The 48368-nt window shown below is 49.8% G+C and carries 46 protein-coding genes (1 of these 46 running past the window's edge); 29 read left to right on the top strand and 17 right to left on the bottom strand.

All coding sequences use genetic code 11. The features are described 5' to 3' along the window. From ACO0K3_RS17105 to ACO0K3_RS17115, 3 genes are all read right to left on the bottom strand, one after another. Window positions 1-393 carry the start of a GMC family oxidoreductase gene (locus ACO0K3_RS17105; protein ID WP_422986669.1) on the bottom strand. It extends 1236 nt beyond the left edge of the window, so 393 of the gene's 1629 nt are visible here — the first part of the coding sequence; its start codon is at window positions 391-393; its stop codon lies off the left edge, out of view. Window positions 394-399: 6 nt separating this feature from the next. Continuing rightward, a complete protein-coding gene (locus tag ACO0K3_RS17110; protein ID WP_422986671.1) occupies window positions 400-1467 on the bottom strand; it encodes an NAD(P)H-dependent flavin oxidoreductase in 1068 nt (355 codons plus the stop codon). 131 nt (window positions 1468-1598) lie between these two features. Then, window positions 1599-3113 (bottom strand): CoA-acylating methylmalonate-semialdehyde dehydrogenase, encoded by a 1515-nt coding sequence (locus ACO0K3_RS17115; RefSeq protein WP_422986672.1) that lies wholly within the window; start codon window positions 3111-3113, stop codon window positions 1599-1601. 338 nt (window positions 3114-3451) lie between these two features. On the opposite strand from ACO0K3_RS17115, the gene ACO0K3_RS17120 reads away from it, so the two are divergent. From ACO0K3_RS17120 to ACO0K3_RS17150, 7 genes are all read left to right on the top strand, one after another. Continuing rightward, complete coding sequence (locus ACO0K3_RS17120; protein WP_422986674.1) at window positions 3452-4342, top strand: LysR family transcriptional regulator; 891 nt, start codon at window positions 3452-3454, stop codon at window positions 4340-4342. Between the two features lie 150 nt (window positions 4343-4492). Further along, on the top strand, window positions 4493-5221 hold the full coding sequence (locus ACO0K3_RS17125; RefSeq protein ID WP_422986676.1) for a substrate-binding periplasmic protein: 729 nt from the start codon (window positions 4493-4495) through the stop codon (window positions 5219-5221). After that, entirely contained in the window at window positions 5221-5487 is a 267-nt protein-coding gene (locus tag ACO0K3_RS17130) for a hypothetical protein (protein WP_422986678.1), read from the top strand. The genes ACO0K3_RS17125 and ACO0K3_RS17130 overlap by 1 nt, the downstream gene beginning before the upstream one ends. Window positions 5488-5498: 11 nt before the next feature. After that, complete coding sequence (locus tag ACO0K3_RS17135) at window positions 5499-5948, top strand: FKBP-type peptidyl-prolyl cis-trans isomerase (RefSeq protein WP_422986680.1); 450 nt, start codon at window positions 5499-5501, stop codon at window positions 5946-5948. Window positions 5949-5979: 31 nt separating this feature from the next. Further along, the gene (locus ACO0K3_RS17140; RefSeq protein WP_422986682.1) at window positions 5980-6495 is read left to right on the top strand and encodes a M48 family metallopeptidase; all 516 of its coding nucleotides are present in this window, start codon (window positions 5980-5982) and stop codon (window positions 6493-6495) included. A 21-nt stretch (window positions 6496-6516) separates the two neighbouring features. Then, the gene (locus ACO0K3_RS17145) at window positions 6517-6834 is read left to right on the top strand and encodes an antibiotic biosynthesis monooxygenase family protein (protein ID WP_422986684.1); all 318 of its coding nucleotides are present in this window, start codon (window positions 6517-6519) and stop codon (window positions 6832-6834) included. A 254-nt stretch (window positions 6835-7088) separates the two neighbouring features. Then, complete coding sequence (locus tag ACO0K3_RS17150; RefSeq protein ID WP_422986686.1) at window positions 7089-7832, top strand: hypothetical protein; 744 nt, start codon at window positions 7089-7091, stop codon at window positions 7830-7832. 167 nt (window positions 7833-7999) lie between these two features. Here ACO0K3_RS17150 and ACO0K3_RS17155 read toward each other — a convergent pair whose 3' ends face one another. Further along, the gene (locus ACO0K3_RS17155) at window positions 8000-8260 is read right to left on the bottom strand and encodes a hypothetical protein (RefSeq protein WP_422986688.1); all 261 of its coding nucleotides are present in this window, start codon (window positions 8258-8260) and stop codon (window positions 8000-8002) included. 316 nt (window positions 8261-8576) lie between these two features. On the opposite strand from ACO0K3_RS17155, the gene glpK reads away from it, so the two are divergent. Next, complete coding sequence (glpK, locus tag ACO0K3_RS17160) at window positions 8577-10046, top strand: glycerol kinase GlpK (protein WP_422986690.1); 1470 nt, start codon at window positions 8577-8579, stop codon at window positions 10044-10046. Between the two features lie 79 nt (window positions 10047-10125). On the opposite strand, the gene ACO0K3_RS17165 is transcribed toward glpK, so the two are convergent. Beyond that, window positions 10126-10815, bottom strand: coding sequence for a glycine zipper 2TM domain-containing protein (locus tag ACO0K3_RS17165; protein ID WP_422986692.1), 690 nt, complete (start codon window positions 10813-10815; stop codon window positions 10126-10128). A gap of 173 nt (window positions 10816-10988) precedes the next feature. Between ACO0K3_RS17165 and ACO0K3_RS17170 the strand changes: the two genes are divergently transcribed. Then, a complete protein-coding gene (locus ACO0K3_RS17170; protein WP_422986694.1) occupies window positions 10989-11513 on the top strand; it encodes an SRPBCC family protein in 525 nt (174 codons plus the stop codon). A gap of 320 nt (window positions 11514-11833) precedes the next feature. After that, complete coding sequence (locus tag ACO0K3_RS17175; RefSeq protein ID WP_422986696.1) at window positions 11834-12943, top strand: GNAT family N-acetyltransferase; 1110 nt, start codon at window positions 11834-11836, stop codon at window positions 12941-12943. Window positions 12944-13069: 126 nt separating this feature from the next. On the opposite strand, the gene ACO0K3_RS17180 is transcribed toward ACO0K3_RS17175, so the two are convergent. Continuing rightward, window positions 13070-13606 carry a DUF2867 domain-containing protein gene (locus ACO0K3_RS17180; protein ID WP_422986698.1) on the bottom strand — a complete coding sequence of 179 codons (537 nt, stop codon included), beginning with the start codon at window positions 13604-13606 and terminating at the stop codon, window positions 13070-13072. Window positions 13607-13729: 123 nt separating this feature from the next. On the opposite strand from ACO0K3_RS17180, the gene ACO0K3_RS17185 reads away from it, so the two are divergent. The 3 genes from ACO0K3_RS17185 to ACO0K3_RS17195 all read left to right on the top strand — a co-directional run bounded on the left by ACO0K3_RS17185 (window position 13730) and on the right by ACO0K3_RS17195 (window position 17670). Beyond that, window positions 13730-14944, top strand: a complete 1215-nt coding sequence (locus ACO0K3_RS17185) for a DUF3419 family protein (protein WP_422986700.1) — start codon at window positions 13730-13732, stop codon at window positions 14942-14944. A 91-nt stretch (window positions 14945-15035) separates the two neighbouring features. Then, window positions 15036-16154 (top strand): hypothetical protein, encoded by a 1119-nt coding sequence (locus ACO0K3_RS17190; RefSeq protein WP_422986702.1) that lies wholly within the window; start codon window positions 15036-15038, stop codon window positions 16152-16154. Between the two features lie 1000 nt (window positions 16155-17154). After that, on the top strand, window positions 17155-17670 hold the full coding sequence (locus tag ACO0K3_RS17195) for a DUF2059 domain-containing protein (RefSeq protein ID WP_422986704.1): 516 nt from the start codon (window positions 17155-17157) through the stop codon (window positions 17668-17670). Between the two features lie 161 nt (window positions 17671-17831). On the opposite strand, the gene putA is transcribed toward ACO0K3_RS17195, so the two are convergent. Then, window positions 17832-21494, bottom strand: a complete 3663-nt coding sequence (gene putA, locus ACO0K3_RS17200) for a trifunctional transcriptional regulator/proline dehydrogenase/L-glutamate gamma-semialdehyde dehydrogenase (protein WP_422986706.1) — start codon at window positions 21492-21494, stop codon at window positions 17832-17834. A gap of 140 nt (window positions 21495-21634) precedes the next feature. On the opposite strand from putA, the gene ACO0K3_RS17205 reads away from it, so the two are divergent. Both ACO0K3_RS17205 and ACO0K3_RS17210 read left to right on the top strand, forming a co-directional pair. Further along, window positions 21635-22093, top strand: coding sequence for an Lrp/AsnC ligand binding domain-containing protein (locus ACO0K3_RS17205; protein ID WP_262837253.1), 459 nt, complete (start codon window positions 21635-21637; stop codon window positions 22091-22093). 277 nt (window positions 22094-22370) lie between these two features. Beyond that, window positions 22371-24326 carry a GAF domain-containing protein gene (locus ACO0K3_RS17210; protein WP_422986708.1) on the top strand — a complete coding sequence of 652 codons (1956 nt, stop codon included), beginning with the start codon at window positions 22371-22373 and terminating at the stop codon, window positions 24324-24326. Window positions 24327-24352: 26 nt separating this feature from the next. Here ACO0K3_RS17210 and ACO0K3_RS17215 read toward each other — a convergent pair whose 3' ends face one another. After that, entirely contained in the window at window positions 24353-25861 is a 1509-nt protein-coding gene (locus ACO0K3_RS17215; protein ID WP_422986710.1) for a DUF3369 domain-containing protein, read from the bottom strand. A gap of 217 nt (window positions 25862-26078) precedes the next feature. On the opposite strand from ACO0K3_RS17215, the gene ACO0K3_RS17220 reads away from it, so the two are divergent. From ACO0K3_RS17220 to ACO0K3_RS17230, 3 genes are all read left to right on the top strand, one after another. Beyond that, window positions 26079-27527, top strand: coding sequence for an alkaline phosphatase (locus ACO0K3_RS17220; RefSeq protein ID WP_422986712.1), 1449 nt, complete (start codon window positions 26079-26081; stop codon window positions 27525-27527). A 33-nt stretch (window positions 27528-27560) separates the two neighbouring features. Beyond that, on the top strand, window positions 27561-28982 hold the full coding sequence (locus ACO0K3_RS17225) for an alkaline phosphatase (RefSeq protein ID WP_422986714.1): 1422 nt from the start codon (window positions 27561-27563) through the stop codon (window positions 28980-28982). A 98-nt stretch (window positions 28983-29080) separates the two neighbouring features. Next, complete coding sequence (locus ACO0K3_RS17230; RefSeq protein ID WP_422986716.1) at window positions 29081-29884, top strand: hypothetical protein; 804 nt, start codon at window positions 29081-29083, stop codon at window positions 29882-29884. Between the two features lie 58 nt (window positions 29885-29942). On the opposite strand, the gene ACO0K3_RS17235 is transcribed toward ACO0K3_RS17230, so the two are convergent. Next, window positions 29943-30779, bottom strand: a complete 837-nt coding sequence (locus tag ACO0K3_RS17235; protein ID WP_422986718.1) for a branched-chain amino acid aminotransferase — start codon at window positions 30777-30779, stop codon at window positions 29943-29945. A gap of 313 nt (window positions 30780-31092) precedes the next feature. Between ACO0K3_RS17235 and ACO0K3_RS17240 the strand changes: the two genes are divergently transcribed. Beyond that, window positions 31093-31665 carry an SAM-dependent methyltransferase gene (locus ACO0K3_RS17240; protein WP_422986720.1) on the top strand — a complete coding sequence of 191 codons (573 nt, stop codon included), beginning with the start codon at window positions 31093-31095 and terminating at the stop codon, window positions 31663-31665. 124 nt (window positions 31666-31789) lie between these two features. Here ACO0K3_RS17240 and ACO0K3_RS17245 read toward each other — a convergent pair whose 3' ends face one another. Continuing rightward, the gene (locus ACO0K3_RS17245; RefSeq protein WP_422986722.1) at window positions 31790-32356 is read right to left on the bottom strand and encodes an outer membrane beta-barrel protein; all 567 of its coding nucleotides are present in this window, start codon (window positions 32354-32356) and stop codon (window positions 31790-31792) included. A 199-nt stretch (window positions 32357-32555) separates the two neighbouring features. Further along, window positions 32556-33557, bottom strand: coding sequence for a GlxA family transcriptional regulator (locus tag ACO0K3_RS17250; RefSeq protein ID WP_422986724.1), 1002 nt, complete (start codon window positions 33555-33557; stop codon window positions 32556-32558). A 99-nt stretch (window positions 33558-33656) separates the two neighbouring features. On the opposite strand from ACO0K3_RS17250, the gene ACO0K3_RS17255 reads away from it, so the two are divergent. The 4 genes from ACO0K3_RS17255 (at window position 33657) to ACO0K3_RS17270 (ending at window position 35642) form a co-directional block, all read left to right on the top strand. Further along, window positions 33657-33905 carry a tautomerase family protein gene (locus ACO0K3_RS17255; protein WP_422986726.1) on the top strand — a complete coding sequence of 83 codons (249 nt, stop codon included), beginning with the start codon at window positions 33657-33659 and terminating at the stop codon, window positions 33903-33905. A gap of 57 nt (window positions 33906-33962) precedes the next feature. After that, window positions 33963-34403, top strand: a complete 441-nt coding sequence (locus ACO0K3_RS17260) for an MAPEG family protein (protein WP_422986728.1) — start codon at window positions 33963-33965, stop codon at window positions 34401-34403. 307 nt (window positions 34404-34710) lie between these two features. Beyond that, complete coding sequence (gene pcaC / locus ACO0K3_RS17265) at window positions 34711-35145, top strand: 4-carboxymuconolactone decarboxylase (RefSeq protein WP_422986760.1); 435 nt, start codon at window positions 34711-34713, stop codon at window positions 35143-35145. Then, window positions 35142-35642: a cupin domain-containing protein gene (locus ACO0K3_RS17270; RefSeq protein ID WP_422986730.1), complete on the top strand. Its 501-nt coding sequence runs from the start codon at window positions 35142-35144 to the stop codon at window positions 35640-35642. The genes pcaC and ACO0K3_RS17270 overlap by 4 nt, the downstream gene beginning before the upstream one ends. Window positions 35643-35773: 131 nt before the next feature. On the opposite strand, the gene ACO0K3_RS17275 is transcribed toward ACO0K3_RS17270, so the two are convergent. The 4 genes from ACO0K3_RS17275 to ACO0K3_RS17290 form a co-directional block, all read right to left on the bottom strand. After that, window positions 35774-36478: a riboflavin synthase subunit alpha gene (locus ACO0K3_RS17275; protein WP_422986732.1), complete on the bottom strand. Its 705-nt coding sequence runs from the start codon at window positions 36476-36478 to the stop codon at window positions 35774-35776. A gap of 158 nt (window positions 36479-36636) precedes the next feature. Then, on the bottom strand, window positions 36637-38649 hold the full coding sequence (locus ACO0K3_RS17280; RefSeq protein WP_422986734.1) for a sensor histidine kinase: 2013 nt from the start codon (window positions 38647-38649) through the stop codon (window positions 36637-36639). Window positions 38650-38813: 164 nt separating this feature from the next. Beyond that, window positions 38814-39341: a DinB family protein gene (locus ACO0K3_RS17285; protein WP_422986736.1), complete on the bottom strand. Its 528-nt coding sequence runs from the start codon at window positions 39339-39341 to the stop codon at window positions 38814-38816. Window positions 39342-39366: 25 nt separating this feature from the next. Continuing rightward, on the bottom strand, window positions 39367-40341 hold the full coding sequence (locus tag ACO0K3_RS17290) for a LysR family transcriptional regulator (protein ID WP_422959364.1): 975 nt from the start codon (window positions 40339-40341) through the stop codon (window positions 39367-39369). Between the two features lie 288 nt (window positions 40342-40629). Between ACO0K3_RS17290 and ACO0K3_RS17295 the strand changes: the two genes are divergently transcribed. Further along, window positions 40630-40947 (top strand): hypothetical protein, encoded by a 318-nt coding sequence (locus tag ACO0K3_RS17295; RefSeq protein ID WP_422959363.1) that lies wholly within the window; start codon window positions 40630-40632, stop codon window positions 40945-40947. 52 nt (window positions 40948-40999) lie between these two features. Then, window positions 41000-41413 carry a DUF2798 domain-containing protein gene (locus ACO0K3_RS17300; RefSeq protein WP_422986738.1) on the top strand — a complete coding sequence of 138 codons (414 nt, stop codon included), beginning with the start codon at window positions 41000-41002 and terminating at the stop codon, window positions 41411-41413. Between the two features lie 45 nt (window positions 41414-41458). Here ACO0K3_RS17300 and ACO0K3_RS17305 read toward each other — a convergent pair whose 3' ends face one another. Both ACO0K3_RS17305 and ACO0K3_RS17310 read right to left on the bottom strand, forming a co-directional pair. After that, window positions 41459-42208, bottom strand: coding sequence for a substrate-binding periplasmic protein (locus tag ACO0K3_RS17305; RefSeq protein WP_422986740.1), 750 nt, complete (start codon window positions 42206-42208; stop codon window positions 41459-41461). Between the two features lie 182 nt (window positions 42209-42390). Next, the gene (locus ACO0K3_RS17310) at window positions 42391-44241 is read right to left on the bottom strand and encodes a phosphoenolpyruvate carboxykinase (GTP) (RefSeq protein ID WP_422986742.1); all 1851 of its coding nucleotides are present in this window, start codon (window positions 44239-44241) and stop codon (window positions 42391-42393) included. 409 nt (window positions 44242-44650) lie between these two features. On the opposite strand from ACO0K3_RS17310, the gene ACO0K3_RS17315 reads away from it, so the two are divergent. The 4 genes from ACO0K3_RS17315 to ACO0K3_RS17330 all read left to right on the top strand — a co-directional run bounded on the left by ACO0K3_RS17315 (window position 44651) and on the right by ACO0K3_RS17330 (window position 48189). Next, entirely contained in the window at window positions 44651-45631 is a 981-nt protein-coding gene (locus ACO0K3_RS17315; RefSeq protein ID WP_422986744.1) for a D-2-hydroxyacid dehydrogenase family protein, read from the top strand. Window positions 45632-45831: 200 nt separating this feature from the next. Next, complete coding sequence (locus tag ACO0K3_RS17320) at window positions 45832-46515, top strand: hypothetical protein (RefSeq protein ID WP_422986746.1); 684 nt, start codon at window positions 45832-45834, stop codon at window positions 46513-46515. Between the two features lie 697 nt (window positions 46516-47212). Next, entirely contained in the window at window positions 47213-47605 is a 393-nt protein-coding gene (locus ACO0K3_RS17325) for an SMI1/KNR4 family protein (protein ID WP_422986748.1), read from the top strand. Window positions 47606-47697: 92 nt separating this feature from the next. Next, window positions 47698-48189 (top strand): hypothetical protein, encoded by a 492-nt coding sequence (locus ACO0K3_RS17330; protein WP_422986750.1) that lies wholly within the window; start codon window positions 47698-47700, stop codon window positions 48187-48189. Window positions 48190-48368 lie beyond the last annotated feature (179 nt).

A 48368-nucleotide genomic window follows, 5' to 3' on the forward strand; every position in this document is an offset into this window, starting at 1 on the left:
TTCGCTCTTTTTAAACAACGGCAATACCTGATCCCAGCGCCAGCTGGCGTCACCGCTCTGCTCTGCCCAGTGCTGGTAATCCTGCTCTTGTCCGCGCATATAAATCATGCCATTGATCGAGGAGCAACCACCCAATACTTTGCCACGCGGATAAATCAGGCTGCGGCCGTTCAGACCCGGCTCGCTCTCGGTACGAAACATCCAGTCGGTACGCGGGTTGTTAATGCAATACAGGTAACCGACCGGGATATGAATCCAGACATAATCGTCCTTGCCACCGGCCTCCAGCAGCAAGACTTCGTTGTCGGGATTCTGCGATAAGCGATTCGCCAGTACGCAACCTGCCGTACCTGCGCCAATGATGATGTAGTCGTATTTGCCAGCGGATTGCATAGTCTCTTATGTTGATTGGTGTTGCTGTAATTCGGTGACCAGCGTGGCGATCAGGCTCGCGGCTGACATCTTGCGCACGCGATGCGCACCCTGACCGGCCCACATCGACATCAGTTCGGTGTCATTGGTCTTGGCCGCATGCGCACGCAGGCTGCCGGTCAGGGCGTTTTGTATCGGATAAGCAGGGACTTGTTGTGCGACCGTCTGCATGGTTTGCATAAAGCGATTCCGCACGCCGCGGGCCAGTCGACCGGAGAAGGCACGGGTCTGCATGGTTGCCTCCTTGCCCTCAACGGTATTACCGCTAGCCAGCTCCAGCAGCTTTGCCTTATACGCCGGATGGATCGCCGCCTCGTCGGTGGTCAAAAACGCCGTGCCCATCTGCACCATCTGTGCGCCTGCTTGCAAGGCCTCTGCAATATCGCCACCATGCATGATGCCGCCTGCCAGAATCAGCGGCACATGGCTATGCGGTTTCACTTGCTGCAATAAGGCCATGGCGCTCAGGGTCGCGTCTTCTTGCTTGCCGATAAAAGTGCCGCGATGACCACCGGCTTCGACGCCTTGCAGACAGATCGCATCAGCGCCCATGGCTTGCCAGACTTGCGCCTCGGCCAGATTGGTCGCCGTGCCAACCACCAGAATCCCTGCGTCATGCAGACGCTGAATCTGGCTTGCATGCAAAATGTCAAATGTGAAGCTGGCAACTGCCGGACGCGCAATCAGCAAGGCGTCGAGCTGCGCATCGAAGTCCTCGCACCAGCGTGTCGGCGTCGGCAAGCCATTCCACCCCAGCGACATCCAAATCGGCTGCAATAATTGTTTTGCGGATTCCAGCGCCGCATAATCAATTTGTGGTCGCGTCTGGACAAATAAATTAATCGCGAAGGGTTTGTCAGTCAGGCGACGGATATGCTCCGCCTGCTCAATGATTGCCAGCGGCGTCAGCAAGGGCGCAGCGAGCGATCCGAGGGCGCCGGCATTCGACACCGCAGCGACCAGTTCAGGCGTAGTGGCACCACCGGCCATCGGTGCCTGAATAATCGGATGAGAACAAAGTTGCGTGATCTTCATAGACATTGACTCCAGAGTAAGCGTCCGGCACGATTTTATATACTAAGGGAGAGTATCAGTATCATTAGCTTGATTCCGCTTATAAACAAAGCGGTATGGGCATTCAATCAGCGATACTCCCCTAAAATACCTTATTTCGCAACCGGCATGGTGAACTCGGCACCCTTGGCGATGCTATCAGGCCAGCGCTGCATGATCGATTTGTAGCGCGTGTAAAAACGAATGCCTTCTTCGCCATACGCATGCTGATCGCCAAATAACGAGCGCTTCCAGCCGCCAAAAGAATGCCACGCCATCGGCACCGGAATCGGCACATTAATACCCACCATACCAACTTGAATCCGGCGTGAAAATTCACGCGCCATGTTGCCGTCCGAGGTGAACAGCGACACGCCGTTACCGAACTCGTGACGGTTAATCAGCTCGACTGCGCTGGCAAAATCCGGTACCCGCACCACGCATAGCACAGGGCCAAAAATTTCTTCACGATGGATTTTCATACCCTCTTTGACATGATCAAACAGCGTGCCGCCGAGGAAAAATCCGCCTTCGTGTCCTGGTACCGTCAGGCCGCGACCGTCAACCAACATCACGGCACCTTCGGCGATACCATCAGCAATATAGCCTTCGATTTTTGCCTTATGGATTGCGGTCACGACAGGTCCCATTTCCGCATCAGCTTCCATGCCATTCTTGACGATCAGCGCCTTCACACGCGGGACTAAAGCATCGACCAGTTTGTCCGCCACGTCACCCACCGCAACGGCGACAGAAATCGCCATGCAACGTTCGCCTGCCGAGCCGTACGCCGCGCCCATCAAGGCGTCTACCGCCTGATCGAGGTTCGCGTCCGGCATGACGACCAGATGATTTTTGGCTCCGCCCAGCGCTTGCACCCGCTTGCCCATGCGCGTGCCTTCACTATAAATATATTCTGCAATCGGGGTCGATCCGACGAAGGAAATTGCCGACACATCAGGATGCTGCAACAAACCGTCAACCGCCAGTTTGTCACCCTGCAAAACATTAAAAACACCATCCGGCAAACCCGCTTGTCTAAGCAAATCGGCGATCAGTAAAGAGCAGGAGGGATCACGTTCTGAGGGCTTTAAAATAAAGGTATTACCGGTCGCAATCGCCAGCGGTGCCATCCACATCGGCACCATGAACGGGAAATTAAACGGCGTAATCCCGGCAGTCACGCCCAGAGGTTGACGCAGGTTGTAGTTGTCGATACCGCCGCCGATGTTGTCGGAAAATTGCGTCTTCAAGAGTTGCGGCATGCCGCAGGCAAATTCCACGATCTCGATTCCGCGAGTCACTTCCCCCATCGCATCCGACAGCACCTTGCCATGCTCTTGCGTGATCAGCGTCGCGATCTGCTTGTGATGCTGGTCCAGCAATTCTTTGAACTTGAACATCACCCGCGCGCGTTTCAGCGGCGCTGTCTCCGCCCAAGCTGGTGCAGCAGCTTTGGCAGCCGCCACGACCGCGTTCACATCATCCGTCGTCGCCAGCACGACCTTCGCACTGACCGCCCCGGTTGCCGGGTTAAACACTTCTTGCTGACGCTCACCAGAGGACGGATGAACAACACCGTTTATAAAATGCTTGATCAAAGAGCGGGAGGAAGGGGTGGCGGACATAAGCAAACCTTTTAGGTAATTTTTAAATGTTCATAGAGACTAACCCAGTGTTCAAGCCAAATCCAATGAGTTATTATCAAATCCAATATAAGCAACACTAATAATACTTACGCAAAACGACAAATTGCTTATCTCCATATCACCTTACCAATTGAAGCAGCATACTAGATGCGGCTTCTGGAAGCATTTGATGCCAGCAGGCGCATACTGCTTGCGGGTCCATTTGATATCGATATCTCACGCAACTGCTTGCTCCTGCCTTTCTCCGTGTATCGGTGTCTCTGTGGTGAGTGGTTTTAGTTTTTGCCTAAGTCCTAACTAATAATGGAGACCGCACGATGGATCTCGTTCAGCTCAAAGCCTTTGTCACCGTCGCCAGAGAGGGCAACCTGACGCGGGCCGCAGAACGCCTGCATGTGAGCCAGCCTGCCGTGAGCCTGCAAATCAAATCGCTGCAACAGAGTCTGGGACTGCAATTACTGCATCGCTCAGCAGGCGGCATGACCCTGAGCAACGACGGCGCAAAACTTTTGCCCCACGCCGAAAGGGTGCTTGCGAGCATGGCCGATTTTCAACAAGCCGCCGATACCCTGCATTCAACGCTAACAGGCGAACTGGCGATCGGCACCATACTTGATCCTGAGTTCACGCGGCTAGGCGTGTTTTTAAAACGACTGGTGGAATCCTATCCCCAGCTTTCCACTAGATTGCAACACGGCATGTCAGGCTCTGTCCTCCAGCAAATACGGGCCGGTGTGCTTGATGTTGGCTTCTATCTAGGTCAGCCGCCGGACGATGGCAAAACGCAATATCATGCACTGACATTGACTCATTTCACCTACCGGGTAGTTGCGCCTGAGGGGTGGAAAAACCGGGTTGCCGGTAAGGATTGGGCAGCGCTGGCGCAACTGCCATGGATATGGACGCCACCCGAATCAACGCACAACCGTCTGTTGAGCAAAGTCTTTGCCGACCACCACGTGACGCCAAACAAAGTAGCGCTGGTCGATCAGGAGCCGTCGATGCTCGACCTGGTTAAATCCGGTGTCGGTCTGAGTTTGCTACGTGACGCGATTGCCATCCGCGAAGCGCACGCTCACGGACTAGTGATTGCCGATGCCGTCAGCCTGTCAACCGAACTGAGTTTTATCTGCCTGGAAAAACGCCAGAACGAAGCAACGATTGCTGCGGTTTTTGCCTTACTTAAACTGTGCTGGGGTCTGGAATAAGCACGAATAATCCGGCATAAAGCGGCTGAAGCCATGCCAACAAGGACACAGACAAGGCCTCATTTCTGCCCTATAATCCTTCACCAATTTCGCGTTCCATATGCGCGTTCTATACAAGGCTGACTGATGTACTCACCGATGTGCTCAAGGATGAAACCGCAAGTAAAAGCACTGGCAGCCCTGCTGCTCAGCTTGCCCTTACTGGCACATGCAGAAAGTATACGTCTGATCATTCAGGAATTTGCACCGTTCACCTATACCGATCCGAAGACCAATGAGATTAAAGGTTTTCTGACCGACAAAGCGATGGAAATCATGAGGCGCGCTGGCGAATCCCCAAGCATCGTCAGTACCTCACTGGCACGCGGCTACCAGGCTACGTTGAACGAAGAGAACACCTGCCTGTTCGGTTTTCGCCGGACCCCGGAGCGCGAAACCCTGTTTAAATGGGTCGGTCCGCTGACGACGGATACCTGGGTTTTGTACGCCAAAAAATCCGATACCCGCAGTTTAAAAAACTTTGAAGATGCGAAGGCTTTTAGCATCGGCTCTTATAAAAATGCGGCAACCGGTCTGGAACTCGCCAGACAAGGTTACAAGATAGAATTCGCCAGCGAAGATGATGACAATCCGCGTCTGCTGGTGAATGGCAGGATCGATTACTGGATCGTGTCCGAATTACACGGCATGCAAATGGCGCAGGAACAAGGGTTCTGGAGCGACATCAGACGCGCCATCAAGTGGCGTAATGTAGATCTGTATATGCTCTGCAATGCCAAAATGGACAAACAGCGCATCGACCGCTTTAATGAGCTGAATAAAGACATTGATCGCGAAGGCAATATGGAAAAAATCACGCGCAACTACGGAGCCAGATAATGGCCAGCTTACGTTCAACGCGCGCCAGTGCGGCCGTCATGCGCCTGAAAGACAGAAGTAATAATGCGCCGTATTCCATGGTCAGCACTGCCGACGGACGCTTCTATCTGGTACTCGCCAATGCCTCCGGCGACAATGACAAACTCAATGAGCCTTTAGAGCTGGATGCCTTTGTCGCCTTTGTCAACGGGGTCAGCAAGCAAGCACCGAAAAAAGCCAGCAAACTCGATATCGCTTTCGAAGCAAAACTACGCAATAAACTTTAAGGAGTTGCCTCATGAACCGTCGTGTCATCACTAGTCTCGTAGTCGGTATCGCCAGCCTCATCGCGCTCGCACCAGCCAGCGCACAAACTGCAGCGCCTGCCGATGCCGGTCCGAAAAAAATGGATTTGCAAAAAATCGATACCAAGGTCGGCACCGGCAAAGAAGCCGTTGCGGGCAATACTGTGACCGTGCATTACAGCGGCTGGCTGCTTGACCCGAAAGCGGACAAACAACACGGCATGATGTTCGACAGCTCGGTCGGCGATAAACCATTCACCTTCCCGCTCGGTACCAGTCGCGTCATCAAGGGCTGGGATCAGGGCGTCGCCGGGATGAAGGTCGGCGGCAAACGCACTATCATCATTCCGCAAGATCTTGGTTATGGCGCGCGTGGCGCTGGCGGCCGGATTCCACCATATGCGAATTTGATTTTTGATATTGAATTACTTGAAGTCAAATAGTTCCATAGTCAAATAAAACGCACGGCGGCGCATGCAAAAACGGGAGCTCAATTATCTGACGGCTTATCCTGCTGCAATTCAGCAGCAGGTTCAGGACCTGATCGCAAGCGAACAGCTAGCCAGTCTGCTCCGTAAAAAATACGCCTGCGCACATCAAATCCGTACCGACAAAGCGCTCTACCAATACGTACAAGATTTAAAGAGCACCCATCTGCGTAACGGCGATCAGATCAGCAAAGTTCATTTCGACAGCAAGATCAAAGTGATCCAGCATGCCCTCGGGCAGCATACGTTCATCTCCCGGGTCCAGGGTAATAAGCTTAAATCCAAACACGAGATTCGCATTGCCACCTTATTCAAACAGGTGCCGGAAGAATTTTTAAAAATGATCGTCGTGCATGAACTCGCTCATCTGAAAGAAAAAGAGCATAACAAAGCCTTCTATCAACTATGCAGCTACATGGAACCGCAGTATCACCAGTACGAACTGGATTTGCGGCTCTACCTGACACAGATCGACACCTTCGGCGGTGAGGTCTGGAGCTGACAACATACGAGCAAGACATCGATGAGCACGATCGCCAACACACCACAACCTCCCTACTACGCCGTCATCTTCACGTCCAACCGCACAGAAGGCGACGATGGCTATAACGATATGGCTGACACCATGTTAAAACTAGCCATGCAGCAACCTGGATTTCTGGGCGTAGAATCCGCCCGTGCAGAAGTCGGGATTACTGTCTCGTACTGGGCAGATTTGCAGGCCATCAAACAATGGAAAGCTAATGTCGACCATCTGGAGGCGCAACAATTGGGCAAAGAGAAATGGTATTCCTCGTATAAAACACGGATTAGCAAAGTGGAATTTGATTACGGGATGTGAGTCGCTGATATTGAAAATTGGTACAATCCCTGGCAGTCAGTCAAGCCGAATCAGGCGGGTATCAGACGAGCATCAATCGCCCCTTTTTCCACATGGCGGCCTTGGTCGTCATTGCATCGCCAGCGATGCGGCGTCCTTCCGCCTTGCCAGGCCAAAAATCCATTGATGTCTACTCCACCAAGGCAACCTGACTGACTACTAGGCTTATTTTCAGCGCCGCCCACAATTTATTTTTTCGTCTCACAGGAGAAAACATGCCATTTCTTGGTATTGGTCTACATGTCTTAGTCGCGCTGTTTTTTGCTGTGCATGCGATCCGCTCGGGCCAGCAAATCTACTGGCTGCTGATTCTTTTTTCTTTCCCGCTGCTTGGCAGTATCGTGTATTTTTTCGCCATTTATATGCCGAATTCGAGGCTGGAATTCGGTGCAAAAAAAGTCGTTGCCGCAGCGGCAAAAACGCTGGATCCGACACGTGAATTGCGCGAAGCCCGTACCGCTTTTGAGTACACACCCACCGCACAAAATCAGATGCGACTGGCCTTGGCTTTACTAGAAACAGGCAACGCAGAAGAAGCCGCAAGTAACTACGAGGCCTGCCTCAAAGGTCCTTTCGCTGCCGACCCGGAAATCAAATTTTGCGCCGCCCGCGCGCTGACCGAGAGTGGCCGTTACGCCACGGCGATCAGCCATCTGCAAGAGATCCGCAACAAAGACGCCGGTTTCCGCGCCGCTCAGGTCAGCTTGCTACTCGCACGGGCATTTGCCGGAGCCGAGCGGCATGCCGATGCCAAAACAGAGTTCGAATCAGCAATGCATCACTTTGGCGGCTTTGAAGTCGCTGCCGAATACGCCATCTGGGCATATGGCAACGGTGATACGGCGATTGCCAGCAAGTTACAGTCAGAAATCGATCAGCTCATGAAACGCTGGAACAGTCATACCAAGGATATCAATCGGGCTTTGCTTCGTCGTCTGAATGCTGCGAAAGGGCAATAAGCTGACGTCGCCTCATATGACTCCTATCGACTTATATCACCGCACGACAAGAGAAAAATTGACGTCTCGTTTGAGAACGTCATCAGCGCTTGTGCGGTAAGTGCTGTACCCGCCTAAAAAGCTCCATCCGTCATTGCTCTGACGCGCGCTTGCGGGTCTGGCACTATCTACCGCTGCTTTTGCCAGATGATTTCGTTTGAATAAATCGCGTAAAAAAAAGCGCAGATCGCGGCCACGGTGATAATTGTTCCGGCAAAAAACCAGAAGCTCAATCCGGTTGGGAAAATCGCCTGATACCAGCCGATGATACTCATCGCCATCATCCCGCCGTAAGAGAAATTCAGCAGGCGCTGTTTTTTCTGCAACACACCGACAGCCAGGCAGCCAAGTACCATCACAGACAAGGTAAAACTGATCGCTTCTAACATGATGTCCCCCTTTCTTTTCTGTTCGTTATAAATTCACTAAACCGGCATGTGGCAACACCTTTACAGTGTCAGCGGCAACTATATCAATCCGCATCACGTCAGTCGGGCTTGTCATTTTAATCAAGTTTGTTAAAACTCTTGATAATTTACTATAACAAACTTGGTTATTATTACTAGCTTTTTTATTATGATTTGTGTTGTTATCCACGAACAATCGATTCTGCGGTGCAGCATGTAAAGTGTCTCGCACGATTTACACTTACTTCTTACACTTACTGGTTGAATGCAAAAACCATCAACTCCACAGACACTGACCATGACCTATCTGCTCGCTCTCGACCAAGGCACATCTAGCTCTCGTAGTATTTTGTTTGACCGTGCCGGGGCGATCGTGGCGACCGCGCAGCAAGAGTTCCGGCAACTGTTTCCGCAACCGGGTTGGGTCGAGCATGATGCGATGGAAATCTGGCAGAGCCAATTGGCGACCTGCAAGGAGGTGCTTCATAAAAGTGGTATCGCCGCCAGTGAGATTGCAGCCCTCGGCATCACCAACCAGCGCGAAACCAGTATCTTGTGGAACCGCAAGACCGGCATGCCGGTAGCGAATGCGATTGTCTGGCAAGACCGCCGCACTGCCGCGTATTGTGATGAGCTCCGCAGTCAGGGTTGGGCAGAACGCATACAGCAAAAAACCGGACTGATTCTGGATCCGTATTTTTCCGCCAGCAAAATCAAATGGCTGCTTGATCACGTCCCCGATGCACGCCAGCAAGCCGAGCGTGGTGAACTGGCGTTCGGTACCGTTGATACCTGGCTGGCCTGGCAACTCAGCGAGGGCCAGTTGCATGTCAGCGACGTCAGCAATGCTGCGCGGACGATGCTCTGGAATATCCATGAGGGTCGATGGGATGACGAGCTACTCCGTTGTTTTGATATACCGCGCGCGATTTTGCCTGAGGTCTATGCATCGAGTCATCGCTTCGGCAATGCGACAATTTTTGACCAGCCGGTTCCGATTGCCGGCATCGCTGGCGATCAGCAATCCGCTTTGTTCGGGCAAGCCTGCTTTCAATCCGGCATGGCAAAAAATACCTATGGTACGGGCTGCTTTATGTTGCTGCACACCGGCAGCGTCTGCGCGACTTCGCATAATGGCCTTATCAGTACCTCGGCCTGTCAGACTGGCGAGCAGCACCAATATGCACTTGAAGGCAGCGTATTTATCGGTGGCGCTGTGGTGCAGTGGCTGCGCGACGGATTAAAAGCGATACAGCATTCACCGGACGTGGAGGATCTGGCGACGACCGTGCCGGATTCGGGTGGCGTGGTGTTTGTACCGTCGTTTACGGGGCTAGGTGCGCCGTATTGGGTACCCTCCGCAAAAGGCGCGATCCTCGGTCTGACGCGTGGTACCACGGTGGCACATATTGCCCGCGCCGCACTGGAGTCAATCGCGTTTCAAAGCACCGCATTGTTGCAGGCCATGACTAGGGATGCCGTCGCGCCGATCACCGAATTACGGGTTGACGGCGGTGCCGCAGCGAATAATCTGCTATTGCAATTTCAGGCGAACTTATTAGGTATTCCGGTGATACGACCCAAGGTCACCGAGACCACCGCACTGGGCGCGGCGTATCTTGCCGGTCTGGGTGTCGGTATCTACGATAGCGTGGAAGAATGCGCGGCACAGTGGCAAATGGAACGGACTTTTTTACCTGCCATGAGCCGCGATCAGGCCAGTGAGTTGATGCAGCAATGGGATGTCGCGGTGGGTCGTGTACGCTAAGTGAGCGTTAATCTTGATTCAATAAGACATGATAAAAGACCGCACTAACAAAGAACTCTTGATGCGGCACCAATGCTGATTACCCCAAAGATTCCAGTGCACCATTGACTGCCTTCACACGATCGCCAACGCGCCAGCCGTTTTGCGGATAAGTACGCAGGCTGCCGTCATCCATGCGGACTTTGACTTGATAAACCGTGTTCGTGCCGGATCTTTTTTCTACTTCATTACCTGCATAACCGCCGCCGACAGCACCGGCAACCGTAGCCAGTGTACGGCCGTTGCCGTTACCCACCTGATGACCCAGAATACCGCCTAAGACCGCACCCGCTGCGACACCGATACCGCTAGGTTTGGCTTGTTGCTGAACAGTGTGGATTGCTTCTACACGTCCGCAATTCGCGCAAATCGTTTTATTCGTTACGCTGTCGTTGGAGGTATCAGACGCAAGCTGATTATTAGCGGCGGACTGATGTGACGCGCCTGAATGGCGACGCGGTGCATCAACCGGATACGGTGAGCGGTCAACCACAGGAGCATGCATATTGTCGCCAGGGACGGTACCATTTTGCGCCGTATTTTGCGTCATATTATCTGGCTGTGACAGACTATTACCAGAAGCCATCGGATCTTGAGGATTGCCATGCCCTTGCGAGCTGGGGATCACCCCTGTAATTGCGGCGACACCGACCAGGGACAGCAAGGTAACAGATACCGCCGCCGCTGCCAGCAAAGGGTGGATACGACGTGGAGATGGTGTGTTTTCCATATTTGAGCTTGGTAGTTGTAACAAACTCAGTATAGAAGTGCCTGCGGTCAAAACATAGACGAGAGATGTGTCATCTGTAATCCTTTGTAAAACCGCATGACACTTGTTATTTTTGCCAAATGTGCGCAGAATGATTTCGCCTTAAGCCCGTCAATTCCACTGGAGAGATTACGATGAAACTACTAAAACGCATTCTGGGTACGCTGCTTGCACTGATTGTTATCATTCTCGCCCTTGCCTTTGCACTGCCAAACGACTACGGCGTATCACGCAGTATCGTGATCAACGCGCCAGCTGAAAAAATTTATCCCATGGTCGTCACGACCAAAGAATGGCAAAAATGGTCGATCTGGAACCAGCGCGATCCCGCCATGGTCATGACATTCACTGGCCCAGAAGCAGGCAAAGATGCGGCCTGGGACTGGCAGAGTAAAAGTCAGGGCAACGGTGGCATGAAGTTCACCAACGTAGTCTCGAACCAGCAAATCGATTATGAACTGCACTTCGAAGGCATGGGCAAGCCATCGACCGGCAGCTTCATTTTTGAACCGCAAGGCAAGGCCACCAAAATCACCTGGACCATGAAAGGGACCAGCGAGGGTAGCGTGTCCACCAAGTTGTTTGTCCCGTTCATGGACAAACTGATAGGGCCAGATTTTGAAGCCGGATTAAATAACTTGAAGAAACTTGTTGAATAGAAATAGAATAGCAAGCTTTGTTGCGAAAGCTGCAATCTTCAGGCGATTTACTGTGGCGGATACGGGCAGTTTTCATAGGCTATATTTATATACTGGGTCCTAGTATAAATTTTTGCGCTTGATATAAGCGCGGAAACAGGCCTGTTTTAAGAGAAAAACAGGGGAGTATCTGTTATTGGCCTGAAACCGCACTGACTAGTTTGTATCTGTAGCGTCTCTGAGGGGTTCTTCCATTCTTAGCTCCCCATAATCGCCTAGTTCCTGAGCAGCGCTACATCAAACTCTCAGATTCGCCTTATTTTTCCTTCTACTTTTTCACGATGCAAACACTGCTGCTTACGACGGATGCTGAATTTGATACTTTAGAACCGTCATGGCGCAGCCTTGAACAGCAACTTGTTCAGCTATTGCCTTTCCAGACCTATGACTGGAACCGTTGCTGGTGGCGCGTGTTTGCTGTTCAGACGCTGGTTCGCAAGGATCAGTTAGCCATCGTCACTTTGTACGATCAGGATCGTCTGGTCGGCATCGCTCCTTTGCTCATTTCATGCATCGGTATTGCGGGCGCGGCGCTGTATCGCTACGTCCGGCCATTTGGCTCCGATCCCAATCTGACGGAGATCCGTATTCCGCTGGTCTTACCCGGTTATGAAGCCGCATTGACGAATGCGATTCTGGATTTACATGAACAATACTCGGCAGGACTTGTTGAACGTCAGTTCATCGCCGAAGCGTCGCAGGCACAAGTTCTGAGACAGCGTTCGTCATTACATCAGCTTGATCAGCGTCATATTCCTAATTTCATTTTGCCGCTGGCCGCCAACTGGGATCAGTTTCGTACTGGCTTAAAACGCAATATCAAAGAATCGATACGACGTTGTTATAACTCACTGACACGCGACCAGTTGGTACCGCACCTGCAAGTACTACAGGGGCAAACGGCGATCACGGCGCAACTTGGTTTGTTTTACCAATTACATGGTGCGCGGGCCGCAGCGGATACGTCGGTCAAACATCCCGACTATTTTTCAAATCCTCAGCACAAAGACTTTATCACTGCCCTGCTGGCATCGCCCTTCGCCAGCCGCATGCACCTGTTTTGCCTAAGCGTCGATCAACAGGTTGTCGCGGTGCGTCTGGGATTTTTGATGGGTGACGAGCTGTATCTTTATTACTCCGGCTACGATCTCGCCTATGCGAAGTACAGTGTAATGACGACGCTGCTAGTCGAAGTGATTTGCTGGTCGATGGACGCGCAACTCCAGCGCATCAACCTATCGGTGGGAGAAGATGTATCAAAAACCCGCTGGGGGCCGGAACTCAAAAGCTATGTCGAAATTCAGTTTGCAGAACAAGGCTGGTGGCATAACCGCATCGTCAAATCGATCAGTCATTTCCGCAAGCGGCGTCAGTCTTTAATTGCAGATTAATTAGTCCGGTTGATTTGTTCCGCTAAATGTCGTTGAATTTTCGTTGAATTTTCGTTGAATTTTCGTTGAATTTTCGTCGAGTATCATTGATTTTCATTGAGTTTATGCACCGGCCTATTAGCGTGATTATTTGTCCGTCACCCGGTTAAATCGACGTGAGCGGCTACCCGGGTCTGTCCATTTCCTGAGCAGTGCAGGAACAATTTGTTTATGTGCCGGCACCACAAAAAACAAACACATCTGTCCGACCAAATTGTGAATGTGGACAACGGTTGAAACAATCGCCGTGTCGTTTTCATCCGACTTAAAGACCGACACCCGGACATCCAGATGTTTGTCACAATCGCCGAGTATCACTTCCTGTTCGGACATCGCCAGGATAGAAAAAATACCGAGCTTGTCACCAACCTTGTACATTTTTCGACGGCGTTCTATACCGCGAAAATTTCCTAGATGCTTTAAGCCAAACAAGCGTACAAGCTTATTTCGTGACGTGATGACAAAATCGATCCACGCCGGGGTTTTCGCCACCAGATCCAGATATAAATCGAGCGCGGATTTTTTGTAGCTACCCACGCTCATCGCAAATGCATGCTGAAAATCAGAGTCATACGCATAGTCTGCGATGTTGCTTGCCTCCGGTACCGTGGTTTGACTAATCATACTGATCCTGTTGTTCGCCCGTCATATTGACCGTCATTTCATCAATTCTTCATCAAGCTGTCACTTGCCTGTCACCTTGATTACCTACAGTTCACAAAACTTCTATCCATATGCGGAGATGGCATGAACACCAAGACACTTATCGATACTGCAATTATCAACTCTACCACGTCAGGTAGCAAAGGTTTAGCTGATCGTTTGTTCACGCATTGGTTTAGTCGCCTGGTCTATGCACAGATCTGGGAAGATCCAAAGTCGGATCTTGATGCATTGCAACTGAAGGCCGGTGCCAATATCCTGACCATCTCATCAGGTGGCTGCAACGCGCTTGCGTATCTGTCAGCAAATCCGGCTGCGGTACACGCCGTTGATTTGAACGCAGCCCATCTGGCGATGCTGGAGATGAAGAAAAAAGCCATCAAGCATTTGCCGGATTACGATTCGGTTCTGGCCTATCTGGGTAATGCCGCACATAGCGATAATCTGAAACGGTATCAGCGCCACATTCGCCCGCATCTGAGCGAAGAAGCCAGCACATTCTGGGAAAGCCGTTCCTTGCTGGGTCAGCCGCGCTATCGCTATTTCAGCAAAAATGCTTATCAATACGGTTTGTTGGGTGACTTCATCGGTTTTGCCCATATGTTCGTCCGTATGATGGGCGGCAATATGAAAAAACTTCTGGAAGCGCGCACGCCGGAGGAGCAAAGTCGTTTATTTGACCGTTATCTGGCACCGGTATTTGATACCGCCATCTTCCGCTTCATCGCACGTCAGCCTGTGGCTTTGTATAGTCTGGGAATTCCGCCGTCGCAATTTGCCGCGCTAAAACATGATGCCAAGCAAGGCTTGCATCTCTTATTCAAAGAAAGAATGCGTCACCTGGCCTGTGATTTTCCGATTGAAGAAAATTGTTTCGCCCAGCAAGCGTTCGGACGCCGCCACGATACGAGTAAGCAAGCGGCTTTACCGATGTATTTGCAAAAACAGTATTTCACCAGCCTGCGCCTGAACATTGACCGGGTGCATGCCCATCACATTACGTTGACCGATTTTTTACGCAAACAGACAAACGCCTCGATGGATGCTTATCTGTTCCTTGATGCGCAAGACTGGATGGATCAGCAGCAGTTGACGGAATTATGGGAAGAAGTGACCCGTACCGCCGCACCAGGTGCCAAAGTTGTGTTTCGTACCGGTGGCGAAGAATCTCCGCTGGAAGGCAAATTGCCTGCTCATCTGATCTCCGCCTGGCACACTGATGTCGCACATAATCGTGCGCTGTATGCAACGGATCGTTCAGCAATTTACGGTGGCATGCATTTATATCAAAAAGTCTGAGCGACCTCATTTGTTTTGCTTATTGGATTCATTTAATTAGTTAAATTCGTTTGCCTCGTTTAATTCATCTCATGTATTTGACGCTGCCGCTTTGACACTTTCACCTCAACTCCGTGCTGATGCTCTATGGCTGCTTGCAGCGAAAGCCCGTGGCGGCGCGCATTGGCTGAGTAATGTTGATTGCAAGATTGAATGCATCAGTATTGCTGATAGTACGCAGCCGGTCAGCTTACTTGATGTCAGCAACCGCAATACCAGTTATGTGGCGAGTCCGCGCTCCGCCTGGCTACGTTATGCCAGAGACGAAGCGATACGGCATGCCCCCGCCTATACGCAGACACTAGCCTCCATGGCCAGCACTCTGGTTTTCAGTCCAATGGCCGCCATGCTCAGTGCCAGTGATATCGACCGTGCCGCGGTTGTCGGCAATCACCTGATGTCGACCAATCTTTATCCCGACTGGCAAGAAAACGACATCAAGGATCTGACCGCTCATTTACGTGAGTTGTATCCGGACCGGCCTTTTATGATGCGCAATATTTGTCCGGAAATCAGTCCGCAATTGGCAAATGCGTTGCAGCAACAAGCCTGGGAACTGATACCGGCACGCATGATTTACACCTGCGACCCAAGTCACAACGCAGTCTGGAAACACAATCACGTTAAAAAAGATGCACGGCTATTACACGACACGGCCATACAGATTATCCCGCCAGAAGAAATACGCAGCAGCGATCTGCCAAAAATGCGTGCATTGTTCCGCCAGCTGTTTATCGATAAACATTCGAGACTGAATCCGGACTTCACGCCGGCTTTCTTTGAACTTTGCCTGGAAACGGGCTTCCTTGATCTGTATGCCTTGCGCTGGCACGACCGTCTGGTCGGTGTGATTGGCATTTATCATCATCCTGAATCTGGCTGGATAACCACGCCACTAATAGGCTACGACACCAGCCTGCCGCAAGAATTAGGACTCTATCGTCGCCTCATGGCTTTATTGTTGCAGCAGGCAAAGCAAAGACAGGCAAAACTTCACTACAGTTCGGGTGCCAGTCAATTCAAACGCGCTCGCGGCGGTGAGGCACATCTCGAATACAGCGCCGTATTCACAAGCCATTTATCCCGCTATCAGCAATGCATGACACAGATGTGGGCAAAAACCCTACAAAAGCTGGCCCCAGCCATACTACGCAAAGCCGACCAGTACTGACGCTATCATCATATTGGCTATGCCATTCCTGTGAGAGTGGCATGCCATCCGCGCGCTTCTGTGAATGAATAGAAGTCTAATGAAAACCTAGAATTCAACTGTGGATAAGTGTCTGCATATCCACAGGACAGTCTGTGCAAAACCCCAGACTTTTGCAGAGCTCACATATTTATCCCAAATCTATTCTTTTACAGTACAGGGCTTATCAGGGTATTTATCTTTTCTGTAAAAGATTGATTCTGTTGATAAAAAACGAGTTATCCACAGAAACATCGCTACATTAACTATTACTACTATGTATATATATACCTTAATGTAAACAACAAAGACTTCTGCTCTTTCTGTTTTATTAAAAACCACCTCTATCAAAATCATTCAAAGCAAATGCCATTTCAACTACCCGGCTAACGCTATAACGAATAAAAAATGCGCGGCTAAAGATCAAAAGCCAATATAAAAAATTGCAGCGTGCTTACAAACCTAGATTTTCTGCCCATGAAAGCCATCGTGTGGATCTAAGTGATCCTAGATCGGTGAGGTAATGGGATAGTGACGCTATGGTCGAAAACTGCAGGCGCAGCGTTCTGATGAATTTTTTTACCATCAGGTTATTTAAAAAAACCCGTAAATTAAGTGACTGAGGTAAAAATAAGCCTGAAAAAGTCCATATAGCAAATCTGACTGTGGATAAGTCTAAGGATATCCACTGCACAGCATGTGCGAAACCATAAAATAAACAAGAACAAGAAAAATTATCCAATAACTGTCCTGTCGTCATACAAGACTTCTTCATGGGTTTATCTTTTTCGCAGTGCATTGATTCTGTTGATAAAAGGCAGGTTATCCACAGAAACATCGCTACGTTAACTATTACTACTATTTATATATATACCTTTATTGTTTTAAACAAAGAAAAGCAAACCAAGCAGAAAAAGCCAGAAAACCGTTAGATTCATATAAAATTAATAAGCACTTTTGCAAAGATCCTCCTTCACCCAAAATGACATCAACTAAATTAGCTTTTTTACTGGCTCTCAGCCTATTTCTAAGTAATGCCCATGCAGAAGACGCGAAGCCAACTGAAGAATCGATTAAGCAACTCTTCGTGCTGACTAACGCCAAATCATTGATTCGTAGCGTCGATCAGCAAATTGACAACCTCATGAAAAGTTCGATGGAACAAGCCTTAAAGGGTGCAAAACCAAGTGAAAAAGAACAAGTTGCATTAGATAAGTTCAGGGCGAAGATTGTTGTCGTATATAAGGAAGAAATAAGTTGGGAAAAACTCGAGCCAATATTTATTAAGATTTATACAGACAGCCTTACTCAAGAAGAAGTAGACGGCATTACAGCGTTTTATCAATCACCTTCCGGTCAAGCGATGATCAAAAAGATGCCAGTAATAATCCAAAACACCATGGGATCCATGCAAAAAATCATGGTGCCTATGATGGAAAAACTGCAAGTAGCCTCAAAAGAATTAGCGCAAGATATGGAAAAAATAAAAAAGAAATAAAAGCGTAAATTTTTTGGATTTTGTGACCTGTAACAACTAACTTAAGCAATAAAAAAGGTGAACATACCTATAAGCATGTTCACCTTTTTCACATATCGGTCAGCGACAATGACAACTAATTGTTCACTGACCTCATCAAATGATCTAAATCACCTGCACGATCAGTCTTGCAACGTCATCAAACTGGCATTTCCACCAGCTGCAGTTGTATTGACACACAGGGCGCGTTCAGCAACCAGGCGCCATAAAGGAGCTTCGGTCTCTTCATGCATCTCGATTACAGACACGATAGCGCCGTTCTGAGCTGCAAAGACGGGTTTGTAGTGTCCGAGCAGGTCACCTTCAACTAAAGCGAACTGGAGCTCTTCCTGGCCTGCTTCTGCTTGTCTGATCTGATCACGAACTTCTGCCGGTAAGCCAGACGGCAGAATTGCCATGGTTTGCGCAGGCAAAACGGGGATATTGCCTGTTGCCAGCAATGCTGCAATTTGATTCAGCAGGCAATTTACGCTACTTGCCGCACAAAACACCTTGCCACGCGGTGCAAATGACAAGGTATTACGTTCGCCAGTTGGTCCAGGTAATACCAGAGTGATTTTGTAAGGACTAGCGTGTGCATAGTGATCGGCGAGTTCGGCGATTTTTTCATGACCATGTGTTTTAGCCCAGACCAACAATGCTTCCAGCGCAGGAGGTGATTGACGCTCATACACTGTGTGACCGCCGAGACTACCAGAAGGATTTTTTTGTAAGCGTTTCAGATACAGAGGGCCGCCTGCTTTTGGTCCTGTACCAGATTTACCTTCACCGCCAAAGGGCTGCACACCGACAACAGCACCGACGATATTGCGATTCACATAAATATTACCGACATGTGCACGTGAACTGATGAAGTTGATTGTTTCATCAATACGGGAATGAATACCCAATGTGAGACCAAAACCAGTCGCATTGATGCTGTCAATCAGTTGCGGCAACTGATCACGCTGGTAGCGCAGGATATGCAATACCGGACCAAATACCTCTTTGGTCAGTTCAGATAAGGACTGAATCTCGACGACAGTCGGTGCAATAAAGGTGCCTTTATTGCAGGACTCCGCAAGTTTTAATGAATAACTTGCTGTGGCTTTTTGTTTGATCTGATCGATATGCGCTTGCAGTGCTTTTTGTGCGTCTGCATCGATAACTGGTCCGATATCAATAGCGAGCTGATCAGGTTTGCCGATACGCAGTTCCTGCATTGCGCCTTTTAGCATTTCTATGGTTTTATCTGCGATATCTTCTTGCAGACAAAGTACACGCAAGGCAGAGCAACGCTGGCCTGCACTGTCAAAAGCAGATGAGACAACGTCATTGACGACTTGCTCTGGTAAGGCACTACTGTCAACAATCATTGCATTCTGGCCGCCTGTTTCTGCAATCAGCGGAATGTCGATATTTTCTGCTACTGAGCGTTTAGTCAGGGTGCGATTGATGATTTGTGCGACCTCGGTAGAGCCTGTAAAAATCACGCCGTTGACGCGACTATCGGCAACCAGTTGCGCACCAACGACTTCCCCTGTACCAGGCAAGAATTGCAAAGCGCCGCGTGGTACGCCAGCCTTATGTAAAAGCTGGATTGCACGATAAGCGATGATCGGTGTTTGCTCTGCTGGTTTTGCCAGAACTACGTTACCGGCCGCCAATGCAGCACTGACTTCACCGATAAAAATCGCCAGAGGAAAATTCCACGGGCTGATACAAACGACAGGGCCAAGCGCGAGAGTATTTGGCAAGTGTTCTACTTGTGCTGCGTAATAGCGTAAAAAATCCACTGCTTCGCGTACTTCTGCCAAGGCGTTCGGTAGTGATTTACCGGCTTCACGAATCGCTAAAGCCATAAAATCCAAGGTGTGTGCTTCCAGCAAATCACCGGCTTTTTTCAAGATAGCTGCGCGTTCTGAAGGTGCTGTGGTTTGCCAGTCAATCGCATACGCTTCAGCCTGTGCCAGTGCCGTCTGTACATCTTGCGCATTGGCTTCGATTACGCTGCCAACGATGTCCTGATGATCGGCTGGATTAATTACTGCGCGGGCCAGGCTTGCAGAGACTTGACCTTGTAATAAAGGTTGTGCCTGGATTTGGGTTTGACTGGTCTGAATAAAATGACGACTGATTTTTTGTAATTCAATCTCATTACTGAAATCCAGGCCAGAAGAATTTTTACGTTCTAAACCGAATAAATCCTTAGGTAAATTAATCCCGGTATGTGGCACTCCGCCCAGTTTTTTTGCTACGTCAATCGGATCGGCGATCAGCGATTCAATTGAGACAGCTTCATCGACAATCTGATTCACGAAAGAAGAATTAGCGCCGTTTTCTAATAAGCGACGTACCAGATAAGCGAGCAAAGTCTGATGCGACCCGACAGGCGCGTAGATACGACAAGGTTTATTGAGTTTGTCTTTACCGACGACCTGATCGTATAAGGTTTCGCCCATGCCATGCAGGCACTGAAACTCATAGTCGGTGATACCAGCTTTTTGCGCCCAGGTATAAATCGCCGAGAGCGTCAATGCATTATGCGTGGCGAATTGCGGATAGATGACCTCCGTCGCTGTCAGCAATTTTTGCGCGCAGAACAGATACGATAAATCCGTATAGACCTTGCGTGTATAGACAGGAAAGCCGCTCATACCATCGACTTGCGCACGCTTGATCTCGGCATCCCAATAAGCGCCTTTTACCAAACGCACCATGAACTTACGGCCGCTACGGCGAGCCAGATCAATCAGGTAATCAATCACATACGGACAACGTTTTTGATACGCCTGCACGACAAAACCGATACCATCAAATCCGGCTAATTCCGGATCAAATGCCAATGCCTCCATCAGATCAAGAGATAACTCAAGGCGATCCGTTTCCTCAGCATCGATGTTCAGACCGATGTTGTATTGCTTAGCAAGCAGAACCAGATTTTTGAGAATTGGTAACAGTTCATTCAAGGTACGTGATTTTTGTGCGCGTGAATAACGCGGATGTAAGGCTGATAATTTGACTGAAATACCTGGACCATCTTTGATACCACGACCATTCGATGCTTTACCGATGGCATGGATCGCGGTCTCATAGGATTTCAGATAAAACGCCGCATCATGTGCCGTCAATGCTGCTTCACCCAGCATATCGTAGGAATAACGGTAGCCGCGCTTCTCGTTATCCTGACTATTCTTAATCGCTTCCTGGATGGTCTGACCAGTCACGAATTGATTCCCCAGCATACGCATCGCGAGGTCTACACCTTTGCGTATCAAAGGCTCTCCGCCTTTAGCGATCAGGCGGGTCAGCGCCGAACCTAAACCCTGTTCGCTATTTGTACTGACCAGCTTACCGGTTACCAGCAGACCCCAGGTTGCCGCGTTGACGAATAAGGACGGCGATTCACCCAGATGTTTTGCCCAGTCACCTTTACTGATTTTGTCTGCGATCAGACGATCTGCGGTCTGATGATCGGGAATACGCAATAAGGCTTCTGCCAGGCACATCAAGGCAACGCCTTCCTCGGACGATAAAGAAAATTCATGCATCAACGCATCGACACCTGATGCACGGGTACGCTGTTGTCGCACCGAACTCACAAGTTGATGCGCCAACTGATGCACTGTCTGTTGCGAATCAGAATGTGGATTAATATGTGCAAGTAAGTATTGGACTGCATTGACTTCGTCGCGGCGGTATACTTTAGTAATTGCCGTTCTTAATGCAGTTTGTTCGGGAAGAATTTCGGCTTGTAATTGCTGGAAAGGTGTCTGGGCAGGCATAGAGGTCTGAGTGGGATTCATATAATTTTTATCAAAACAAATTTGATTTGATTGTATAGATGAACGTAGATGATTAATTCTGGAAATATCAAGGTATATCGGAATTTTCTATTTTGTGAGAAAATTACACCGAATTTTATTAACCACTACTCTGACTTCTTATGCTCGACAAAATCAGTAAAAGAATTCTGGCCGAATTACAAAATGATGGCCGCATCAGTAACGTAGAACTAGCGACCCGGGTCAACCTGTCCCCCGCCGCTTGTCTTGAGCGTGTGCGTAAGTTACAAGAGTCCGGCTACATCCTGGGCTACACCGCACAACTGAATCCTCATTTGCTCGATGTTGCCTTGCTGGTATTCATCGAAGTGGTACTCGACAGAACCACACCGGATGTTTTCGATGCCTTCAAGCGTGGCGTACAAGCGATTCCTGAAGTTCTGGAATGCCACATGGTCGCCGGCGGTTTTGATTACTTGGTCAAGGCCCGGGTCAAAGACATGAATGCTTATCGTGACTTCCTCGGTAAATCTCTGCTGCAATTGAATGGCGTACGCGAGACGCACACTTATGCGGTGATGGAAGAAGTCAAAAATACGACCAATCTGCCGATTCGCTGATCAGGCCTTATCAGATACAATCAGACACCGTCGTTAAAAAACTGAGCATCAAAGCAGCAATCAAAAAGGAACTCCCGGACAGCGAGTTCTTTTTTATTAGGACTTACGCAAAACGAACCCGCAAGCGGAGTGCGCCTGCTGGCACGAAAAACCTCTGAAAGCCGCATCTAGCCTGCGGGTTCAGTGTGTAATGTGTAGCTTGTCGCTTTGCATCAATCCCGTTTATTTATATGATCTTTGTTGAGACCAATTGCCTATAAAGCATAAAGGATGAAAGATGGAAAGCCGTCTGAGTCGTCTTGAAGCTGTGCAAGTCATGGTGCTAGAAATCGGCCAGATTTCTAATCACTGCAACAATATCAACGAGTTTTTACATGCGGTGCATCAGGCTTTGAGCCGCATTATGTACGCGGCGAATTTCTATGTTGCCTTATACAAGGCCGAGCAAAACAGCATTCAGTTTGCCTATCACGTCGATGAATTCGACCCCTCTCCGGATCCGGCAATTCCCGTTGTTTTAGAATCACCAGAGGCATCCCCCACTGCCTGGGTAATCTATCATCGTCAGCCCCTGGTCATGACAGCCGAAGAAGATGCCGCTCAAGAAGCTGCCGGAAATCCCTGGGGTAGCGGTGCTCGGGCTGAGCACTGGATGGGCTATCCTTTGCTGGATCACGAAAAAAAATCGCTGGGTGCTTTAGTTATTCAAAGCTATGACGCCGAACATACTTTTAATCAGGAAGACCAGGCGCTGTTCGGTCTCATCGCCAATCATGTATCAAATGCCCTGCAAGGATTTCAGAGCGTAGATCGTCTGGAGCGTGCGGTACAGGAGCGCACCGCTTTACTGGCACATGAGGTCACAGAGAGACGGCGTACCGAGACCTTGCAGCGGGCTTTGTATCAGATCGCCGAATTGTCTTTTTCTGCAGCCGATCCGAATAGTTTGTATGCCGAATTGCATCAGATCATTGGTCAGTTACTGGTGGCGCGGAATTTCATGATCGCGCTGTATCATCAGGACACGGAAGAAATCAGTATTCAGTATTTTGTCGATGAAAAGGATGAGCACCCGTCGATGAAGCGTTTCCCGCTGGGAGTCGGGATGACATCGTTTGTGATTCATTGCGAACACGCTCAGTTGATCGACAAGGCGCGTCTCGCTGAGTTAGTTGCTGGTGGCCAGATCAGGCAAGCCCTAGGGAATATGGAGTTATACAGCTGGATGGGCGCGCCTATCCTCGCTAATGATCATGTCCACGGTGTGATTGTGGTGCAAAGTTATGATCCGCATATTTTGTACAATGAGACCGATCTCGAATTACTCGCCTTCGTCGCCAGCCATGTCGCAGTGGCTGTGACGCGCCTTGAAGCCGACCGCGAAATGCGCAATGCCAAAGCCCGTCTGGAAGAGCAAAACACCACGCTGAACGAAGCGCTGCTTGCGCTACAAGAAGCTCAGTCAGAATTAGTCAGACAAGAAAAACTCGCGTCCCTGGGACGCCTGGTTGCGGGTGTTGCGCATGAAATTAATACGCCGCTGGGGATCTGCGTCACAGCGACCAGCCATCTGGTTGACGAGCTCAAGCTCACACGTAAAGACATGGCAGCCGATACCATGACACAAGAGAGTTTGGAAGAGTTTCTGGATATCGTCGATCAGTCGCTGCGTATTCTGACCAGCAATACCCGACGTGCAGCCACGCTGGTGCGCAGTTTCAAGCAGGTAGCGGTTGATCAGACATCGAATGACAAACGGCTGTTTCAGTTAAAAACTTATCTTGACGAAGTCCTGCTTTCTTTACAGCCCAAGCTCAAAGGGCGACCCATCCGCGTTGAGATTGATTGTCCTGAAGAGATACGGCTCGACAGTTATCCGGGAGCGGTATCTCAGGTGGTAACCAATCTCCTGATGAACTCAATACACCATGCTTTTGAGAATAATGCCGAGGGACAGATACGGATGACAGCAGAGGCCGATGGTACTAATTTAAAATTCGATTACACCGACAACGGCATCGGCGTTGATCAAGATGGACTAGACAAATTATTTGATCCTTTCTACACCACCAAGCGCGGACAAGGAGGCAGCGGTCTCGGTACGCATATCATCTATAACCTGATTACCGGCGTACTTGGCGGAACAGTTAAGGCAAGTAGCCAGCCAGGCAGCGGATTGAGCTATCAGATACGTTTCCCGATAGTGGCAAAAAATTCCGTCAAACCGACATAGCTCCAAAGTGTTATTTTTTGTCTGGATTAGTCTGGAAAGCTGAGATTAATTTCCAGCGCTTTATCGATATTCGCTATCATCAGTTCGACAAAAACAGGATCGAGATGTGTGCCGCTGACATCGCGTAAATGTTGTACCACTTGATCGATGGGCCATGCAGGTTTATAGACCCGGGCATGCATCAGTGCGTCGAATACATCGGCCACGGCAACGATACGTGCATAGATATGAATTTCATTACCTGCCAGACCTTGCGGATAACCTGAGCCATCAAATTTTTCATGATGTTGATGCGCGATAATCGCTGCAGCTTTCAGGATAGGTCGCTGTGAACCGTCCAGTATCGACATGCCGACTTGCGGATGCATTTTCATGATGTTCCACTCATCGAGGTCAAGTTTGCCTGGCTTGAGCAACACCGCATCCGGCGTAGCGATTTTACCGATGTCATGCATCGGTGCAGCTTGCTTCAAGACACCGGCTTCTTCCGCTGGCATCCCCGATGCAAGTGCCAGTAAATAGCAGACCTCGGCCATGCGGCGTACATGATTGCCTGCTTCGTGTGAACGTGATTCGACCACATCACCCAGCCGCATAATCAACTCACCCTGCGTGTCACTGATCTCTTGATTCAATAAGATATTATCAAACGCAATCGCAACACCAGAAGAAAAAACCTCAAGCAATTTAGCGTCAATTTCGCCGACTTGTTCCACACCCTTTAACACCAATAAAGAAGCCTTGCCGCTACTATTCGGGAAGTAACCGACATACACGTCGCCATACAGACGCGAGATACGGTTGACCGTGGCATCATTTAATTGAGTTAATAAATCCTGGCTGAACAACTGGTGGTCATCATCAAAATTACCGATCTTGGCAAGTACTTCATAACTTTGCTGACCCGAGATACCGCTGGCGCCACGCAGGCGCAACAACATACTCTGCTCCAGACGTAATAGCGCAACGACTTGCTGTAGCAAACCGTTCGCGAAATCATGCAGATTGCGTTGCTGAAAAATATGTGCAGACGCTTCGATGACGCGTTCCAGACCTTCCCGATAGGTCGCCTGGAAGCGGCGTGCTTCTTCGACTTGCATAATGTCGCGATATGCACGCAGGGCGGCGAAGGTAGTAGTGAATAACTTGGTGCGGTCAAGTTCGGTTTTTTCTTTATAGTCATTGATGTCGTAATTCACAATGACGCTTTCTTCCGGTGCTTGCCCTGGTTGGCCAGTGCGCAAGACAATGCGAGTGAACTGATTACCGAGATCTTGACGCATCCAGCGCGCTACTTCTAATCCGGCGTCATCACTTTCCATAACAACATCCAGAAACACTAGTGCGATATCGGTTTCCTTGCTCAACACAGCTTTGGCCTCAGGCCCGTTATACGCGTGCAGGAATTCTAAGGAACGGCCATCCAGCCGGAAACGGCTCAGGGTCAGCTTGGTGACATCATGAATATCCGGCTCGTCATCAACAAGCAGGACTTTCCAGGGAGGGAGTTTGGACGACGATTGCAAGAATGACATACGGATCAATCCTTGTTACGCAAAGCGTGAGTGAAAAGAGCGGCGGAGAATTTTTGATGGTCTTAACTGCTTTAACGCAAGCCTCAATATAACAAAGATTGTGTGTTCATAAATCATTCACAGCGTAATCATGTCATGAAAATTTAATAAGTCCGTCACGAACCAGTCACACAGCCTTGTTACAGTCTCGGTTTTTCACACTAGCCGGATGGACGACATGACACGCAGACCCCTCTACGCCGCTGGACTCAGCGTCGCAATCAGCACTTTGATCGCTGCCTGCAGCAGCAATACTCCCGTCACAGAACCCGTCGCCGATGCGCCAAAAAACGTCATCTTCTTCCTGGGTGACGGCATGGGTATGACAACCATGACAGCAGCGCGTATCTACTCGGTCGGTGAAGATGGTGAACTCACTATGGACACTTTGCCTGAGACAGCGTTTGTTAAAACTTTCTCCAACGACGCACAGGTTACCGACAGCGCGCCGTCGATGTCAGCCTATATGACGGGCGTAAAGATGAATAACGAAGTGTTGTCGATGTCACCTGACACACTGGCAATTGATCCGCTGGTAGATGCAAATGGGAACAAGCTGGTCAACAACTGCGGCACCAAGAACGGCACACCTGCAACCACGTTACTCGAACTTGCAAAAGCAAAAGGCTTGTCCACTGGCGTCGTCACAACAACACGCGTAACGCATGCAACACCGGCTGCCACCTACTCCCACATCTGCCATCGCGATCTGGAAAACGATATTGCAGCAGCAGCGGTACCTGGCGGCACTGGTTACAACACCGCATTAGGCACAACCGGTCTGGACGTTTTACTGGGCGGCGGTAAGCAATTCTTTACGCCGTTTAAAGATGGCGGTAAGCGTTCTGACGGACGTGATCTGGTTGCTGAAATGAAGGCAAAAAATTACGCCTACGCCAGCAACAGCACAGAATTCAATGCGATCGACGGTACCAAGACGGACAAGTTATTTGGTCTGTTCACCTCAAGCCACATGAGCTATGACCTCGACCGTGATCCTGCTAAAGAACCTAGTCTGGCAGAAATGACGACCAAGGCCATGGATGTCCTGGCAAAAAATTCCAAAGGTTATTTCCTGATGGTCGAAGGCGGTCGTATCGATCACGCTCTGCATGAAACAACCGCGAAAAAAGCATTGCAAGACACCGTCGCTTTTGATAACGCCATCAAAGCCGCGATTGCGAAAGCCAAGATTGCTGACCCTGATCTGAAAAATACCCTGATCGTTGTTACTGCTGACCATGATCACACTCTGGTATTGAACGGTTACGCCAAGCGCACAGGCAAGACCGCCGCGGGTAACCCTGGCGTGCTCGGTGTAGTGAAAAACTATGTTACGGGTGTTCCTGACAAAGATCTGGATGGTGCGCCATATTCCATCATCGGTTTTGGTAACGGTGAAAACCGCACACAAGGCAGCCGTTCTACGATGGCCAGCCTCGATGAAACCGTGACCAGCGCCAACACCTACCATCAGGAAGCGGTTGTACGTGTTGCGGTCGGTAGCGAAACCCATGGCGGTACCGACGTCTTCCTCGGCGCGATTGGCAAAGGCTCAGACACCTTCCTCGGCACGATCGATAACACCAAGGTATTCACTTTGGTCAAAACTGCCTCTGGTCTGTAATCGATCTGCACATATTAAGAATTGGAAAACATCATGAAACACACACTCAAGTTCTCTTTGCTGGGACTGGCTCTGGCCTCTGCATTCGCCAACACGTCCGCTTATGCAGCGGGCGAAGCCAAGAACATTATTTTCTTCCTCGGCGACGGCATGGGTCCATCGACAGTCACCGCATCCCGCATCTACAAATACGGTGAAGACGGTAGCCTGAATATGGATAAGCTGGAGCGTACAGCACGTATTAAAACGTATTCAAACGACGCACAAACTACCGACAGCGCACCGTCAATGGCTGCGTATATGACCGGCGTCAAGATGAATAATGAAGTCATCTCCATGTCAGCAGACACAGTTGCTACGCCTCCTTCCAAAGACGCGAATGGCAATCTCGGCGTCAATAACTGTGCAGCTACAGGTAACGGCGTTTCGGTCGCAACGATTCTCGAACTCGCTAAAGCCAAGGGCAAAGCAGTTGGCTCAATCACGACCACAGAATTGACGCATGCAACACCAGCTGCGACCTACTCCCATATTTGTAACCGCAACGCGCAATACGCGATTGCTGCGCAGGCGGTACCGGGTGGTACCGGTTACAACACGGCACTGGGCGACGGTGTCGATGTGTTGATGGGCGGTGGCCGTAATCATTTTCTGCCTTACGATGCAGCAACTAGCGTAGGTAAATTAGGCCGTGTTGATGGTCGCAATCTGCTGACTGAACTCGCAGCAAAAGGCTATACCGTCGCGGCAACAAAAGCGGATATGGCCGCAGCACCAAATAACAAAAAATTCATCGGTCTGTATAGCAGTAAAAGCCATCTGGAATATGAACTCGACCGCGCTGCGACACCACCGGTAGGCGAAGGTGCAACACAGCCAAGCCTGGCTGAGATGACGACCAAAGCGATGGATCTGTTATCGCAAAATACGAATGGTTATTTCCTGATGGTAGAAGGTGGCCGTATTGATCACGCCCTGCATGGCACGAATGCCAAGCGCGCACTGGTTGATACGATCGCATTCGACGACGCGATTAAAGCTGCACTCGATAAAGCGAAATTGACCGATCCGACACTGGCAAATACCCTGATCGTTGTGACTGCTGATCATGATCACACTTTGGCATTCAACGGTTATGGCAAACGTGGCAATCCAATTCTGGATATCAACCGCAATTACAAAGACGGTACGCCAAGCCTGGATGCGGATGGCAATACCTACACGACGCTGGTATTCGGCAACGGTCCTAACCGCCCTAACCTGCGTAACAACCTCGACAGCGCTACCGTGTTGGCAGACAATTATTTGCAAGAAACCGGTGTGCGTCTGGCCAGCGAAACGCACGGTGGCGGCGATGTAAAATTGTTCGCAACCGGTGCCGGTGCCAAAGTATTTAAAGGCACACTGGACAATACCAAGGTCTTCGGTTTGTTGAAGTCTGCGTTTGGTTTCTAAGTCCCGGCTCTTGTGATCTTTGTAGTCATCAAAGCAGCCTGAACAATAAGGTGAGCCTCAGATCCTAGGCTCACCTTTAGTTTTTTTGAAAGATAAGTATGAAATCCGTATCGAATGTGCCGGGATTATTATTCGCAAGTATCGCCGCCTTCTCAGCTCTGTCAATTCTGTCAGTTCCGTCAGCACAGGCCGCATCCGCACCCGCATCCACGCCCCTTATCCCAGTTGCACAGAACCTTACTGCGCCGGACCTCGACCTGAATATTCAGTATTACAGCAAGGTATTGACCGCTGAAGGCGTTACGCGTGAAGCGCGTTATGAAGAAAAAATGTTACGTCGTCCTGGCCATGTCTGGGTTGTCCGTGTCTTGCCTAAAAATGTCGTGGAATCTCATGACGACGATAAGACCGTAAGCAAGAAAAAAGTCGCGTTGAACACCGCACCAGCTGCCAGTGCGACAGAGCATAAGCATTTTAATCATGTCGTGATTCCGCGTCATGTCGTCCTCGAGAATAACAAAGTCCGGGTTGAATACGTCGACGCACATAGTAAAGATGTCGTCGCAATTCCACCGTCCGAATATGAGAATGTCAATTTCGACGGCTCTTGGGATAATAGTTTTTACCTGCTGGATCCCAAGCTGGTTCAAACGATTCCGTATTCTGCGCAAGTTTCCACCGTAGCAGGTGCGCGCTGGCGTGAACGTGAGAAGAATGGTGTTTATCAGCGCGTATTGTGGGATGAAAAAAAACAAATTCCTCTGGTGATCGAGAGTGGCGATAAGGCGGCGACATTTTATCGTCGTGTGGACGTCAAGCCGCTGGCGACCCTGACACGTGAATTACCCTGGCAGAATTTGAAAGGGTATGCGCAAAAAGAGTACTCGGATTTTCTTGATTGATATCCGGCATAATGTGAATGCCCCGCGTCTGTCGTGACCGCGGGGCATTTTGTTCGATTTACTGCGCTTCCATCCAGCTGAAATATAAGTCCCTGGCGCGTGTTGCGACCGGACCGATGGCTAAGCTGCGGTCTTCGTAACGGATGCAGGGCGTTACCTTGCCGTAGTTCCCGGTATTGAATATTTCGGTCGCCTTCAATAATTCTTCTGGTGCCACGCTGCGTTCGATGACCTGAGTGCCATCGTCTCTCAGCAAGCCAATCACGCGCGCACGGGTGATGCCAGACAAAAAACTGCCATTCGCAATTGGCGTGACGACTTCGCCGGATTCGGTCACCAAAAAGATGTTCGCCGTAGCAAATTCCGCGACCTTGCCGTGACTGTCACACACCACGGCATTGTCAAATCCACGGTCTTTGGCTTCACGCAGTGCCTTGGTCGAATTCGGATATAAGCACGAGGCTTTTGCATCGGTCGGCGCCATGCTGGGATCGGGCCGGCGCAATACAGACAAACAGGCCGAGAATCCGGAGAACGGTGGCAAAGGCGCGTCAAACAAGGTCAGCGCAAAACTCGACTGATCTGCATCGGGAATCAGCAATCCATCAGTGCCAAATACCAGCGGACGGATGTACAGCTCCGCATCGGCAGGAAATTGCCTGATCCCGTCGCGGCATAAGGCTTCAAGCTCGTCAACCTGGTAAGGACAGTGCAGGCCAAGACGCTGCGCCGATTGCACCACGCGCGCCAGATGCAGCCGCAGATCCGGTGTCTTACCGCGGATAGCGCGGGCACCGTCAAACACGCTGGATCCCAGCCATACAGCATGATCCATTGCGCCAAACAAGGGCGTATTGCCTTCGCTCCAGCTACCTTTGAAATAAGTGAGATACATAAATGATCCTTTGTGATGAACATCGTTGCGGCAGGAGTTTGTATTACATGTACTGTCCAGCTTATATGTTAACAGAGCCTGAGATGTGAGCAGAATGACTTGCTTATAATAAGTAGCGCATTTATTTCCAATGCGTATCCGCTTTGTTTATGCGGCTCGCAGACACTTTTTGTCTTGAAAGGCGCATGAATACTGTGGATTCATTTACGGGTATCGCCTGTCTGCAACGGCTATACTGCGCAAATAGCCTCATTTTTTTGGCATTGGTGTATATTCCGCTCCCACACCATTTTTACCCGGACAGGACAAGCACATGCTGATCATCACGATTAAACAAGGCAAGGAAAAAAGCATATTGCAAGGCGAGCCATGGATCTATGTATCTATGGTGGCGCGGGTTGATGGTAAGTATGACGAAAAAATGAAAGTAGGAGCAACCGCCCTGGTTCGCTCATCATCAGGGCAATTCTTAGCGCGCGCTGCCTGGAGCCCGAAATCGCAGATACAGGCACGGGTCTGGAGCGTCGATGAGACCGAGGCCATTGATCATGCTTTTATTAAACGGCGCGTGCAAGCGGCTCTGGCACAACAGCCGATGCCGGTCAAAGCGGATGGCAAGCAACGTCGCCTGATTAATGCAGAACAAGACGGCCTGCCAGGTCTGCTGGTCGATCATTACGGCAGCGCACCGGGTTATCTGGTCTGTCAGTTTCAAGCTGCTGGTGTCGATGCATGGAAAGTCACCATCGTCAAAACCCTGATTGCGGTCACAGGTTGTCCCAATGTATTTGAATATGCGGATGAGCTGGTGCGCAAAGGGGAAGGATTACCAGTAACGACCGGGGTGCTGGCGGGTGAAGAGCCGCCGGAGGAATACGAGCACTAGGACGCAAAGCCTGCAAAAAACGAAGAGCGAATTCGGCAATAATGCCGTGATCAGGCAGAAACAATAAAGGCATGCCGTAGCATGCCTTTTTTTACATCATCGACTGCGCGAGGCAATCACAGCATCAGAAGATGTATTCAACGCCTACGGAGAAGTTGGATACCGTAGCATCGCTGACACCGTCAACCACGTTAACTTGACGACGTTCGTATTCGGCACGGACGTTCACGTTGTTAGAAATCTGGTATGTTGCACCGAGACCAAACACGGGCTTAGTGCTATTTTTTGTAACAGTACCTTTGATTGTGGCTGAATTGACAGTGGATTCTGCCCGGATATAGGCAATACCTACTTTTCCGAAACCAACCCAGCCGTTTGATGGTGTGCTCTTTACCACGCCAACAACATCAACACCAGTTGCTTTAAATTCTCCGGCAATACCACCCACGCTCGCAGTTGCTTTGCCTAAAGAGAAATAACCAGCTTCAACGCCTAGGTTTTGTGTGTAGTTGTAGCCACCCAGCAGTTTGACTGTTGTATCAGATGTTTTGCAGTTAGTCACGCCAGTGCAATCTGCATCAACTTTCGCTTGACCAACGGTCGCGGCAACATAAGTTTGTGCAGAAGCACTTGCGCTTAAAGCGATACCGGCAAGCATCAATGCTGCGGCGAGGATATTTTTCTTGGTCATGTAATTCTCAATTATTTATAAAATGGGTAATGAACATACTCAGCTGGACTGAGCCATAGAACGATTTGACAGAGTTACATCAAATTCCATGTCAATCTGCTATTTTACTTGTTTGACTTGTCTCTGTCGAAACTATTTCTAAACGAAAACAGTTAGTTGTTGCATTACCTCACTAGCCGTAATAATTGCCTTAGCTGCTCTAGCTACGCAGACCGAACCGTTGCCGGTATTCTTTTGGTGTTATCTGAGTCCATTGTTTAAACACCTTACTCAGGCTCGACACGTCTTGATAGCCGCAACGCCCGGCCAGTTCTTCGAGAGAGATTTTTGTAGTTTCCAGTAAAGCTTTGGCGCGCTCTATGCGCAATTGCTGGACATATTGGGCCGGGCTTAACCCCACATTCTCTTGAAAGCGACGCAACAAGGTGCGCTGGCTAGTATGACAATGTTCTGCCAGCTCGCCCATTAACCATGGTTGATCCAGTCGTTTATTTAGCCAGCGACGCGCCCGCTCGACGACGATATGTCCCTGATTTTGGATCATGGCAGTCGCAATATATGGGGCCTGGCTATTGCGGTTGGCGTCAATCACCAGCATCTTGGCGCATAGCTGGCGCAAGGTTTCGCCACAAAAGTGAGCGACTAGCCATAGAGCGAGATCGATATACGATGTCAGTCCGCCTGAGGACACCAGATTGCCGTCCTGTACGATTAATTCTTCGGCTTCGAGGATGACCTTGGGATACTGTTGTCTGAAATAAGCCGCCAGCCACCAGCTTGTCGTAGCCCGTTTGCCATCCAGCATGCCGGTATTCGCCAGCAGACAGGTTGCCGAGCAACTCGCGATCAGCAACTTGCCCTGCGACAGATAGTCACGTAGCGCCAGCTGTTCTTGCGTCATTAATGCGATGCGCTCGGTGATGTCATACGCGCTTTGGTGATCAATTCCCGGTAGCATGAGAGCGTCAAGCTGCTGCCCGTTCAGTGGCTGGGTTGCAAAGCTGAGCCCATGCTGGTTTTCTACTGGCTGGTCGCGCGCACTGAGCCAGACCGGCTCCAGCCGGATCTGTTGTCCCGGTGGTCGCAACTGCATCAGGGTATTTGCAATCGAGAATACGTCACGCGGCACCACTGCGCCGCTGAGAAGGCAACCGGGATAGACCAGAATGCCTATGCGTATGATGTGCTGAGAAGTAGCCATTGGCGAATTACATCATAATTATGTCAATTGCGCCAATGGTCGTGGCGATATGCTCTGCCGATAATGTGAACTCCCATTCAATCACTACAGGAGTTCCTCATGCCTTATGTCAATGTCACGACGATTCGCGGTCTGCTCAGTCTTGAGCAAAAACAAGTTTTGATTACCCGCTTAAGCGATGTCTTGGTCGATATCGAAGGTGGTGGTAATCCTGATTTCCGGAAGATGGTTTGGGTCAGTGTTGACGAACGCTCACCGGAATCATTCGGACTGGGTGAGCTCCGGCCAGACAGTGCCTCAATTGCCCAGTTTGTGGCTTTACGCGATGGCACAGCGAATCAAAAATAAGTCTATCTATTTGCATATATTCGTATAGGCATACATCCATTTTTTAAGGAGCCATTAATGCCCTACTATCCTGCTTTGTCTATTTTTGTGCTGAGCCTGCTGGCGCTGTTTGTAAAAACCAGCGTCACCAGTGTCATACAGATCATCAGCCGTTTTCGTAGCCGGCGGTTTTTATTGCCAGAAGACGCCGCCTTGGCCAGAGCCACTCCGGTCGCAAGCGAATCCGCATTTGTGCAACGCTGTGCCAACGTCTGGCGTAACGATGTAGAGAATTTGCCGTTTTTTTTAATGCTGGCACTGAGCTATGTTTTAGTCGGCGGGGGGCCAGATACAGCATCAACATTATTTAGCAGCTATGTGCTGATTCGTTACGCACATACCATCGTCTATCTGCGCGGCCTGCAACCCTGGCGTGCGATTTTGTACCTGTCCGGTATGGCGGTGTGCTGGATGATCGTGGCAGCGATTGTACTCAGGATCATCAAGATCACCGGATAATCATGCTCGCCTGATTGGCTTACACCATCAGCCTTGACCCTGGCTATTCTGCTGGCTACCATGAGTGCAATCAATATAGGACGACGCAAAACTAAAACCTCTCACCACAGAGACACAGAGAAAAGGCAGGAAGGCAGTTTCATGGAATATCGATGTCAAATCAATTCGTAAGCCGAGCGGGCCTGTTGGCACAAAATGCCTCTGCAAGCCGCATTCAGCCTGCGGGTTCAATGTGGATGGAGATAAGCAACTTATCATTTTGCGTAAGTCCTAACAATGCAGCATCATGACCGCGAAGGAAGGCAAAATGGATCAGGAAATAAATCAAAAAGCAAAACAACAAGCAGATCAGCAATTTGATGATGGTTTGAAGAAGCGCAAGCAAGTGATGGGCGATGCATTCGTCGATAAAGCCTTTGCGAGCGCTGACGCTTTTACCGCACCGTTGCAAGAGTTCGTGACACGTAACGCCTGGGGTACCGTTTGGTGCCGTGACGGACTCGATATGAAGACCCGCAGCTTGATTACTCTCTCCATGCTGACTGCGCTCGGCCGTGCGCATGAGATTCGCGGCCATGTGCGCGGCGCTATCAACAACGGCGCGACGATGAAAGAGATACAGGAAGTGTTGTTGCACGCAAGTGTCTATTGCGGCATGCCGCTGGCGATTGATGCATTTCGTTCCGCACAAGAAGTCTTATCTGACATGGGGTTGATACCCGCTCTGGACAAGTCAGTATGAGCGAGCGCAAAGCAAAAGCGATCAATGCCGAGGGACATACCGAGCCATTTTTAATTGATGATGTCGCCTGGGACGGCTATGCGCACGGCACCAGTTTTGGCTCCCGCTACAAGCAAATCGGAGAACACGGCGGCTGTCAGCGCATCGGGGTTTGCATCGAGGAGTTATCACCTGGCATGCGTGCTTGCCCCAACCACTATCATTATCTTGAAGAAGAGCAGCTCATGGTGATGGAAGGAAGTCTGACTTTACGTCTGGGCGACAAAACCTATGTCATGTCCGCAGGCAGCTACGTGGTTTTTCCGGCGGGACAAAAATTGGGGCACAGTATTTTTAATCACACAGACCAGGTCTGCCGTTATCTGCTGATCGGTGACCGCAATCCACATGATGTGATTGTTTATCCAGACAGCAACCGGGTCAGTGTGCGTTTGACCGGCGAAGGGTATAACAAGGCTGCCGTGATGGCGTATTGGGAGGGCGAAGATGTGGGTTAATCGTCCGGTCTGCTAAGGTCACCAAAAAACTGGCGATTTGCTTTTTCTATATTTGTAGAACTCATTTCATCACATTAATAGGGGGGAGATAAGCTCTAACCATGTCCGGCTGGAAGTGAATATGCAAAATACTACGGCTTAATCGACCCTGGCTTGACCAACTCCTCCACCGCAACTCCCTGCTGTTTTAATAAGGCCTCCAGTGCAGGTAATAATGGCCCCAAGGTTTCTGTCAGCATGGCACGTACGGTGTCGACGACGACCTGGGTAGCGCGTTCGATTTCGATATTTAAGGCGGCACCGGTTTTTTTCTCAGCGAACACGGTCATGCGCAGGGTTTCCGGGATTAACCAGACTTCAAACCAGCCCTCTTCGCGGTTGACTTCGGCGACCGTGAGGCTGGCGCCGTTGATGGCAATGTAGCCTTTGGCAAAGATGTAGCGTAACCATTCAGGTGTGACGGAGATACGGATAACATAGTTGTTTTCCAGCTCGCGGATAGCTGCAATCGTGGCTGTGAAATCGATATGACCAGATAGCGGATGACCGCCGATTTCTGCGCCGTCTCTGGCGGCTCTTTCCACGTTAACCCGTCCGTTCTGCTGATAGGCGCCTAGTGTGGTGATTGCCAGGCTTTGTTGCATGACATCAAACTCTGCACTGTGGTCGTCTGGTAAAGCCGTGACAGTCAGGCACACGCCGTCTACCGCGACGCTGGCACCGATTTCTAGGTCTTTACAGAAGCCTTCGGGGAAATCGAGCTTAAATGTGCGCAAGCCGGGTTTGTCAGAGAGTGTTGCAATGCGGGCGATGCCTTGTACGATGCCAGTAAACATGGGGAGTGATATTCAAGAATTAGGAAAAATATATATACCTGGTTGACGTGTGTCATGCGATTGATACACCGCTTCCGAGGCAATGTCATTGTAAGCGATTCGCAAGAATGTCATGCCGTGCAGTCTAATGTGCACTAAACGTGTTTGCCCGCTATGGCTTAAAAATTACCTTTAGCGAAAGGCAAGTCCACGGTGAACGTGCAGCCTTGTCCCTCGACGCTTTCGCAATGGACATTGCCGCCCATTGCTTCACTGAGTTTTTTGACAATCGATAAACCCAATCCGCTGGAATGTTCTCCTGCCGTAGGCCGGGTAGAGAGGCGGGTGAATTTCTCAAAAAGATGTTGCTGATCTTCTTCCGATAATCCTGGTCCTTCGTCCTTGACAACAATCCTGCCAAGCTCTGCCTGTGCCGAGATGCTGATCCAGATATGCCGGCCTGCCGGCGAGTATTTAATTGCGTTGGATAAAAGATTATCAATAATCTGTACGGTGGCATTGGCATCCGCCATGACGTTGACGTTCGTGTCTGCCGTCATAAGCAGCTCAAGGTTCTTCTCTTTTAAGTGAGCCTCAAACTGTGGCACGATTTCTTGCAGCATTTTGTTCAGATTTACCGTTTGCAATGCAACGGGGGAGTAACCGGTTTCAATTGCGTTAACATCAAGCAAATTGGTGATGATATGCATCATACGATGCCCGCTTTTGCTAATACGCTCAAGGTAACTGTGACGCAACGCAGGCTCTATTTGCTGATCGAGTTTACGAAGCAAATCACTCATGCCGATAATAGAGGTCAACGGATTTTTCAGGTCGTGGGAGGCGATGCCGAGAAATTCGTTCTTCTCTTTATCGAGCTGCTTCAGACGCTGTACGGCATCAGCCAATTCACCCGTGCGCAGCAAAACTTTTGATTCTAGTTCCTGCTCGGCTTTTTGCGCCATACTGAGTAACTGATGTTGCGCCAATGCCCGCTCTTGTTTGATGATATTGATCTTATCTGCCTGCGCTAGTGCCAGCAAAATAATTTCTATCGCCGATCCGATCTGGAATCCAAAATCAGCGAACCAGCTACTTTCGATAAGACCCAAATTCCGCAATGTGACCATCATCGCACCAGCGATCCATGCGATCGTCGCAAAAAAAACAATCCAACCTGGCCGGTAACCACGTCTGGCACTCAGTACGCAAATCGGCAGTATCAGGAAAATCTGTAAAAAACCAAGTAATTGCAGAGATGGCGCCACTACGTGGTTATAGCCAATGAGTACAATAATTGCTGCCAACACCGATAAAGCCTGAATGACCCGGAATACCATCGCAATGCGCGGCATGCGCTTGGGTAACTGCAAAAAATGGGTAATGAAAAGTGAGTCAAACAGAATAATCAGCGGCACGCAGAGACCCGGACTAATGTCCACAAGCCACGGCCAGTCCTGCGCAAAGTATTGTCCAATATGCCCGTTGACGCTCAGGCCTGCAAACAAAATACTCAGTGACAACAGCAGGTAATAAAACATGGTTCTATCGCGAAACGACAGCATCAGTATCAGGTTGTAGGCAATCATTGCTAGCATGGCGCCGTAGTACACACCCATCAGGTTCGAGATGAAATTCGACTCTTCTGCATAGCCTTGTGGCGTGAATAATTTGGCGCGCAGGAATAAAGAACTGGTAGTTTGTATGCGCAGATAAACGAATTTGCTTTGGTGATCGTTCAGATGCAGGCGGAAAGTAGGCAGGCGAAGCTGCATTTCCTGCGCCGAAAAATGCTGCCGATCACCGGCTCTGCTGGCTTCGATCTGACCATTGCTACTGACTTGGTATAACTGTATGTCATCCAGCATCACCGGGCTTATTTCCAACCACCACTCAGAGGCGCTGGTGATATCGGTTTTTTGCAGGCTAAAGCGCAGCCAATATACTGAGCGCGTATAAGAAACGTTCAAATTGCCTTTAAGCGCTTTGAAATTATGTGCTGTGCCGGGCTGCACCACATCCTGAATAGACAACTGCCCTGACTTGTCTTCCAGCACATCAAATTGGGAATCGAGAGAAAGTCGCCGGGTATCGCTCTTAATTTCCAGCTTGGAGGCAAAAGCAGGGCTAGCCATCAAGCAACAGGCGACTAGCGCGATCAGATAGAACGAGAGTTTGCTGGATATGCGCATGCGCCTGATATCGTGGCAAAAGAAAAAAACCAGACTAACAAGATTTATATCGATGCGCAACCTAAAAGCGTGACTGGTATTGGAGCAGACTTACTTCAACCACGGTTTGCTTTGAACGCTCTGGTCGTGGTTGTGCTTGATCAGCATGTGGTGCCTACCTGTATTTAATGACGGCGCAGAGGCTCAGAGGTATGTAAAAACTTCGTATAGAGATCGCGCGGCGGTGCAATGGAAATTTGCGACAGGATGCGGCCAACTGCGCCGCGGTGATAGGTGCCGTGCGCAATGACATGCATCAGCATTTCTTCCCGCGACATGCATCCTTTGTCGCCGTCGGTAAAAGTGAACATGATGTTTTCCTCCAACATGGCAGGACTGATATTCTCAATAAAGCGCTTATATTCCGTGTCCAGTTGCTCTACGGCTTGTTGCAGATCATTCAGCTGAGGTGTTTCCGGTGTATTGGTCCCTGTGTAGGAGTGTGCTTGTTGCTGGAGGTTGGCGAAGAAAATACAGTCTACGACGTAAATGTGATTCAGCAGGCGAAGTGCCGCGTGTCGTGCCGATGCCTGCGCGGCATCTGTGGCATCCTTGCTAGACGATGTGTCAATGCTGGCAACACAGGCGAATAATTCTTTATTCGCCCATGCTTTGTAACTGAATAATGATGTCAGAAGTGTAGTGTTGCTCATGATGTCCTCCTTGCGTTTTTACCGTTCAGGTATCCAAGCGTGTGTCGTGTTCCAAAGCAGGGATCAAGTTTGACTGAGTCATGGTGATCAGGTTATCGCGCAACCATTTATGTGCAGGATTACGCCCGTCACGCTCATGCCACAACATATCTATGTGAACTTCAGGCAAATCAAATGGCAGTTCTTTCCAGACTAGCGCATCGGTCATCCCGGTAGACTCAATCAGATGGCGTGGTAATACCGTAATCAGATCAGAATTAGCGACAACTTTGCCGCCAGTGAAAAACTGGTTCACCGTTAGTAGAATACGACGCTCACGTCCGATATGAGCCAAGGCCTCATCCACCAGTCCGTGCGCACGGCCAGAGAAACTCACGAGCAAATGGTTTGCGTCGCAATAGCCATCCATCGTCAATTCCTTATCTGCCAGAGGATGGTCCTTGCGCATCACGCAGACATAATGGCCTGAGTACAGGCGTTCATGGCGTATCGGACTGCTGGACGCACCCTGCCCGCCAGCGAGTTGGGCGACCACGCCCGGGAAGAATCCGACCGCAATATCAATATCGCCGCGTATCAGCATAGGGCGTGGTTCGCGTGTCGTCAGCGGTACCATGCGCGCATTAAGTCCTGGCGCATCGCGCTCAATGGCGCGCACCAAGGTCGGCATCCAGAGTGCGGCTGTCGCATCGGCCATTGCCATCCGGAATGTTGCCTGTGCTTTCGATACGTCAAAGCTGGTCGGCGCAATCGCTGCCTCCAGGTTTGACAGCGCGAGCCGTATCGATGGCCATAGCGTCTCCGCACGTGGTGTCGGCTTAACGCCATATGCCGTGCGTATCAGGAGTTCATCGCCGAGTGAGTGACGCAGGCGCTTGAGTGCATTTGAGACGGCAGGCTGCGTCATCGCCAACTTATCTGCGGCACGGGTCAGGTTTTGTTCAATCATTACGGCATCAAAAACCCGTAATAAATTCAAATCAAGTGTCAGAAAATTCATTGACGATGCTCCAGGCAGCTTTCATAAGTTTGGGCTTACTCAGTGTTGATCCAGCGTTAATTGAAGCTTAATACAATGCTTTGGGCATTTATTGTTCGCATCGCTAGCATCCTCGTCGCTGCCGGTTACTGCAGCGATGGTGTGTAAGTCCGCTAAATAAGTAAACCTAATCTTTGCACAATTATTCATAAACTGCATAGTGGATATGAGAAATCAAAATTAGATTTATATATTGCACTGCAATATTATTCCATCATCAAATAAATAGACAGAAATGGTGAGAATATTATGACTTTCCTCAATATCGCTTTCCCAGTTACAAGTGCCATCCCTGTTGCCGAAATGGCTGTCAGCACCGTGATCGCCGCTGCGCGTCCTTTGTTAGGCGTAGGTATTCTGGCAACAATGCTGGTTGTATTCAAGCCAATGATCGCTGGCATGCTGCGCGCTGCTCTGGTCGTGCTGAAGCCTAGAATGACTCGTGAGCAAAAAAGCGCCAGCCGCAATTTGCGTAACATCTTGACGATTCGTCGTATCGCCAGCGATCTGGACGCGACATCGCCCAATATGGCTGCTGAGTTGCGCGCTTTAGCCGCACGCGGTTAATCCGGTCTCAGTCTTGATCTAGCAGCCAATCCAGAGTTCAACGGAAACAATCATGCAATCGACTTACTCCACAGATGCGTTGTTACGTTATCGTAAAAATCAGCCAGTGCGTGCTGTCGCTGGATCTAAAAGTCTGGCGTCGATGTTGCCGACCATCCTGACTACGGGTGTCATCACTCTGGTAGCGACTGCGGTAATGCGTTTGCTGTGGCTAGGTTTTAATAATGACTTCTTCGGTGCCTGGATGGAAGCATGGCTGACTACCTGGCCTATCGCTTTTCCAGTTGCTTACATGGTGAAGCCTGTCGTTTATCGGTTGAGCCGTGGTGTCAGCCAGGTAGCTGAGCCTGAGATCCTTACCACCAGCCCCAAAGGTTTATCTCTTCAAGATGTGCAGTTCGCATCTCAGCATGCCAACCAGGCAGCACCTCTGAAATTGCTGCAACAACCGTTCGTTCATCGTTGATTGAAGCTTTCACACCAGATCAAACCGCACATAGGTGCGGTTTTTTTATGGATGTCGGGTTTTACATTGCTCTTCATAGCGATATAAAACGGCATCATTTATGTTTTTGATCTCGCCATCCTTTTCCATTTTTTGTAATACAGCCTCCAGTTTTTGATATACATCCTGGTGCTTTTTATGCAGCACATGATAGCCGCTGAGCTGCGCCAGCGACGGCTCTAGAATCACGATATGGGAGAGCCCCAACTGCTTGGCGTTACACAGGCTAAAGCGGGAATCTACCGCAATATCGGTTCTGCCCGCATCGAGTTTTCTGAACAAAGAGTCGATAGACGGTGCTGCCTCTGCCTGCGCTTCTTTTAGTTGCTCTGCAACGACCTGGACGCCGGCGACATAGCCGACAGAATACGGTGCCAGGCTCTGAAAACCTTTGACTGTAAAACTGATGCCGTTTGAATACACCACCAGATCTTCTCGTGTGATCGGTACAGTGATTGTGCGCATCTCATAGTCCGGTTCAAACGTCAGTCGGAACAAAAAGCCGTCGAGTTTGCCCGCCTGAAGCAAGCCCGTATGCCGCTTTGCCGAACCCGTCACAAATTGAATAGGTACACCTGCACGGGCATAAGCAACCCGCATGACTTCTTTCGCTGCTGTCATACTTGGCCGGTTTTCGTCAAGAGTGCCAATTTGCAGTGGTGCCTCAGCGCAGGCAAAGTTCGCACACAAGATTGCTGCCAAGGGTGTCAGAGGCAACATTGTCGAGAGTTTGCCGAGATATCGCCATGCACTCATAAGTGTCCCTCACTTGGGAAAGTGTGTTGATGAGTGTAACAAATAAAGTAAAAATAACAAGACTTGCCAGCGCGATGTGCTGACTTTATTTCTCGGGTATAAAAAAAGCGCAGCTAAATAGCCGCGCTTTTTATATGAAACAAACTACCAGATCACATGGTGATCGGATTGTACTCAAGCGATTACGCCGACAAACGTTGCTCCAGCGTCGCCTTCGTTGCCGCCAGTTCAGCTGGTAAATGGTAGTTCAGCTTATCGAACAGCTCGGTATGCAAAGCCAGTTCTGCTTGCCATGCCGCGCGGTCGATTGAGGTAATAGTATCGAATTGTGCTTGCGTAAAATCCAGACCATCCCAGGTCAGATCATCAAAAGTTGGCGTGATACCGAAAATATTTTCAACACCGTTAGCTTTACCTTCGATGCGTTCCAGCATCCATTTCAACACGCGCATATTGTCGCCGAAACCTGGCCAGACAAATTTGCCGTTCGCATCAGTACGGAACCAGTTGACGCAGAAAATTGCTGGTTGCTTTGCGCCAATCGCCGCGATTTTTTTGCCCATATCCAGCCAGTGCTGGAAATAATCGCTCATGTTGTAACCCATGAATGGCAGCATCGCAAACGGATCGCGACGCACCACACCTTGCTGTCCGACAGCGGCAGCCGTGGTTTCTGAACCCATGGTCGCCGCCATGTAGACGCCTTCGACCCAGTCACGTGCTTCTGTCACCAGCGGCACGGTCGTTGAGCGGCGACCGCCAAAAATGAACGCAGAGATCGGCACGCCGGCAGGATCATCCCAAGCCGCATCGATCACAGGATTCTGCGTTGCCGCAACGGTGAAGCGGGCATTCGGGTGCGCTGCTTTACGACCAGTTTCTTTGGCGATTGCCGGAGTCCAGTCCTTGCCTTGCCAGTCGATGACATGCGCTGGCGCTTCTTTAGTCATGCCTTCCCACCAGACATCGCCATCGTCCGTCAATGCAACGTTCGTGAAAATCGTATTGTGTGTCAGCGAAGACATGCAGTTTGAATTCGTCGCGGTGTTTGTGCCAGGTGCGACACCGAAGTAACCGGCCTCTGGATTAATTGCATACAAGCGGCCATCTGCACCAGGTTTGATCCAGGCGATATCGTCGCCGATGGTGGTGACTTTCCAGCCTTTGATCGCCGGGATGAGCATGGCGAAGTTGGTTTTGCCGCATGCAGACGGGAACGCCGCTGCTACATAATGCTTTTTACCTTCAGGAGATTCAACACCCAAGATCAACATGTGCTCAGCCAGCCAGCCCTGGTCACGACCCATGGTTGATGCGATGCGCAACGCAAAGCATTTTTTACCTAACAAGGCGTTGCCGCCGTAGCCGGAACCATAGGACCAGATCTCGCGTGTTTCAGGATAATGCACGATATATTTCGTCGCATTGCAAGGCCATGCAACATCTGCCTGACCTTCGGCCAATGGCGCGCCAACCGTGTGTACGCAAGGAACGAAATCACCATCTGTGCCGAGCACATCGAATACCGCTTTGCCCATGCGCGTCATGATGCGCATGTTCACCGCGACGTAAGGCGAATCAGACAATTCCACGCCGATGTGAGCGATTGGCGATCCCAGCGGACCCATGGAGAATGGCACCACATACATAGTTCGACCCTGCATACAGCCGTCAAATAAAGGATTCAGCGTGGTACGCATTTCTGCCGGTGCCATCCAGTTATTCGTCGGGCCTGCATCTTCCTGCTTGGCGGAGCAGATATAAGTACGGTCTTCAACACGCGCCACGTCAGACGGATCAGAGCAAGCCAGATAGCTGTTCGGACGTTTTGCTTCGTTGAGTTTTTTCATGGTGCCAGCGGCAACCATTTGTGCGCACAGACGGTCGTATTCTTCCTCGCTGCCGTCACACCAGTAGATATTGTCTGGCTTAGTCAGCGCCGCCATGTCGGCGACCCAGTTGATAAGCTTTTGCTGCTTGACGTAGGCAGGGACATTCAATGTCGCCACACCACGCATGATAGGTTGATTCACGATACTACCTCCAATGCCATTTAATAGAAATCTGTGTAGCGGCACGGCAGGATCGTCGTTAGGGGTGTCGGGCGGTGCGAGCAACAGCTAAAAAGCGGGCTCAAGCACAGCGCGGACAGGCTCGATGACGGCGGTTCTGTCGGATGAAGAATTGATCTGGCTAATCGTTTTTGATGCCGGACTCACTCTTACGAAAGCAACAATGTAATATTGCATTCAGACTTACGCCCGACATGATGTTGCAGGCGGAAGAATCAAAAAGCTACGTGGGCAGTAATTGTACACTCGCAACTCGATCAGAGCGAATTTTGCTTCAAAAATGTTATTACTCATACATGATATTTGAAAGCGAATTGCAAGCTTGGCCTGAATTAATACGAAAAGTAGCCAAAACCACAAAGGAATTCTTATGAAAATCGCAATTCTCGATGATTATCAAGATGCCGTACGCCAACTCGCCTGCTTCGATTTATTGCAAGGCCATGAGGTCAAAGTCTTTAACAACACCGCCGTCGGTCTGGGCCAGTTAGCGATCCGTCTTGCGCCTTTTGATGCCCTGGTACTGATACGCGAGCGCACCGCTTTCCCGCGCGCCTTGCTCAGCAAATTGCCGAATCTCAAGCTCATCTCACAAACCGGCAAACTCGCTGGTCATGTCGATGTCGCCGCCGCCAGCGAGTACGGAATCAAGATCGCCGAAGGCATCGGTGATCCCACTGCACCCGCCGAGCTGACCTGGGCACTGATCATGGCCGCCTCACGCAAGATCCCGCACTACGCCAGCAACCTCCAACAAGGCTTATGGCAAACCGCCTCAATTCATCCCGCAGCTAATTCTCTCGGACGGGTACTAAAACGCCGGACGCTCGGCATCTGGGGATACGGCAAAATAGGCAAAATGATCGCCGCTTATGGCAAAGCATTTGGTATGAACGTACTGATCTGGGGACGCGAAGCGAGCCGCACACAGGCATTACAGGATGGTTATCAGGCTGCCAATTCAAAAGAAGAGTTTTTCGCCCAGAGCGACATTCTCAGCCTACATCTCCGCCTGAACGATGCAACCCGCGGCAGCGTTACCGCAGCCGATCTCGCACTGATGAAAACAGACGCCCTCTTCGTCAACACCAGCCGCGCAGAACTCGTCGTAAGTGGTGCGCTGGAAGCCGCTCTCGCCGCATCTCAACCACGCCCCGGCTTTGCCGCATTGGATGTGTTTGAAAGCGAACCACTTGCTCCTCAGCATCCGCTGCTGCGTCTAGAAAATGTCCTCGCCACACCGCATCTCGGCTATGTAGAGCGCGACAGTTATGAATTATATTTCCGCGCTGCTTTTCAGAACGTCGTCGACTTTGCCATCGGTACGCCAAAGAATATTTTTAATCCCTAAGCAATAAAGCATCATTATTAGCATTACACTCATTGCTGTCTGGTATCGGTGTCAAAGCGATATCCGCCTCAGCATTCGTGGCGACATCGACGCCTGCTGAACATCCGTTATTAACGCCTGTTGTTAAGCATAATTTTTAAGCGCAATTATTAAACCCAATTATTAAACCCACTAATTTTTTGAGAACACACATGTCATCCATGCGACTCATTCACTTGTCCGTAGTCTCTGCTCTATTTTCCATCGTCTCCTTAGCCGCACAGCCAGTGCAGGCGCAGAGCGTGCGTGCACCCGCGATTGTCGAAGGCGACACCTGGGAATTCAGAACGATCAACATGTGGTCATCCAAACCAATCTCCCAGTTCAGTAAAAAAACCATCGGCATCTCCGGTGAATACGCTCGTATGTTTTACGAAACTCGTACCTTGGGCAAAGGCGAAGAATTCGTCAAGCCACAAGTATCAGAAGGCACCGTACGCACCGACCTCAACATGACCGTCATGTTTAAGAACGATAAGATGGAACAGACTTGGTACAAATGGCCGCTGGAGCCAGGCAAAAAATGGGAGTTCCAGTACAAACAAGAATTCCCGTCCGCGACCAACAGCGCGCAGATCCAGGTATCGATCACCAACACCAAAGCAGAAGTCATCGGCTGGGAAACCGTTGAAGTCCCCGCAGGCAAATTTAAGGCCCTCAAGATCGTCTACAAAAACAGCTGGACCATGGACAACCCAACGTCATCTGGCACCACACAAAACATAGTCTGGTATAGCCCCGACACCAAATCGAGCGTTCAGACAACCTTCGAATCCTTCGGTGCAGACGGTTCACCACAAACCAGAACCAACCAGCAACTGACCCGTTTTGAGAACGCCAAATAGACCTAGTTTGTTGCCGCAAAGGTGTCAGGTTGATCGAATAGAGCTTCGCGCACTTGGTCAAGTCAACGCGGTTTTACAGGGTGATGTTTTTGTCTATTTGGTTATACTGTATTTTTAATCAGTATAACCAAATACAGCTCGTGCTCATAAGGGTTTCAAGAGATGTAGAGCAAGCTTGTTATTTTTGTATCGTCGGTTATCATTGCAAAATGAAAATTAAATCACGTTAATGCTCTATGTCGAAAATGCCTCTATCCTCCACAAAATTACTCCTTCTTTTTTTGTTGCAGGGACTAAGTTATTGGTTATTTTCTTTTAATATCGATTTTTTTGAAAATCTATTTCCAATTCGATTCGCAGGGATTGGTGTTTATTTCGCTATCATCGCTATACATTTCGTAGCAATTGGACTGACCGCATTTCTCTTTTGTTTTCCAGTGGCGTACCTCTATAAAGAGTTCGCACCTCTTGTTGCCTTTGTAATTTGTAGCACTGTACTGGTTCCAAAATTTGCAGCACTGTTTGACTTGGGTATGAAGAAATATCACCCACTTGTTTATGCGTTAAGTGTGTTTGACGGAGTCCTGTACATTATGTTGTTAGTTCTTTTTACTGCGTGGGTGGATAAATACCTACCACGCATTAACTCAACATTCGACACCGACGCTTCGCGCCGGTCAATTTAGCGTTATCCATCATGAAAAACTCGACGCGTAGTTGGCTGTTTTCTGAAGGCGCTTCATCGACTACTCTTCGCGAATTGAGTTTACAGGTCGGTCCTTTACCCGAATCTTATCTAGAGTTACTTAGTCAAGGAAATGGCGGTGAGGTTGGGCTCAAAGTGAGTCCATTCAATTTCTGCCTAGACACTGCTGAATCCGCACTAGACTACTGGAAAAGTGGAACGTACACTACTAGTGGAGTGTTTGTTTTTGGCTGCGATGGAGGCGGCTCACTGTTTGCATTTGATCTGAGTACATCAGGTAAATGGCCAGTAGTGTGCTTCGATCCGATTGATCCTGAAGGTAGCATGGACGCCGTCGCGCCCGACTTTGAGAGTCTTATAGAGCAATTGGCGGAAAATGGATAACAGGACTTTCGACGGGGAATCGCCAATGATGACTTCATCTTTATTCACAACTAAGGCGGCGACCCCGTCAAATCTGCGTTAGGCACATTCATATGCGGCATGTCGTAGGTTTGTCGAGTGCGAAAGACCAAGAGCTTCGCTGGCCTCTTGATGTTGAAAACCGCATGCGGTTTGACTCCGGTCATTTTCAGACCTTGGGCTATTTCAGGTTGTTGGCACTTGCGTTTGATCACTACGCTCAGAGGGATGCGCGTATCGGAATTTCATCCATCAACGTCATGTTCTACCTTGATGGTGAAGATCTCGTCGCAACATTGGAAATCCTTCTTCGTCTCGAAAATGAAATCGCAGACATGCCGGAACGATGGAAAACATTCCTTGGCACCGTTCAGTATCCAGGGCGGCAACCGAAGCGCATCGAGCCGCTGCTCTTCAAACGCCGTGCAATGGCGCTTCTTGGAAGTCTTCGTGCCCTAACCCAAAAGGCAATGGATCAAGGAAAGATGGTGGTCTACGGAAATGGTGTTTGCTATCGTTATCTTTGTGGCATCAAGCTTCCCCCTGGCACTGTTGAGTACTCGTAGTGCGGCCCCGCTTCAAGAGCACATCTTCGTTGGGCATGTGCCTAATATTTCCTATATGGACTCCCCCCAAAGTACAAGAAATTAGTCAATAGTTCTGGCGCGAGGAATAAGCCTGCAGTCGTATATCCGGCATCTAATGTGGAATCTATTGTGTTCCGTGCCGACATGGAATCTGCGTG

The sequence above is a fragment of the Undibacterium sp. Rencai35W genome, from assembly GCF_049340185.1.
Classification (GTDB): Bacteria; Pseudomonadota; Gammaproteobacteria; order Burkholderiales; family Burkholderiaceae_D; genus Undibacterium.

Bases quoted from the DNA above. Each gene is read 5' to 3' on its own strand.
- ACO0K3_RS17110 (WP_422986671.1), bottom strand. From the start codon at position 1,467: ATGAAGATCACGCAACTTTGTTCTCATCCGATTATTCAGGCACCGATG.
- ACO0K3_RS17115 (WP_422986672.1), bottom strand. From the start codon at position 3,113: ATGTCCGCCACCCCTTCCTCCCGCTCTTTGATCAAGCATTTTATAAAC.
- ACO0K3_RS17120 (WP_422986674.1), top strand. From the start codon at position 3,452: ATGGATCTCGTTCAGCTCAAAGCCTTTGTCACCGTCGCCAGAGAGGGC.
- ACO0K3_RS17125 (WP_422986676.1), top strand. From the start codon at position 4,493: ATGAAACCGCAAGTAAAAGCACTGGCAGCCCTGCTGCTCAGCTTGCCC.
- ACO0K3_RS17130 (WP_422986678.1), top strand. From the start codon at position 5,221: ATGGCCAGCTTACGTTCAACGCGCGCCAGTGCGGCCGTCATGCGCCTG.
- ACO0K3_RS17135 (WP_422986680.1), top strand. From the start codon at position 5,499: ATGAACCGTCGTGTCATCACTAGTCTCGTAGTCGGTATCGCCAGCCTC.
- ACO0K3_RS17140 (WP_422986682.1), top strand. From the start codon at position 5,980: ATGCAAAAACGGGAGCTCAATTATCTGACGGCTTATCCTGCTGCAATT.
- ACO0K3_RS17145 (WP_422986684.1), top strand. From the start codon at position 6,517: ATGAGCACGATCGCCAACACACCACAACCTCCCTACTACGCCGTCATC.
- ACO0K3_RS17150 (WP_422986686.1), top strand. From the start codon at position 7,089: ATGCCATTTCTTGGTATTGGTCTACATGTCTTAGTCGCGCTGTTTTTT.
- ACO0K3_RS17155 (WP_422986688.1), bottom strand. From the start codon at position 8,260: ATGTTAGAAGCGATCAGTTTTACCTTGTCTGTGATGGTACTTGGCTGC.
- glpK (WP_422986690.1), top strand. From the start codon at position 8,577: ATGACCTATCTGCTCGCTCTCGACCAAGGCACATCTAGCTCTCGTAGT.
- ACO0K3_RS17165 (WP_422986692.1), bottom strand. From the start codon at position 10,815: ATGGAAAACACACCATCTCCACGTCGTATCCACCCTTTGCTGGCAGCG.
- ACO0K3_RS17170 (WP_422986694.1), top strand. From the start codon at position 10,989: ATGAAACTACTAAAACGCATTCTGGGTACGCTGCTTGCACTGATTGTT.
- ACO0K3_RS17175 (WP_422986696.1), top strand. From the start codon at position 11,834: ATGCAAACACTGCTGCTTACGACGGATGCTGAATTTGATACTTTAGAA.
- ACO0K3_RS17180 (WP_422986698.1), bottom strand. From the start codon at position 13,606: ATGATTAGTCAAACCACGGTACCGGAGGCAAGCAACATCGCAGACTAT.
- ACO0K3_RS17185 (WP_422986700.1), top strand. From the start codon at position 13,730: ATGAACACCAAGACACTTATCGATACTGCAATTATCAACTCTACCACG.
- ACO0K3_RS17195 (WP_422986704.1), top strand. From the start codon at position 17,155: ATGACATCAACTAAATTAGCTTTTTTACTGGCTCTCAGCCTATTTCTA.
- putA (WP_422986706.1), bottom strand. From the start codon at position 21,494: ATGAATCCCACTCAGACCTCTATGCCTGCCCAGACACCTTTCCAGCAA.
- ACO0K3_RS17205 (WP_262837253.1), top strand. From the start codon at position 21,635: ATGCTCGACAAAATCAGTAAAAGAATTCTGGCCGAATTACAAAATGAT.
- ACO0K3_RS17210 (WP_422986708.1), top strand. From the start codon at position 22,371: ATGGAAAGCCGTCTGAGTCGTCTTGAAGCTGTGCAAGTCATGGTGCTA.
- ACO0K3_RS17215 (WP_422986710.1), bottom strand. From the start codon at position 25,861: ATGTCATTCTTGCAATCGTCGTCCAAACTCCCTCCCTGGAAAGTCCTG.
- ACO0K3_RS17220 (WP_422986712.1), top strand. From the start codon at position 26,079: ATGACACGCAGACCCCTCTACGCCGCTGGACTCAGCGTCGCAATCAGC.
- ACO0K3_RS17225 (WP_422986714.1), top strand. From the start codon at position 27,561: ATGAAACACACACTCAAGTTCTCTTTGCTGGGACTGGCTCTGGCCTCT.
- ACO0K3_RS17230 (WP_422986716.1), top strand. From the start codon at position 29,081: ATGAAATCCGTATCGAATGTGCCGGGATTATTATTCGCAAGTATCGCC.
- ACO0K3_RS17235 (WP_422986718.1), bottom strand. From the start codon at position 30,779: ATGTATCTCACTTATTTCAAAGGTAGCTGGAGCGAAGGCAATACGCCC.
- ACO0K3_RS17240 (WP_422986720.1), top strand. From the start codon at position 31,093: ATGCTGATCATCACGATTAAACAAGGCAAGGAAAAAAGCATATTGCAA.
- ACO0K3_RS17245 (WP_422986722.1), bottom strand. From the start codon at position 32,356: ATGACCAAGAAAAATATCCTCGCCGCAGCATTGATGCTTGCCGGTATC.
- ACO0K3_RS17250 (WP_422986724.1), bottom strand. From the start codon at position 33,557: ATGGCTACTTCTCAGCACATCATACGCATAGGCATTCTGGTCTATCCC.
- ACO0K3_RS17255 (WP_422986726.1), top strand. From the start codon at position 33,657: ATGCCTTATGTCAATGTCACGACGATTCGCGGTCTGCTCAGTCTTGAG.
- ACO0K3_RS17260 (WP_422986728.1), top strand. From the start codon at position 33,963: ATGCCCTACTATCCTGCTTTGTCTATTTTTGTGCTGAGCCTGCTGGCG.
- pcaC (WP_422986760.1), top strand. From the start codon at position 34,711: ATGGATCAGGAAATAAATCAAAAAGCAAAACAACAAGCAGATCAGCAA.
- ACO0K3_RS17270 (WP_422986730.1), top strand. From the start codon at position 35,142: ATGAGCGAGCGCAAAGCAAAAGCGATCAATGCCGAGGGACATACCGAG.
- ACO0K3_RS17275 (WP_422986732.1), bottom strand. From the start codon at position 36,478: ATGTTTACTGGCATCGTACAAGGCATCGCCCGCATTGCAACACTCTCT.
- ACO0K3_RS17280 (WP_422986734.1), bottom strand. From the start codon at position 38,649: ATGCGCATATCCAGCAAACTCTCGTTCTATCTGATCGCGCTAGTCGCC.
- ACO0K3_RS17285 (WP_422986736.1), bottom strand. From the start codon at position 39,341: ATGAGCAACACTACACTTCTGACATCATTATTCAGTTACAAAGCATGG.
- ACO0K3_RS17290 (WP_422959364.1), bottom strand. From the start codon at position 40,341: ATGAATTTTCTGACACTTGATTTGAATTTATTACGGGTTTTTGATGCC.
- ACO0K3_RS17295 (WP_422959363.1), top strand. From the start codon at position 40,630: ATGACTTTCCTCAATATCGCTTTCCCAGTTACAAGTGCCATCCCTGTT.
- ACO0K3_RS17300 (WP_422986738.1), top strand. From the start codon at position 41,000: ATGCAATCGACTTACTCCACAGATGCGTTGTTACGTTATCGTAAAAAT.
- ACO0K3_RS17305 (WP_422986740.1), bottom strand. From the start codon at position 42,208: ATGAGTGCATGGCGATATCTCGGCAAACTCTCGACAATGTTGCCTCTG.
- ACO0K3_RS17315 (WP_422986744.1), top strand. From the start codon at position 44,651: ATGAAAATCGCAATTCTCGATGATTATCAAGATGCCGTACGCCAACTC.
- ACO0K3_RS17320 (WP_422986746.1), top strand. From the start codon at position 45,832: ATGCGACTCATTCACTTGTCCGTAGTCTCTGCTCTATTTTCCATCGTC.
- ACO0K3_RS17325 (WP_422986748.1), top strand. From the start codon at position 47,213: ATGAAAAACTCGACGCGTAGTTGGCTGTTTTCTGAAGGCGCTTCATCG.
- ACO0K3_RS17330 (WP_422986750.1), top strand. From the start codon at position 47,698: ATGCGGCATGTCGTAGGTTTGTCGAGTGCGAAAGACCAAGAGCTTCGC.